The organism is Prosthecobacter sp., from assembly GCF_046154365.1.
In the GTDB taxonomy this organism is placed as follows: Bacteria; Verrucomicrobiota; Verrucomicrobiia; order Verrucomicrobiales; family Verrucomicrobiaceae; genus Prosthecobacter.
Genome location: NZ_JBJXFV010000225.1, coordinates 1 through 54,164, shown reverse-complemented (window position 1 = coordinate 54,164; position 54,164 = coordinate 1). Strand labels below are relative to the sequence as shown.

The following is a 54,164-nucleotide window of genomic DNA, read 5'->3' as shown; positions in this document are numbered from 1 at the left end:
CGTCATCCAAATCCAAGCCGCCGCCGGCCTGCAATTTGCCCCCACGCAGCTCCGCGTGACACCAGGCAGCAAGGTCCGCCTCGTCTTCTCCAACCCCGACATCATGATGCACAACTGGGTGCTCCTCGCCCCCGGCAGCGTCGATGAGATCGGAGCCCTAGCCGACCAACTCGCCAGCCAAGCCGACGGCATGGCCAAAGGCTACCTCCCCACCTCCGACAAGATCCTCCAGGCCACCAAACTCCTCGGCCCCAACGCCAAAGAAGAACTCATCTTCGAAGCTCCAACGCAACCCGGCGACTACCCCTACATCTGCACCTTCCCCGGCCATTGGCGCATCATGAAAGGCATCCTCACCGTCGGCCACCGCCAACCTACCAAACCCAAACCCGCCCGCACCACATCGCCCGCCATCAAAGCCGTCACCATCCCCATTGGCGAAGGTGCCCTCTTCGAAACCGCCACCACGGCCACCGCCTTCACCAAGCTCGTCCCCCCAACCAAACCCAGCGGCAAAGTCACCACCAACCAAAAAACCAACAACGATCCCACCGCCACCCTCACCGACGGCAAGCTAGCCGAAAGCTTCGGCCCTATCTTCGCCAACGGCATCCAAGACGGAGCCTACAAAATGGACCTCGGCAAACCGCAGCCCATCACCGCCATCACCAGTTGGTCCTACAAACAGCACGGCCAACGCGGAGCCCAGCGCCTCACCCTCTACGCCAGCAACGCCACCGAAGACCCAGGATGGGATGTCACCGGCAAAGGCTTCACTAACCTCGGCACACTGAGCACCGAAGGCCAAACGTTGCAGCCCTACACCGCCCTCTCGCGCCGCAACGCTGATGGCAAGCCGCTAGGCACCTTCCGCTGGATCATCTGGCAAGTCTCGCCCGTGACGGAGCGGCAGGAGAACACGGCCTTTCAAGAGCTGTCCGTGGAATTCGGCAAGAACTGATCCCCATTGGAAACTCATCATGAAATACAGCGTCGTCCTCCTCGCCTCATTACTGCTCTCGCCACTCGCTGGACCAGCTTTGCAGGCCCAATCTAAACCCAACATCGTCTTCATCTATGCCGACGACTGGGGCTGGGGCGATCTCTCGTGCCATGGGCATTCGTTTTTGAAGACACCCAACCTCGATCGACTCGCCGCCGAGGGCACGGACTTTCAGCAGTTCAACGTGCTCAATCCTGTGTGCTCACCGAGCCGCACCGCAGCACTGACGGGTCGTTATCCAGCACGCTTCGGCATCAACAACGTCTTTGGTGGCGGTCTGGATGGCACGCCCGAGATGCCGGATTGGCTCGATGGAAAGGCTCCCACCACGCCACGTTATCTGAAGGCAGCAGGCTATCGCACGGCCCATTTCGGCAAGTGGCACTTGGGCAGCGATGGCCCCCAGATGGCCGACTACGGCATCGATGAGTCAGCAGTGTATAACGGACCAGGTCCCAAGGTCAGCCCCAGCGGCCCCGAGATCGTGGACCATGCCGTGAAGTTCATCGAAGCCCATAAAGGCAGTCCCTTCTACATGAACGTCTGGCTTCATGAGAGCCATCTGGCTCATTCGCCATCGGCGGAGTCCATGGAGAAATGGAAGCATCTGGATGAACAAAAGCAGGTCTATGCCGCCGTGATCACCGATGGCGACAACAAAGTCGGCATGATCCTGGATGCGTTGGAAAAAGCAGGCATCGCGCAAAACACCCTCGTCGCCTTTTCCTCCGACAACGGCCCAGAGAGCACCGGAGAAGCCAACAAGAAGGACAAGGGTGGCGAGGGCAAATACGGCAGCTACTACAGCGTCGGCGAAACCGGTGGTCTGCGTGGTCGCAAACGCAGCCTCTATGAAGGAGGCGTGCGAGTGCCCTTCATCGTGCGCTGGCCAGGACACACCAAGACTGGCTTCAAGAACGACACCACCGTCTTCACCGCCGTGGATCTTCTGCCGACCTTCTGTGCCGCCGCCGGAGTTACACTGCCTGATGACGCGAAAGGCGATGGCGAGAACCTCATCGGTGCCTTCAATGGCGAAACCACTCCACGCACACGTCCCATTTTTTGGCTGCACAAAGGCAAAGCCGCCGAGCCTGACTGGTGGCCGCGTCTGGCGGTGCGTGACGGCAACTTGAAGCTGCTCATGACCTACGGAGCCGAGCGTGTTGAGTTGCATGACCTCAGTTCAGATCGTGCGGAAGCGATGGATGTGTCCAAAGATCATCCTGAAGTCGTCGCCAAGCTCAGCAAGCTCCTGCTCGACTGGTATGCCACCTTGCCCACCGAAGCAGACCCCACTTGCCTGAGCAAACCGCGAGACTCCGTGCCGAAGCAGCGCGAAAAAAAGTCGAAAGGACCTGAGGTAAAGATGTCCACGAAAGATCGGAACATTCCCTTCAACCGCTGGGACACGAACAAGGACGAGTTCCTCTCTCTGGAAGAATACAAGGCCGGCTTATCCCAGGGCGATGACCTCGAATCGCGTTTCAAGTCATTCGACAAGGACCGTGACAGCAAAGTGAGCCGCAAGGAGTTTGTCACACCGTCAGGCGCCAGAGCTACGGAGACTTCAAATTGAGCGCATCAGAAAGTGAATGCTTTGACTAGAAAACTCATGAATCGCGCCCGCCTTGCTGTCTTCACCGTTGTTTGTGCCTGCGGCGGATTTTGCGCCAGCAGCGCATCCGCGATGACCGCATCGTTTGCCGTGACCGATAGCTGGCCCACCGGCTACAACGGCGGAATCACGATCACGAATGACGGCGCTGCTTCAGTGACGGGCGGATGGTCGCTGGAGTTTGATTTCACGGGGACGATCACCAACATCTGGAATGCCACCGTCACAAGCCATGTCGGTACGCATTACGTGGTGCAGAATGTGGGCTACAACGCGACCATCGCTGTGGGGGCGCAAGTGTTCGTGGGCTTCAGCGCCAATCCGGCGGATCAGTCACAGCCGCCGACGAACTACATTTTCAATGGCGTGGGCATCGGCGGAACGCTGGCGATCACCACAAGCGCACTGCCGGGCGGCAGCGTGGGCGCGGCTTATTCGCAAACGCTCGCGGCAACCGGTGGCACTGGGCCGTATGCGTGGTCGGTGAGTGGCGGCGCATTGCCAGGAAGCACCACGCTGAGCACCGCAGGTGTGCTCAGCGGCACACCAGTCAGCGCGGGCACGGCGAACTTCACCGTGAGGGTGACTGACAGCTCCGCATCTGCCAAAACAGCGACGAAGGCTCTGTCCATCGCCGTGACGACTCCGCCGACAATTTCGATCAACGACGTGTCCGTCACGCTCACCGGCTCCGCCAGCCTCACGGGTGTCTTATCGACCAACGGCAACCAAATCGTGGACTCGGCGGGCAATCCTGTGCGCATCACCGGTATCAATTGGTTCGGCTTTGAGACGAGCAACCGCATCATCCACGGTCTGTGGGCACGCGGCTACAAATCAGCGCTCGATCAAATCAAGACGCTCGGCTTCAACACACTGCGCATCCCGTATTCCAACGCCATGCTGCGTGCCGGTGCCGCGACGAGTAGCATCAACTTCGCGCTCAATCCCGATTTGCAGGGACTCACACCGCTGCAATGCCTCGACAAGGTCATCGACTACTGCGGGCAGATCGGCCTGCGCATCTTCCTCGACCGGCACTCTGCTAACGCGGACGGCTACCTCAATGAAAACGTCTGGTTCATCAGCGGTGATGCCTACTACACCGAGCAGCGCTGGATCGACGACTGGGTGATGCTCGCCACACGCTACGCAGGCAACCCAACCGTCATCGGAGCCGATCTTTTCAACGAACCCAAACGCAGCGCCACCTGGGGTAATAGCGCAACGCTCACCGACTGGAACAAAGCCGCCGAACGCTGTGGCAATGCCATTCAAGCCGTCAATCCGAGCTGGCTCATCATTGTCGAAGGCGTGGAGCAGGCTGGCGGCCAATCCTACTGGTGGGGCGGCAACTTGATGGGCGTGGCGACGCTGCCCGTGACGCTGAACGTGCCCAACAAGCTCGTCTATTCCATCCACGACTATCCCGCGAGCGTTTCGGCGCAGAGTTGGTTCAGCGCAGGCAATTACCCACAAAATCTCGGCGGCGTGTGGGACAGCTACTGGGGCTATGTCTTCAAAAACAACACCGCACCGATCATCGTCGGCGAATTCGGCAGCAAGCTGCTCACCACCTCCGACCAGCAGTGGATGGACAAACTCACCGACTACATGGACGGCGATTTCGACCTCAATGGCAGCAACGATCTCGCCGCAGGCAAACACGGCATCAGTTGGACCATGTGGTGCTTCAATCCCAACAGCGGCGACACCGGCGGCATCGTCGGCGACGATTGGACGACCGTGAATCAAACCAAACTCGCCTACATCCAGTCCAGCATGGCCCCGCTGCTCAGTGGCACCGCCACCACGCAGACCGCCAGCTTCACCGTGACCCTTTCAGCGGTCGCCGCACAAGCTGTGAGTGTCGCGTGGACGACGACGAATTCCTCCGCACTCGCCGGCACCCACTTCACCGCCGCCAGCGGCACACTGACCTTCGCCGCAGGTGAGACCAGCAAGACCATCACTCTCACGCTGCTGCCGAATGCCAGTGCCAGCGACATCAGAGCCTTCACCGTGCAGCTCAGCACTCCCGCCAACGCCACAATCGCCGACAGCACCGGCCTCGCCGCCATCCTGCCTGCCACCGCGTGGCACCATTGGCTGTCGTCTCACTTTTACACCAGCGAACTTGCCAACCCCGCGCTCACCAGCCCCATCGCTGACCCCGATCGTGACGGCACCCCGAATCTGCTCGAATACGCCACCGCCTTGAATCCCGCCGTGACCGACATGGCCGTCACCACCGCCACGAAAACCCTCAGCGGCCTCGAATTCATCTACACGCGAAACAAAACCGCCACCGACATCACCTGCATCGTCGAATGGAGTGACGACCTCAGCACCTGGAGCACCGCTGGCGTCACCAGCAGTGTTTTGACCGAAGGCGCAACGACCCAGCACATCAAGGCAACCATGCCAGCCGGAGCCAACGGCCGCCGCTTTGCACGCCTGCGTGCTGAACCGTGAGAAGTTTCCGGGAATGAAGGCGGCTGGAGCAAATTGGCTATTGCCAAGCGATGGGCCGCTCCCTATAACCGGCCTTTCTTATGCAACCATGGTATTACTCACATGACGGGCAGCAGCAGGGACCGGTTTCCTTTGAGGAAATCCGCCAACTGCAAGCCGCAGGCACTCTCACCACGCTCAGCCTCGTCTGGAATGCCGGACTCACCGAATGGACGCCCTTGGGCGCGATCTCGCCGGATGACCTGACCGCCGCTGCGGCGACACCTGCCGCAGCGCCCGCCGCAGTGGCCGCCTACACCGCACCCGCGCAAGAGCGTGCGCACCCCTTCGAGTTTCACGGCAAGGCCGGCGAGTTTTTCCGCATCTGGATCGTCAATGTCGTGCTCACCGTGCTGACGCTCGGCATCTACGCCGCGTGGGCCAAAGTGCGCACCCGCCGCTACTTTTATGGCAACACATTGCTGGATGGGAAGCCCTTCGACTTCACCGGCAACCCCATCTCCATCCTCAAGGGCAATCTGCTCTTTGGTGGCCTGTTCGTGATCTACACGGTGGCCGGCTCGGTGTTCCCACCGCTGGCCATCCTCGTCATGCTGGTGATCTTGGTGCTCTCCCCCTGGCTGATTCAGAAGGCGCTGCGCTTCCGAGCGCACAACACCGTGCATCGCAACGTGCGCCTCAACTTCCGTGGCACCACGGGCGAGGCCTATGGCGTGTTTCTCGGCCTCGCGCTGCTCCTTCCCTTCACGCTGGGCCTCATCATGCCTTACCTGCAGTTTCGCCAAAAGAAATACTTCCTCGGTAATCTGGGCTGGGGCAACGCCAACGCCGACATGCAAGGCCGCGCCGGTTTCTTCTACAAGACCTTCTTCAAGTCCTTTGGCCTGATCTTCATCCTCGCCATCCTGGCCAGTCTCGCGGTTCCAGCCTTCAGTATGATGCAAAAACAGGCCAAGCAGGCCAAGGAAACCTCGGCGGTCCAGACGGAGCCTGTCCCTCCCGTAGTGGCCCCGGCTCCCGCAGCCACAGAGCAAGACCTGACCATCCCGACCGATGCCCCGAAGCGCCGTGATTCCAGGCCCAGCCAGCTCCCCGCAGGTTTCGAGATCATCATCATCGCTGCTGTGAGTGCCTTTTACCTCCTGTTCTTCCTCCTGTTCCTCTACTACCAAGTCCGCACGAACAACTACGCCATCAACACCACGCAATGGGGCCAACTCGGTCGTCTGGAGTCCAAGGTGCGCGTGCGTGATCTCATCTGGCTCTTCATCACCAATGGCATCGCCGTGCTGCTGTCACTGGGGCTGTTGATCCCGTGGGTGAAGGTCCGCATGGCACGCTACCATGCCGCTCGCACCACCTTCATCGCCTGCGGCAGTCTGGATGCCGTCGCCCAGTCGTCGGGCGGCAATGTCTCCGCCATGGGCGATGCCGGTGCGGACATCTTTGACTTCGACATCGGCTTCTGATCCCCACCCGCCCGCGTGACACTCTCCGGCACCTATTACGCAGCCTCGTCCTCGCACGCGATCGAGGTCAGCGTGCGGCTGGAGGCTGATGGCACGCTCCACATCGAGTCGCCGGAGTTCAACCGGGTGGAACAAGTGCGCGCCTGTACGCTCTCCGACCCCTTGGGGCGCATGGCCCGCCATTTCACCCTGCCCGATGGCGCACGGCTGGAGATCACCGATGTCACCGCCCTGGCCAAGTGGGAGCACAGTCGCGGTCACCGCACCGGCATGCATTTCGTGCATGGCCTGGAGTCACGCTGGCGCTGGGTCGGTGCCGCCGTGCTGTTCCTGCTGGCCTTCATGGCCGTCGGTTACATCTGGGGGCTGCCCTTCGCCGCTAAGCGCATCGCCATGCGTCTGCCACCCAAGATCGGTGCCGTCGCCACCGATCAGGCCCGCACCATTTTCACCCGCTTGTTCGACTTTGAATCCAGCAAGCTCTCCACCGAGCGCCGCCAGAAAATCGAGCAGCAGTTTCAAACCATGGCAGCCGTGATGGACCCAGGGAATCAGCGGAACTATCGCCTGGAATTCTTCGCCGCCCCCTTCCCCAACGCCTTTGCCTTGCCTGATGGACTGGTCTGCATCACCGACGAACTGATTGAAGAAGCCAAAGACGACAAAGAGGTCTATGGCGTCCTCGCCCACGAGATCGTGCATGTGCGTGAGCAGCACGGCCTGCGCAGTGTGCTGCAAAACTCCGCCGTCTTCCTCATCTGGACCCTCATGACCGGCGACATCTCCACCGTCGCCGGCATGGGCTCCGCCCTGCCCGCCATGCTCGCCGAAAGCGGCTACTCACGCGGCTTCGAGCAGGAGGCCGACCTCGGCGCCGCCGAGTACATGATCAAGGTTGGTTGGGGCACCAAGCCGCTGGCCGACATCCTCCAGCGCATCGACCCCGAGCACTCCCATCTCGGCGATGCCGGCGAGGCCCTCTCCTCCCACCCGCTCACCGAAAAACGCGTGCAGGTGCTGGCGGACTACGAAAAGACGCACCCGGCTCCCGTTCCCGCTCCCACTCCATGAAGCGCTTTGCATTTCTCCTCTTCGCTCTTTGCCCTTCACTCTTCGCCGCCGCCAAACCCAACGTCCTGCTCATCTGTGTTGATGACTTGAAACCGCTGCTCGGCTGCTACGGCGACAAGGTCGTGAAATCGCCGAACATCGACCGCCTCGCCGCACGGGGCGTGCTGTTTGAGAAGGCGTTTTGCAATCAGGCTGTTTGTTCGCCGTCGCGAAATGCGCTGCTCACCGGCTTGCGACCGCAGACACTGGGGATTTACGATCTACCGACGAATTTCCGCAAAAGCGCCCCGGATGCCGTGACGTTGCCGCAGCACTTCAAAGCAAATGGTTATCGTGCCGAGGGCCTCGGCAAAATCTTCCACGTCGGCCATGGCAACGTGAACGACGAGGCCTCGTGGAGCGTGCCGCATTTCAGCCCGAAGACGATCAGCTACGCGCTCAAAGAGAACAACCCGCCGACCTCGACGCGCGAGCAGGCCTTGTTTGAAAACAAAACCGAAGCCTGGAAGCTGCCACGCGGCGCGCCTGCGGAGTCCGCCGACGTTCCTGACAACGCGTATGGTGATGGCGCGATTGCCGACGAAGCGATCAAACGTCTCGCCGCCGCGAAACAACAGCCCGACGCGCCATTCTTCCTGGCCGTGGGCTTTTTGAAGCCGCATCTGCCCTTCGTCGCACCGAAGAAATACTGGGACCTCTACGATCCCGCGTCCTTCAAGCTGCCAGAGCTAAAACAAGCGCCCGAAGGTGCGCCTGAATTCGCCCCGACGACCTGGGGCGAGCTGCGCCAATACAAGGACATGCCGGAATCCGGCCCGCTCACCGATGAGCAGACCCGCCACCTCATCCACGGCTACCACGCCGCCACCAGCTACATGGACGCACAGCTCGGCAAGGTGCTCGATGCGCTCGACGCGAACGGCCTCGCTGAAAACACGATCATCGTCCTCTGGGGCGACCACGGCTGGCATCTCGGCGACCACGGCATGTGGTGCAAGCACACGAACTACGAGCAGGCCGCGCGCATCCCGCTCATCGTCGCTGCACCCGGCATCGCGGGAGGCCAGCGCACGCAGGCGCTCGTCGAATCCTGCGACATCTACCCCACGCTCGCCGAACTCACGAACCTGCCCGCTCCGCCGCAGGGCGATGGCCGCAGCTTCGCCAGCGTGCTGAAAAATCCAGCCACCACAGTCCGTGATCACGCCATCCACGTCTATCCGCGCACCGGATTGATCGGCCGCGCCGTGCGCACGCAGCGTCATCGCCTCGTGGAATGGAAAAAGCCCGGCGAGGCACCTGAAACCGCGATTCTCGAACTCTACGATTACGAAGCCGATCCTGCCGAAACCAAGAACCTCGCCGCCTCACAACCCGAAGTTGTTGCCAGCTTGCGCAAGCTCCTCTCACAACATCCCGAAGCGAAACCGCAGATCGCCAACAAGCCCGACCCGAAACAAGCCGAGGCCATGAAGCCCGTTCAAGATCGCGGGGCGATGTTCGACCAGCGCGACAAGAACCAAGACGGTCAGCTCACCAAGGAGGAATTCCTCCTCAACCAACCTGACCCCGATGAAGCGCCGAAACGCTTTCCCAAATTCGATGCCGACGGCAACGGCACGCTGAGTCGCGAGGAGTTCGTGAAGAGTGGCAAGAAGTGAGGGTGGCAACTCCCGTAGCTTCGATTGGCAATCGAAGCCTCCGGGACGCGCTGATTCGACTGCCAGTCGAATCTACCAGGCCGCCGCGCCGCGAAATGCCTTGCCACGGCTGTGCGATTCTGGCGAAATACCGCCCATGGGCACCTCACGCATCCTTCCTCGCGTCATCATCATTTTCGTCTGTGCCGTTTTGGCGGCCAGTGTCGGCGTTTGTGTTCAAGCCCGGCGCATCACCGGCCGACCGCAAGAGTTTCGTTCCATGGCAAAAGTGGTGGCTGGTGGCGGGAACATAACAGAGGACATCCATATGCGCTGGCGCGAGTCCCAGATGGATTTTTATGGCACGATCATCGAGACGCTCGAATCCGCCGAAATGAAACGTCGTGCGTTGGAACGCGTGAGAGCATTGCATCCTGAACTCAAAGACGCCGATGTGGGAATCCGGGTCGCCCAAACCAAGGGCAGCGCCATTTTCAACATCCTCGCCACCGGCACCGAACCCAAATACACCAAGGTCTTCCTTGACGCCTTGCTTGATGAGTTCACTGCCTTCCGGCAAAGCGTTCGTGAACAGTCCCAGGGCAGGGGGCTCCAACAGTTTCTTCAGGAAGTCGTCAAAAAGCAAAAGGTCATGGAGGAGGCGTTTGCGACCTTGGAAAAAGCCCGGTCCAAAGCAGAGTCTTTGGGTGCCAAGGCAGAGCATGAGCGGCTTGTCGCCCGCCTAGCCAGACTGCGAGATCAGCGGGACGACCTGCGTCTCGAACTCAGGCCCATGGCGGCAACTGATACTGCTCGAACGCCTCTGGAAGCGAAGCTCGCTACCATCGAACAAGAAATCCAAACCATCGAAGCCGAGTTGCCGCGCTACGAGACGGCGGCGGCGGAATATCGAGCGGCCAGTGAGAGATATGCCTCGGCAAAAGCCGCCTACGAGAAAATGTTCGAAAAGTTAGAGCAGTTTCAGTCTGTCTTTAACTCGAACTCGGACTACGTCGCCATCCAGGAACGTGCGACGGTCGCGAGCGAGACCGTCGAAGACTGGAAGCTGCCCATTGCCATCGGTGCTCTCGGCGGCGGTTTCCTTGGTGCTGTTCTCGGCCTGCTGCTGAGTTTGATCATCGTGCGTTCGCCTGCCCCGGTTTCCTGACCCACATCGCCTCCCTCAATCCACCCATCGAGTAAATCAATTCGTCACTCACCTTCGCCTCGCGCAAACTCGCCCCACTCCTTCCTCTCCCATGAACACCTCCCACCAGCGCTGGCTCCTCGAACAACTCCCGCAGTGGGAACGTGATGGACTCCTCACCGCCGACGCGGCACGCACCTTGCGCGAGCGCAATGCCATCGATGCCTCGCAGCCAGGACTGGCGCAGATCGTGATGGGATCGCTCGGCGCACTGCTCATCGGCACCGGCTTGATCGCGGTGATCGGCTACAACTGGGATGACTTCTCGCGCCCCGTACGGCTGCTGTTCGCGTTCCTGCCACTGCTGGCGACGCAGCTCATCAGCTTCCGCGTGCTGCAACGTGGCGATGCCTCCGCAGCCTGGGTGCGTGAAACCGCCGCGTTGTTGCAAGCACTCGCCACCGGTGCATGCATCGCCCTTGTCTCACAGATCTACAATCTCGGCGGCGAATGGCCGGATTTCCTGTTCTGGTGGATGCTGCTGAGCCTACCGCTCGTCTGGGTACTGCGCTCGCATGCCGTGGCGATCTTTTATCTCATCGCCATCGCGGTGTGGAGCATCAACCAAGTGGAGCATGGCAAGCCGTGGCATGACAGCCCGCTGATTTATCCGCTGCTGCTGCTCGGTCTGCTGCCCTGGTGGCCGGGATGGCCGCGCAAGGCGCCCTTGTCAGCCACCGTGCGCTGGTTCATGACGATCAGCGCCATCATGGGACTGGCAAGCGCGGCGGTGTTCGTGACCGAACGAACGGGAACTTATCTCCGCTTTGATTTCGAGGCCGTCCTTTGGTTGTGGACGCTTACCGCCGCCGTTCTGGCCCTGTTTCCACTCAATCAAGCCGGCATCACCGAATCCACAGGGCGCAAGCCGCAGGTGGTGCTCGGCTCGCTCTGGCTGCTGGGGTATGGTGTGGCCGCCACGTTCCGCGACATGAGCGATGACATCCTGGAAGGCATGACCCATGCCATGAAGCTGCCGTGGTGCTGGGGCTTGCTGGCCGCGCTGGCGGTGTTCGTGCTGCTGGCCGTGCGGCGTCGCCGCTGGGCCGTGCTCTCAATTGCCTCCGTGGCGCTGCTGCCGCTCATCGCGTTCCCGTTCGTGCAAGGCAAGGACCTTCATTACAGCACGCTGCTGTCCTGGGTCTTCACGCTGCATCTTTCCATCATCGGCATCACGCTCATCGTGCTCGACTTCACTGGCAGGCTCGGCGCACCGCGTCTCGGCGCGTCATTGCTCTCCGTGCTCATCATCGCCCGCATGGCGGACAGCCATTTCTCGCTGCTCGCCAAAGGACTCGCCTTCATCGCCGTCGGCGTGGCCTTCCTGGCCTTCAACATCGTCATGAGCCGCATTCATCGCCGCCCAACCCTCGCCCAACCATGAAAACGCTTCCCTTCATCATCTTCGCCCTCGCCGCGCTCGCGCAGTGGGCCGCGCCTTTGTCTCAAATCTGGACGCACGAGCAGACGCTCGCCAAAGGCACGCTCATCAAGCTCAAATGCACCGCCCCGGACCCCTACGACCCGCTGCGCGGTCGTTTTCTCGCCGTGCGGCCGGAACAACGCGACGCCAGCTTGCCTGAAGGGATGAAGGTGGAGCGAGGCCTGCATGTGTTTGCGACGCTCACCACCGGTGCCGATGGCCTGGCAACGATCACCAGCCTGTCTCTCACACCTCCGGCCACAGGCGACTACATCCGCGTGAAGGCTGGCTACAGCTACGACAACAAGACGACCAGCATCGACTGGCCCTTCGAGCGCTTCTACATCAACGAAAAACTCGCCCCCGAGGCCGACAAATGGTTCGCCGAGAACATCCGCAGCGCCAAAGGCATCATTGCCGAAGTGCGCGTGCTCAACGGCCGCGCCGTGCTGGCTGATCTCAGCCTCGACGGCAAACCGTTCCGCGAGATCCTCAAGGAACGCGTGAAGTGAGAAAGAGGAACAGCCGTTCCACGTCGTGAAGAACGTCTGCAAGCATCGCTAGGTGCGCTATCGCGGGATCAAGAAGATCATGGCGCACCCTGCGGTGCTCTTTGCTCGGGCGAATCCGGCCATCGCCAAGAAGTGTCTGCTGAGCGCGGCTTGAGGCGCATTTGGTAAACCACGCTTTAATTAGCGTCTCCTTAAAGTTTGGCGGCGATCGAACCGGACGTCTCGCCTGTCCCATCCGTATTCCCAAAGGAGGAGGGAACTCACCGACTTCTGTGCTCTGACAGATTTTATCGAATTGCTTTTTTCTCCGGCGCGGCCCATCATTTAAAAAAACCAAAAAAAACGTTCCTGCACCTCATCAACGCCACCTCAATGAAACTCGCCCGTTCCCTGTTCTTTCTCCCGGTCCTTGCCGCCCTGTCCATGTCCTCCTGCACCCACACTACTGGTCATGTGGTTCGCAACGGCTACAACCTTACCACCTACGGTTCCGACAGCTATGGCGGCCACGGCGGCGGTTACGGCGCTGGTTACGCCATTTGGCCCATGCCCACGGACAATTACGCCATGTACGGCACGTTTGATGATCCGTACGAGTGGGGCGACAGTGGCTACTATCGCGCCACTAAAGCGGTAACGACGCAAAGTTATCAGCCAGCCGCGACTGCTAGGCAGCAGACCTCCTGGAAATGACGAGGAGGGGCCGTGAAGGCCCCTTGCTTGATCACACCCACCGATTTGCCAAGGTCAATTCGCGGTCGTCCAGAAACGCACCGCACCGGCTGCATCGCCGGCAAACAGCCCTTTGCCATCAAAGGTGATGCTGGTTTGCAGCGGTAAGGCGGTCTCTGAGGCAAAAGATTTCAGGGCGCGGCCATCGGCGGCCCACAGGCGGACCTGTTTGTCACGACCAGCGCTGAGGAGTTCGCCCTGCGGCCCGAAGGCGAGGGCGAGCACACCGTTTGGCAGCTTGCCGTAGTAACCGGCGGGTCGGACGGGTGGATGCGCGTTGGTGTTGGTGATGGCGGGCCAGCCGTCGGTGGTGTCCCACCAGATGAGCAGGCCGTCTTCGCCGCCGCTGGCGAGCATGTGGCTGTCGCTGCGCCAGGCGAGGGCGCGCACGGCGGCTTTGTGTTCAGCCAGCGTGAGCAGGATGCCGCCGCTGGTGCCGTCCCAGAGATGAATGCCACCGGCGCGGTCGGCGCTGGCGAGCGATTTGCCATCGGGGCTGAACGCGAGCGCGGTGATCCAGTCGGTGTGCTTGGTGAGCTTGTGGCGCAGCTTGCCATCGTCGGTGCCATAGACTTTGACGATCTTGCCGGAGCCGCCGAGCGCGATGAGTTTTTGATCGGGGCTGAGGTCTGCGGAGATCACGGCGTCGGTTTCATCGCCGACGCTGGTGAGGCGTTTGCCGCTTTTCACCTCGAAGAGCACGACGCTGCCGGACTGCACGGGCTTGCCGCCGGCCACCATGAGCACACGGCCATCGCGACTGAAGCGGATGACGTTCGGCTGGCCTTCGGGGAATGGCAGTGCGCCGATTTCCTGCTGCGTCGTGGCATCGAGCAAGCGCACATGCTCATGACCGGCGACGGCGATCAACGGCGCGCGCGGACTCGCGGCCATGGCGATCACGGGCAACGGGCGCTTCAACTGCGGCGGTGTGAAGGCGGGCAACGATTCCGGCATCGGCGGCGGACCGTCGAAGTTGAGTGCGGTGGCGGCTTTGAAGCTGGTATCGCGAGCGGCGACGAGGGATTTGCTCGCGGAAGATTCGCGCAGGCCGCCTTGAATCCACTGGCGGATGAGTTCGATCTGCGGTGCGGGGATCGCGGCTTTTTTGGGCGGCATGCGCTCGGCGTCGTCTTCGGCGGTGATGGCTTTGAACAACAAACTCGTGCTCGCACGGCCCGCGACGACGGCTTTGTCACCGCTGCCGCCTTTGAGCACGGCGGTGAAGTTGGCGAGGTTCAGATCGGCCTTCTGTTCGTCTTCGCCATGACATTTGAGGCAATGCTCACGGAAGATGGGCTTGATGTGCTCGTCGTAGGTGATGACGGCATCGGCGGCTGATGCGGTGGTGATCAGCAGTGGCAGGAGGAGTAGGGGGCGCATGATCAATGATTGAAAAGGAACTCCGTCGAGTTGAGCAGGCTCCAGAAAATGTCTTCGTAGGCCTTGCGGTCGCGGGTGTTGCTGCCGACCAGCTCCAGCAGCGCCTTCAACTCAGCCGCGTCCGGCTGGCGTGACAGGGCGCGGATGTAGAGGTTTTCGATGATCCTTTCAGGCGGTGTGATCGCGGCGAGGAGTTTGGGCACGACTCCACCAGCGCCGATCTGGCCGGAGATGGTGTCGCCGGCGATGAAGTGGAGCGTTTGTGACAGCGTCGGCTCCATCTTGGTGTCGCAGGCGCAGACGGTGGCGCGGGGTGAGCGGCCAAAGGTCTCCAGGAAGGGATCACCGACGAAGGGACGGACGGTGTCGCCGGGCGTGCGTGGATAAAATTGGACGGCTTTGATGCCTTTGGCGAAGTAGCCGAAACTGCGCTCGCCGCTGGTGGCTTTGACGATGGCATCGAGCAGCACATCGGCACGCATGCGGCGCAATTGCGAGCGTGAGAACTGGCGGTCGTCGCTGGCGTTGGTGGTGTTCGGCCGGGCGGTGAGCTGGTAGATGCGCGAGGTGCAGATGTCGCGGACGAGGGCGCGGAGGTTGAAGCCGTTGCTGGCGAGTCGGGCGGCGAGGGCATCGAGCAGCGCCTTGTTCGATGGCGGGTTGCTGATGCGCATGTCATCGAGCGGTTCGACAAGACCGCGACCCATGAAGTGCGCCCAGATGCGGTTGGCGAGGTTGTGGGTGAAAAGATCGTTCTTCGGCGAGGTGAGCCAGGCGGCGAGAGCTTTGCGCGGATCGGTGCCTTTGGGCACGGGCGCTTCGCCGCCGAGCACGGTGGCGGACATGGGGCGGTCATCGACGACATGCTTGGCCGGAGCGGCGGAGAGGTTGTTGTAGATGTAGAACTCGCGCGGTTCCACGCCGAGCTTGCGCTGGATGCCGGTGAAGAAGCTGACCCAGCCGTAGTAGTCGTCCTGCGTCCAGCGGTCGAAGGGATGGTTGTGACACTCAGCGCACTGGATGCGCACGCCGGTGAAGAGCTGCGAGAAGTCGGCGGCGAAGTTCTTCGGCGTGAAGCGCACGTCATGCACGAGCATGGTGTAAAGATTGGCGGGGCCGTTGGTGAGGTTGCTGCCAGTGCCAGTGACCTGCTCGGCGATGAATTCATTGAGCGGGCGGTTCTTTGCCATCTGGTCATGGATCCAGTCGAAGTAAGCCTCGGCGGCCTTCGTGTCCGTCGCGGTGGGCGTGTAGCCGCCGCCTTTGACGCGCAACATTTCGGCCCACAGATTCGTCCACAAGTCGGTGAAGCCTTCGCTGGCGATGAGGCGGTCGATCAAGGCCGTGCGCTTGTCCTTCGCGGTGTCCGCCATGAACGCGCGATATTCATCGACGCTCGGCAATGTGCCGGCGAGGTCGATGGTGGCGCGGCGCAGGAAGGTTTCGTCATCGCACAGCTCCGAAGGCAGCAGACGCAGCTTTTGCAGGCGGTCATAGACGACAGTGTCGAGGTCGTTATGCGCGGGGGGACTCGTCCATTGATAACTTTTGTCCGCAGGCAGCACGATGACTTCGGAGCCGATGGTGAAACGGTTGAAGCGGGCGAAGACAAACGTGTCGCCGCGACCACCAGCCGTGACGAGGCCGGTCTTGCTGATCTTGGCGGTGCTGGGGTTGTTGGTGACGAAGAGGGCGAGGTCGGTGACATCGCGCTTCGAGCCGTCGGAGTAACGCGCGGTGACCTGGATCTGCTGCGTGCCTTTGCCACCATCGAAGACCATGCGATCGGGCGACAAGGTGATCTCCACGGGCGAAGGAACGGATTCGGCATCATCAGGCGCTCCGGCGGCGATCCAGGCGAGCAGTGTCTTATAATAAGGCGTGTCCGGCGTGAAGCGCTCGCCGCCGGTGTGCGGCACTTTGCCGGTGGCTTTGAGCAGCATCAGGCTTTGCTCCGGTGCGGCGAGGTTGGTGCGGCGGCCGACCATGTCCTGCGTGATGCGGTAGTAGTCGCCCTTCGCGTCGTAGCCGAACAGCGAGAGCATGAAGCCGTCCTTCCCGCGTGCGGAGCCGTGGCAGGTGCCGGCGTTGCAGCCGGCGCGGAAGAGAATGGGCATCACGTCACGACGAAAGCTCGGAGCATCAGCGTGGAGAATGGAAGGGAGCAGGAGGGCGAGGAGGAAGGGTTTCATTTCAACTGAGCTTATTGCGCGGCGGGATCGACCCGGAGGATGCCTTTGCCGGTGCGTTGGTGGATTTGCTGCTGGCGTTCGGTGATGATGAGTTCGCAGGTCAGCTCTTTGTATTGGCCGAGCAGGGCTTCGTTGGTGGCGGTGACGGGAAAGATGAGCGTTTTGTCGCCGGATTTGAGTTTGGGCGGCGTGGTGACCGTGACGCCTTTCGGCAGGCCGAGCAGCGTCGCGGTGGCTTCGCCATCGAAGCGTTTTTTGTGCTCGACGGTCCACTCGATCTGCGTGGTGCCGCCGCGCCGCACGGCGGTGGGTTTGTGGGTGAGCATGACGTAGGGTTCAGTGACGTTGAGATGGATGATGTTGGAAGCCACGCGGACGCGACCCACGCCGGTGTAGTCCCAGCCACCCGTGGTGGATGCGGTGAGAGCGAACTGATAGGCGCCCGGTTTGGCGAACTCGTTGGCGTGAAGATGCATGACCGACTCGCTTTGATCTGCGGGCACCGTGATCGTTGATTCGCCGTTGACGCCTGGCGGCAACCAGTCGCACTGGAATTCGATGGGTTGCTTGAAGCCGGCGTGACGGGTGATTTTGACCGCGAGAGCGAGTTCGCCGTTTTGAGAAAGCGCGATCTCTGGCTGAATCACGTCGATGGTGAACGGCGCGGGATCGGTGACGGCGAGCGCGTATTGATCGACGACGACGCTGTTCCAGGCCCGCCCGCCCGAGTGATTGAGAAAACAGAAGCCTTGCTGCGAACTGCTGAGCAATGGCGTGCCGTCCGTGGCCTTGGCAAGCAAGCTGATGAGCGCGACCTGCGGCGGTGCGCCGGCAGCGGCGATGAACTGAACCTGCGCCTGCTTCGTGTTTGCTGGAATGCGTGGGGCGATCATCTTCACGCCATCGGGCAGGTTGTTGGCCACGAGTTCGATCTCGCCCACGTAGCGGTTCCCCTGGCCTTCGGCGAGATGCACGCTCACAGACCAGCGATTGCCCTGCGGGATGGTGAGTCCGGTCAGACGCGTGGATTCGCTGTCGTCAAAGGCGCGCGCGGTGAAGTAAGTGACGACTTCATCACCTGCTGGCTCGATCTCGATGCGATAGACGGAGGTAGCATCGCCAAGTCCGCGCATGTCGTCGATGGTGAGCACATAATCGCCGTCTTGCTTCGGTTCCCACACGATGGAGGGATCAAGACGCTCCTTGCACTGAAACCCGCCGGAGATGCCCATCATGCCGTGAAGCGAGCGCGCATCGAGCGTGGCGTCATCGCCTTCGATCTCGGGCGTATCGGCGTCAGCACGGCGAATGGCGATGTGCGGGTCGAGCGGCGTGCCGAGCGAGCGCGCAAACACGCGCACCCGCCAGCGCTCACCTTTCTTTGCGGTGATGCGGAAGGCGTCGGCGTCGCCGGGCTGCTCGATGATGCCGTTCAGAGCTGCCGGGAGTGATGGGACGGGCGTGTCATCGGTGGCGGCTTCGAGAACGTTGCCATAACGGCTCACGCGCATCGGCAGCGGCGATGGCATGTCGTCGTAGAAGTCGAAAGCACCTTCTTTGGCGGGCAGCGCGATGGTTTTGCGAATGTCGCCCGTCGGATCGCCGATCAGCGTGGCTTGCAATGGCTTGCCAGCGGGGCCGCCAGCGGGATAAACGACCAACGGACGGCTGTGGGTGCCGATGTGGGCGAGGTAGAAGCAGTGATCGCCGGTGCGGCTGTCGTAGATGCGTTGTTTGATCTCGATGAAGTACTCACCATCGCGCGGCAGCAGCATGGAGAGCAGCGGGTCTTGCAGGTGCAGGGCATTGTCATCATTACGCGCGAGTTCGCGGCCGTCGGCATCGAGTACACGCAGGATGTGATCAAACTCCGCGCCGCCGTAAGTGACCTCGGTGAGGCGCACGGCGTCGATCTCGATGGAGAGCCGCATGCCCGCCTTGCCGCTGATCTTGTAGCAGTCGATGTCGGCGACTTGGGAGCCTTTGTCATAGAGACTGCCGAGCACGGCGGTGCCGGGTTTCACCAGTGTCGCCGTCGCGCGGCTGCCGTTCACATCGCGCTGGCCCTCGCCTTCTTCCATGATCGGCGCTGCGGTGACGGCGAAGGTGCTGAGCGAAGTCAGTTCCGTCGGCGTGCGCACCTTGAACGGATGCAGGCCCACGGGGCAGTCCGCCGCGATCTCGAAGCGACACAGCACTTTTTCTTCGCTGAAACCGCCCATGCCCATCTTGCGCGGTGCTGGCAACGACGGCAGTGGCTTGGTGCTCGTACACTTGATGCCCGGCCGGTAAAACAACACCTCGCGTGCCTCCTTGATGATCGCGCCTTCGAGCGTGACATCGACCGCAGTGCCACGCTGTGCTGCGCGCGGCGTGACGAACTCGATGTGAAACACCCGCTCGCTCACCGCCAGCGCCGTGACAGCGAAACCGAAGATGGCAGCGATGGTCAGAGCCGTGCGCATGAATCCGTTCACGGTTTGGCCGCGACGCTGTTGAGTGCAGGATCGACGCGCAGAATGCCCTTGCCGGTGCGCTGGCGGATTTCCTGGCCGCGTTCCTTCACGACGAGTTCGCAGGTCAGCTCTTTGTATTGGCCCATGAGCGCCTCGTTGGTGGCGGTGATGCCGAAGATCAGTTTGGCATCACCGGCCTTGAGTTTGGGCGTGCCGACGACACTCACGCCCTTGGGCAGGCCGAGCAGGATGGCTTCAGCCTCGCCGGTGAAGGGCTTCTTGTGCTGCACCTCCCATTCGATCTGCGCGGTGGCTCCGCGACGCACGGCGGCGGGGTGGTTCTTCAGCGCGACATACGGCTCGGCGATGGTGAGATCGATGAAGTGGGTCGCGCTGCGAATGCGGCCGACACCGAGGTAATACGAGCCACCGGTGGTCGATGCAGTCACCGCGAGCTGCCACACGCCGGGCTTCGCATTGCCGTCCGCCGTGAGGTGCATGATGGCATCGCTCTGGCCTGCGGGAATGGTCACGGTGGGTTCGCTTTGCACGCCGGGCGGCAGCCAGTCGCATTGAAATTCCAGCGCATCGTTGAAACCGGGCTGGCGCGTCACTTTGACCTGCACCGCGAGTTCGCTCTGCTGTGAGAGCGGAATCTGCGGCTGCACGAGGTCAAAGCTGAAGGGCGCGGCCTCGGTGACGGCGAGCGCATATTGATCCGTGACGACGGTGTGCCACGCATGGCCGCCGGAGCGATTGATAAAGGGAAAACTCTGCTGGCAGCGGCTGACGAGCGGCGTGCCGTCCACCGCACGGCATTGCAGCGTGATGAGCGCGACTTGCGGCTTCACATCCGCAGTGGCGATGAACTGCGCCTGCGCTTGTTTCGAGCCGGCGACGATGCGTGGCGCGATCATGCGCACGCCTTCCGGCAATCCGGTGGCGACGAGTTCGAGATCGCCCTTGCAGCGGTTCCCCTGCCCTTCGGCGAGGTTGATGTTGACGTTCCAGCGATTGCCCTGCGGCACGGTGATGCTGGTCAGGCGGGGACATTCGACGGCATCGATGACGCGCGCGGCGATGAAGGTGCTGACTTCATCGCGCACCGGCTCGATCTCGATGCGATACACCGAGAGCGCATCGCCAAGGCCGCGCAGATCAGACATGGTGAGCACGAAATCGCCGTCTTCCTTCGGTTCCCACACGATGGACGGGTCCATCTTCTCCTTGCGCTGAATTTGCGCCGACATCGCGTAGAAACCGCGTTCTTCGAGCGTGGCGTCGTCGCCTTCGATCTCGATGTCGTCGCTGCCGGCGCGATGGATGGCGATGCGCGGGTCGAGATTGCTGCCGAGCGTGCGGGCGAAGACACGGATGCGCCAGCGCTGGCCTTTTTTCGCCGAGAAGCGGAAGCTGTCGTCGTCACCGGACTGCTCGATGATGCCATTGAGAGCGACGGGCAATGTTTTCACCGGCGTTTCGGCCGCGCCGCGCTCTTCGAGCACATTTTCGTAGCGGCTCACGCGCATGGGCAGCGGCGAGGGCATGTCGTTGAAGAGATCGAAATCGCCGTCGGTGTCGGGCAACGCGATTTGCGTTGTCTGATCGCCAGCAGGATCACCGAGCAGGGTGGCGGAGAGTTTTTTGCCAGCCGGACCGCCAGCGGGATACACGGCGAGGGGGCGTGAATGACTGCCGATGTGGGCGAGGTAGGTCGCGGAGCCGTTGAAGACCGGCTGCTTGATCTCGACGAAGTAATCGCCATCGCGCGGCAGGATCGTCGAAACGATGGGGTCTTGCAGATGCAGGGCGCTGTCGTCGTTGCGGGCGAGTTCGCGGCCCTCGGCATCGAGGATGCGGGCCATGAGGTCATACTCCGCGCCGCCGTAGTAGCGCTCGGACAGCCAGACGGCGTTCACTTCGACCGAGAGATGCCGGCCTGCTGTGGCGCTGACGCGGTAGAGATCGACGTCAGCGAGCTGGGAGTTCGTGATGTTGCCGCGCACACTGGTGCCGGGCTTCACGTCGAGTGCGGTTTTGAGCGTGTCGTTGCGCCCCTGGCCTGGCTCAGCCTCATCCACGATGGTGTACGGCGTGACGGCGAAGGTGCTGAGCATGGTCAACTCCGTGGCGGTGCGCAGACGAAAGGGATGAATGCCGAGCGGACAGTCGGCAGCGATTTCGAACCGGCAGCGCACCATGTCCTGCGTGAAGCCGCCGTGAATGCCACTGCGCGGCTCCGGCAGAGACGGCAGCGCTTTGATCTCCGTGCAGCGGACGCCTGGGCGGTAGAAAAGAATCTCGCGCGGGTCTTTGAGATGCGCGCCTTCAAGGGTGACCTCGAGGGTGGTGCCACGCTGGCCGGCACGCGGCGTGACGGCTTCGATGTGATGGACCATCGGTCCAGCGAGCACCGGACCGGCGAGGCACAAAGCGCCAAGAATGTTGGCAAGAACTCGCATGACGTTACGCGATGATGCCTTTGACGACCTTGCCGTCCTTGATGATCTCGATCGGGCGCGTGCCGCCGAAGGCCATCAGCTCTTCATTCGAGTCGATGCCGAGCTGGTGATACACGGTGGCCAGGAAGTCTTCGAGCAGCACTTCATCCCGCGCAGGCTCGGCCGCCGTGGCATCAGAGGCACCGTAGATCTGTCCGCGCGTGACGCCGCCGCCGGCGAGCATCATCGAATACACACGCGCCCAGTGAGCGCGGCCGTTGTCCTTGTTGATCTTCGGCGTGCGGCCAAACTCGCTGGTGATCATCACCAGCGTGCTGTCCAGCAGACCGCGCTGTTCGAGATCGTTGATCAGGCCACTGACGGCGTGATCGAGCGCGGGCAGGTGATCGAGGCTGGTGTCCTTGATGCCGACGTGCGAGTCCCAGGAGCCGTAGTTCACCGTCACGAAGCGCACTCCGGCCTCGACCATGCGCCGTGCGAGCAGCAAACGCTCGCCGACGGCGGTGGGCTGGTTGTTTTTATGCTTGTAGCCGCGGCCGTAGAGTTCGCGGGTGGCGTCGGTTTCGCCTTCGAGCGAGAAGGCGCGGCGGGCCTCGTCGCTGGTCAGCAGCGAATAGGCGCTGCGGTTGAACTCATCCATCGTGTTCAGCTTGTCGGTGTCCGCATCGAGCGCGCGCAGATGCTTCTCCACGATGTCGCGTCCGGCCTTGCGACGCGCGAACTGCTCCATCGACACGCCCGCTGGGATGCTGAAGTCCTTGACCTTGAACTCGCCCGTCGCCCCCGGATCAGCGTTGAGCTGGAACGCCGCGTATTTGCTGCTGAGAAAGCCCGTGCCGCCGCCGAAGCCGTTTAAGCTCGGCACCGCCACATACGGCGGCAGACCTTTGCGCGTGCCAAGCAGATGCGACACCACCGCGCCCATCTGCGGGTAATCAATAACCGTGGTCGGCGTGTAGCCGGTGAACAGGTGATACGTCGCTTGGCCGTGATCCGGGATCTTGCCGACGACGGAGCGCACCACGGTCATTTTGTCCGCCACTTTCGCCAGCCGCACGAAGTTCTCGCTGAAGATTTCCCCCGTGTTCGTCTTCACCACGCCAAAGGCCCCGCGATACTCCGTCGGCGCCTCCGGCTTCGGATCCCACGACTCCTGCTGCGACATGCCGCCGGGCAGATTGAGATGGATGATGCTCTTCGCCCTGCCCTCCTTGAAAAATCCCGGCTCCACCACTGCGCGGGCCTGATGCTTGAGCAGATCCGACAGGCTGAGGCCCAAGGCACCGCAAAAGCCGATGCGCATGGCCTCACGGCGGTGAAGGTTCATCTGCTGGAAGCCGGGGCAGCCGGTGCGGGCGGGTGTTTTCATGGGGGAAAGAGTTACAGCCGGGAGGGATGCCTCTATCACGATTTTTTTTCGCGGACGATGCGGCCTTTGCACGCGCCGAAAGCATGCCTCATACTGCCGGATGAAATTGCATCTCGCAGGCCAGTCCGTCGCCGTGTTTGGAGCCGCCAAGGGCATCGGCAGGGCGATTGCGGACGGGTTCGTGGCGGAAGGCTGCACAGTGCGCGGTTTTGATCGCGAGAAGAGCGCGGATTTCATCACGACCGGCGATGTGACGGACTTTGAGGCCGTGAAAGCCTTCGCGGCTGGGTTTGATAGCGTGGATCACGTTGTCTTCTCTGTCGGCGCAGGTTCAGGGAAGTTTGGGTTTCCGTTTTGGAATCTCGAGCCGTCGGATTGGGCTCGCGTGCTGGAGATTAACTTGATCGGAGCCGTGAATGTGGCGCACGCCTTTGCGCCAAAGCTCATCGAGCGGGGCAACGGCTCGATCTTGTTTCTAGTCTCCGTGGCGGGGCAGATGGGATCGCAGACCGACCCGCCCTACAGCGCGTCGAAGGCGGCGTTGATCAACTTCACCCAATGCGCCGCCAAGGATCTCGGCCCGCACAACATCCGTGTGAACGCACTCGCACCCGGCATGGTGAAAACAGAGCTGAATCAGTCCATCTGGGCCGCCGGGCAGAAGAAGCTGCCGGAAGATCAGCGCCGGAGCTTTGATGACTGGGCGGCGGAGAAGATCAAGAAGGTCTCTCACCTCGGCCGCTGGCAGATGCCGGACGAATATGCCGCGATGGCGACGTTTTTGGCCTCGGATCATGCCAAGAACATCACCGGCCAGACGATCAACATCGACGGCGGGCAGGTGATGCATTCATAGTAGCCATCATCGCTCCGCGTGATGAGCTGGGGGCTTTCATCGAAACGATGCGTTTTGTTGTTCGAGAATCTTCCGTTGGGGCGAGAGCGCTCAGCTCGTCACGCGGAGCGATGACGGCTACTGTTCATACAGCCGGAACAAGCCGCTGTGATCGAGATCGCCGAAGCCTTTTTCATGCACAAACTTCTCCCACTGGGCGAGCGAGTTTCGAAGAGTCGGTGAATCGAGGCCGACGGAATCGGCGAGCTGGGACATGAGGCGCACGTCTTTGAGTTGGAGCGTGGCGCGGCCACCGGGCGCAAAGTCACGCCGCACCATGCGATCTCCATGGAGATCGAGGATGCGGCTTTCGGCGAAGCCGCCGAGAAGGGCTTTGCGGACGAGGGCTGGATCAACGCCGGAGAGTTCGGCGAGGCGCAGGGCCTGCGCGACGGCGTCGATGGTCTGGGCGACGATGAGCTGATTGGCGAGCTTGGTGACCTGCCCGCTGCCGCTGGGGCCGAGATGGGTGATGTTTTTGCCGCAGGCCTGGAAGATGGGTAAAGCGCGCTGAAAATTCGCGTCACTGCCACCGGCCATGATGGTGAGCGTGGCGGCCTCGGCGCCGACCTGACCGCCGGAGACGGGCGCATCGACCCAGTTCACGCGTTCGGCCCATTTTTTGGTCTCGGGGACGCCCGTGGTGCCGAAGTCGATGATGAGGGCATCTTTGTGCAGGCCTTCGATCAAGCCGCCGGGGCCGAAGACGATCTTTTCGACGACGTCGGTCATGGTGAGATTGATACAGATGACTCCGGGGCCGATTTCGCGAGCGAGATCGGGCAAGTTGGCGGCGCGACGCATTCCGAGTGCCACAGCGGCTTCGGCGGGCGCTGCGCTGCGGTTCCAGACGACCACATAGGCTCCTGCCTCGTGCAAATGGCGCGCGTTGGCCCGACCCATGTTGCCGAGTCCGACGAATCCGATCTTGTGTCCTGCGAGAGGTTGGTTCATGCGCATGCATAGCATGGTCATGGGGGGATTCTATCTGCCGTTTGGGGATGAACAGAGACGATATTCCTCCGGAAAGAGAGTCGTGCTGGCAGGAATGCCCTGTTTGAAGGCGGCAGCGGCGGCCTGATCGTTGGCGGCCAGGAAGATGGCGTGAAGGGCGGCATGCTCACCAGGCGTCCAAGCGCAGGGCTGGGTGAGCAAGGGCAGGTAGGACCGCAGCTCTGTCGTCTGGCCGAGGCGTAGGCGCGCGAAGGCGACGAGAAAGGCGCTGTAGGTGTCCTGCGGCCGGTCGCGGCGTTGCGCCAGCGCCTCGGCCTCGACGACCTCGACGCTCTGCCCGCAGAGGACACGGTAATAGCGGATCTGCCGGAGCAGATCCTGATTCCAGGCCTCACTCTCCGCACGGCGCAGGAGTTGCCGCAGCACCACAGCAGCGGAGGCACCGGTGAGTCGCGCCTCCTGGATGAATGCGTCCACGGCAAAATGGGCAACCGGGTAGCGTGGATTCAAAGCCTCGGCATAGGCGATGCAGGCAGTGTCATGACGGCCAAATTCAGCGGCCATGCGGGCGACAGCGATGAAACTGCCCTGCGCACCCTGCTTGCGCGCCTGCGCGAGAGCGCCGGCCAGCAGCACATCACACCGCGAGGATCTGCCGCCCGTGGCGAGCAGTTCCAGGTGCGCCTGCATGATCGCCTGGAGCGCGCGTGGCAGCGGCATGGCCGGGTGATTGATCAATTGGGCGGCCTGGGGCCATTGTTTGAGCATCATGAGGCTGTCGAGCCGCGCCGTGCAGAGGCCGGTTTCCCTCAGGGCGATGTCGTGGGTGATCCATTCCAGCACCAGGGCGTGCTCGCCATGCCGCTGAAGCATTTTGGCGATGGAAAGCCGCTCATCAGCGCCGGTGGATTTCTCCTGCGCGAACGTGCCGCGCAGCCAGGCATGCAGCCGCGCCTGGCCGTGGCCGGTGGCATCGAGAGAACACTCGAGCAGGCGCTGCATGACGCGGCGTTCGAGGATTTTCCACGGCATGGCGTCAATGAGCCGGGCGAAACGGGCGCGCTGCGCGGCATCGGCAATGGTCATGGATGACAGCGTCCAGAAGCATTGGAGGCGCAGCGTGGGATCGTAGTCACGCATGGTTTTTTCAAAGAGATCAAGGAGCTGCGTGATGCCCGCCTGCTGACGGTCCGCCGCAGGGGAGAATGCCTGCGCCTTGCCGCTGTCAAAAGCCGCGGCGTGGTCCTGCGGGAGGCTGACGAGGACTTTGCCGAGCGCATCCTGGGCGCTGGCGTGATCCCCTTGCGTGCTGGCGACCTCGGCCTGGGCGCGCCAAAGGCCGGGAGACTCGTTCCCGCCACTAGCGAACTGCTGCAGGGCGATCTGTGCGCCGGAGCGGTCATTGAGACGGGCGAGCACGGCTGCGCGGCGCAGCCCGTCCTCAGGAGTCATGGCATTCCCACGCGCGAGGTGCTCATAAAAGAAACGGGAATGGGCGGGCATGCCGGCCTTGTCGGTAAGCACGGCGAGCGCACGGATGACGTCTGGCTCGTCGGGGGTGCGCTGGAGGGCGCGGAGAAGTATCTGGGTGCCGGTCCGCACCTTGGACTCATCCTGCAACAAGGGAGCGGCGCGTTGCACGTCCCAGCGCGACCAGATCCGCTTCACGTTCTGCTTGATCTGCCGGCCATGGACGCAGGCAAACACCGCCACGATGAGTGTCAACGTGACGACCGTCCAAGGTGCCCACTTACGCACTAGGGCGTGGACGCGAACTCCCGGAGGCGCGTTACACGGAGAGTGTGTGGCCTGGACAGCGAGCATGGGGCGGGGAATTCAGCGTGTGTGCTGGCGGCGGCGGCGCAGCAGCAGGCCGTAGAGGCCCAGGAACGTGAGCGCGATGCGGCCGGGCTCTGGCGCGATAATGCTGAGGATGCCAGAGCTGGAATCAAAGTTCCAGGCCTTGTCATTCCCGCTGAGCAACGGGGCGATGATGCTGGCGAGAGCGAAGTTGCCGGTGCGGGTGCCGGCGTTGGTGACATCCCAGAGCCGCCACTGATCACCGATGGCCCAGGCGGACATGTTGCTCGGGTTGCCGATGATGAGCGTGGAACCGCTGAGCAGGGAAATGTCGCCGTAGAGGATGAGCAGATCGCTGGCGTTTAGGGTGCTGGTGTTGTTGCCAGCGCCGACACCGCTGAAAAGATCGAAGCGCAGGCTGCCCGTGCTTCCCAAGGTGATCCCGCCAGTGGAACTGCCAATTTCGAGCGTGCTGCTGACGGCGGAACCCATCGTGACATCACCGACTGACAACGTGCCGTTGATGGCGATGTTGTTGCCGCCGCTATTCACGCGGCCGGTTCCGGAAAGAATGGCTCCTGCATCAATGGTGAGCGCACCGGTGCCCGTGGCGGAGCCAGTGAGGTTGGTGACGTTCAAAACGCCGCCGCTGACCATCGTGCCGCCGGTGAAGGTGTGCGCGCCGCTGAGCGTGGTGGCCCCCGCGCCGGTTTTGATGAGCGAGTTGATGTTTCCGCCAGAGTTGGTGAGTGCGGAGCCGAGTGTAAAGGATTCGCCGAGCGGTGCTGAGAGCGTGATGGTCTGCGCACCGGCCAGTGGAGCACTCTGCGTGATGTTGCCGACGACGATGGCTCCTGCGGCGTCATCGTAAGCCCAGCCGTTGATGGTGCCGGAGCCTGTGTTGCTCACGGTGAGGTTCATCCAGCCGTAGCGCGTGGCTCCACCCGGCGCAGCTTCAAATTGGAAGCCCAAATTGCCCGCCGTGCCGATTTGAAACTGATTCAAGGCCGGACCGACATGCGTGATACTGCCGCCCATGCCGGTGGCAAAGGTGCTGGCACTGCTGATGATGATTCCACTGCTCAAATTGACCGCTTGATCGATTCCTGTCACCACAGGCCGGACGAGGGCTTCATTCGTGATGTAAACTCCGCCGTAGAAAGGGTTGATCCACGGCCCGGTGGCCCAGCCGGCAGGTTCAGTGGTCGTGGTGGACCCGGTGACGAGGTTCAGATACACACCGTCGAAATTCAGCGGCACGGCGATCTCCTGGTAGCCGCTGTAAATCACCGCGCCGCGTGCGGTGATGCCACCGAGCATCAAAGCACAGACCAGCATGTGAATATGGAAGCGGCGTATCACGGGGAGAGGCTGATGCTGACGCGGAAGAAGCGTGCCTTCCGTCCACCAACGAGCGGCGGATACGGCACGCTGACGACTTGATAGACGCCGTCATCCGCCAGCACGACGGGCACGACGGCACTGGACTGCCAGAAGGTCAGGTTCGCGCTGAACTGTGGCGTGTAGAGAAGTCCATCGGCCAGATGGTTTTTGCGGCGGATGAACACAGCACGGAAGTCGAGACCGGTGGTCACGGGTTCAAAGGCGACCACGGGCTGGCCGGTGGAGCCGATGCTGCCGCCACCGGAGAAGGTGCCGTTGTATTGCAGCGCGGGCGTGCCGCTGCTGTTGCTGGTGGGCAGGGTGCCAAAGGCAAACTCCAGGAGATTCGTGAGGCCGTCGCTATCGGAGTCATCGTTCGGGCCGGCGTTTCCAGGGCTGATGAGGCCGTAGTATTGCACCTGCCAGGCATCATCGACTCGGTCTCCGGCATAGGGTGCGAAGTTGTCGAGATGAGTGTTGAGAACGGTGAGTGCCAGCGTGTCTGTGAGTGATTGATAAGCCGCATACACCACCGCCGCGCCGTCTTGATACACGATGGACGCCGTGGCAAGACCGCTGCTGCTGATGCCGCTGAGCGGGCCGCTCTGCACGCTCCACGCGATGCTTTCCGCCGCGAGAGGCGAAGTCGTGGCATCGTCGAAAAGCAATGTGGCGATGAGCTGGCGTGTGCTGCCTTCATTCACCGTCGAAGGCGAGGCCGCGAGGTCGAGCGCGGTGGCGTCAAAGAGCTGCCCGGCATGACCGCTTCTCGAAAGAAGGTTCGCAGACGAGCCAGCACTGCCGGGCGCATTGGAAAAATCGGCGGTGAGATTGGCCGACGTGCCGCGCAGGCCGCCGGTGTCGATGGTGGAGGGCGTCAGCGAGTAGTTGGCGCTGCTCCCAGCATGCAAATGCATGCAGGCGGCGAGAAAGAGGAGCATGAGGCTGCGGATCACTTCGCGAGGGCCTCCTCCAGCCTGCGGAGGCGCTCCTCCTGCCCGGCGAGTTTCTTTTTGAGCGCCTCGTTTTCGCGGTGCAGCTCCTGGACGGCCGCCGCTGAGTAAATCGTGAGCGGATAGGTGTCCACCTGGAGAATCGGTGAGCCGTCCGGCAGCGTCTCGCCGCTCGATTTCACATGCTCGGGGAACACGCGGGCGAAATCCTGGGCGATGACATTCAGGTAACGGCGGTCCTCGATGCCGGGATGCGCGACGAGATATTCGGGCGTGTAGCGGAAATCGACGAGGCGCACGCCGGCGAGCTTTTCGAGAGCACCAGTGACGGGTTCGATCTCGCTCTTGATGCGGCGGTCGGAATTGGCGAGCCAGTTGCCGGCGGTGGTCTTGCTGGCATTGCCCTCGACTTCGAGCGTGTTGGTGACGGCGGTGCGTTTGATGCCGAATTTGCCGGTGAAGACATTGTCTTGATCCAAACGGGCCACCTGCGCGGGCACGAGGTCCGCTCGCAAGGCAAGCGCGTGAGAAGCCCCGGCGGCGATGGCGGTGATCTGCGTCGTGCCGGAGGGAATCGTCGTTTGCAAACTCGAAGCATCACCCCAGGCCACGAGCGTGCCATCAGCCTTCAAAGCGAGGCTGAAGGCATAGCCACCGGCCACCTTCGTCACGCCGCTGAGTGTTCCCGAAACGGTGCTCTGGCCGCCGCTGTCCCAGCCCCATGCCACCACGGTGCCATCATTCTTCACCGCGAGGCTGTGGTAGGCACCTGCAGCGATGGCGACGACATTGGTCAATCCGGCCGGACCGACGATGCCTGGAGCCGAAACCGTCATGCCAGCCGATAACGTGGTGGTGTTAGCAACGACAATGTCGGACCCGTCGCTGGTGGAACTCGGTCCCGACACTCCGTTATAAAACAAGTTGGCCGTGCCAGCGGCGAGGTTCTTCGAAAGCTTGTAGTGCGTGGCATCAATGATGCCGAGGATCGTGCCCAAAATGGGACGGGTGCCGGTGACCTGCCCTGAATCGTCACGGCCCCAGGCGACGACGGTTCCATCGCCTTTCAACGCCAGGCAGTGATCATAGCCCACCGCGATGGCAGTGACGCCGCTGAGGCCTGCTGGGATGTCTGTTTGAGTGAAGGTGTTATCGCCCCACGCCATCACGGTGCCATTGGCGAGCAGCAGCAGGCTGTGTTTCTCACCTGCGGCCACGCTCAGCGCGGTGGTGATGCCCGCCGGGCCTGCGGTTTGATTGAAGGTGTTGTCCCCCCATGCCGCGTAGGTGCCGTCGCTCTTGCGTGCGAGCACATGCGATGCACCCGCCGAGAGCTGCGTGACGTTTGCAAGACCTCCAGGCACCGCCGGACCCACGCCCCATGCCGTGACCGTGCCACTCGTGAGCACCGCGAAGCTCTGCGTGCTGCCTGCGGCAATGGAGGCGACTCCGCTCAACGCGGGCACAGTCGTCTGGCTCTCGCGGTTGTCTCCCCAAGCCAAGACAGGCTTCAAAGGTGGAGCCTGAACATCCGAAAGCAGCACGCGATCGACTTTCAAAGCATTGAGCGCATACGGAGCCGCGACGAGGCGCTGATCGGGTGTGATCTGCTGAAAGCCGAGCGTTCCATCGCTGAACCACACACGCAGCCGCACGTCGGCCTGATCGAAAACCGTCGTGGGAAGCGCCGTCATGTTCGTGAGCGCCGTGTCGCCGAGCAGGACGGCGTAGAGGCCTTTGGTGACCGTCAGTGAAACAGCGGCCGCAGGCTGCGAACCAGCGCTGCTGGTGCCGTCATTGCTCCAAAACGTGGTGGAGCCGTTGGTGTTGACCAGCGCGAACTTGAACTGGCCGGTGCCGTCGAAATTGACGCCATTCACGGCCATGCGGCCCTGGTGATTGAGCAGCGACGGAACCGCCGCCCGCGCCGCGATCACGAGCAGGAGGCAGCAGAAGGTGAAACGGAGCACGCTCATGGCTTGGGCGGATTCGGCGGTGAAGTGAGAGGAAGGCGGCCCGGGGCCACACTAGCCGTGGAGGCCTGCGCCGGCTGCTCCGGTGCTCCGGGACGGAAGCCGCCGCCGGAATCGGTGGCGCGGATGCGATTGGCCTCCTTGTCGTAAATGAGCGTGAAGCTGCCGGATGAATTCGCGAGCACCTGCTGGCTCGTGGAAGGCTGCGCAAACCATGCGGGCAGGCCTGCGGCAGGCTTACGCCAGCCGCCACGAGCCTGGGAGAGAGAGAAGGCGTTGTCGGTGATGAGATGACGTACGAGATCGGGCGAAGGCTCGACTTCGATGAACCACTGCCACTTCTTCAAACCCTGTGCGTCCGCCCATTCGCGACGCTCGGCATGCAGGATGCGGTCTTGGTCCGTAGGCCGCTTCCAGAATGCCTTTTGGAAGACTTCGGTGGCATCGGTGAGCGTGGAAGTCGGAGGAGGCTGGGACGTCTGGGTCGGATAGGCCTCATTGGGGCTATCTGGCCTATTCTTTGGTGAAGCCAGCCACCAGCCGGTGAAGGCCACTGCGGCGAGTGCTGCGATGAACGTGAGTGCTTTCATCAGTTGCCGGAGTGCGAGTAGGTGCGGAGGAAGAGCTGGATGTCCCGCACGCTGGCGGCGAAGCGGTCGAGACCGGTCTGCTCGTTGCTGTGCAGGGTGTAGGCGGGGATGACGATCTTCCACTGGCCGTTCCAGACACTGCGACCGATGAGGCGGCTGTTGGTGAACTCGGCGGGCACGCTGCTGTAGAAGAAGGCGGGATCGCTCACCATGCGGAAGGCCTGGTGCTTGCGGATGATCCACGGCTGCTCGCTAAGGGTGCCGTTGGCATTGAAAAACTGCGTGCTGTTGAAATCGTTGGCCCCGAGATTGTAGGGCAGCGGCAGCGCCTGATCATGCACCGTCCAACTGCGCAGCGTGTTCGTGTCGCCGAGCGGTGGCGCGAGCATGTAGTCATTGCCGCAGGGGATGAGGTAAGCGTAGGGGGTGGCACCGAGGGCGTTGGGATCGCTGCTGGCGGGAGCACCGGCGTTCATGTTACCCGTCGCATAGGCATCCATGCCGACATAGCCGGGCAGCGCGATGCCGACATTGTAGATCTTTGTGGCGAAGTTGCTGGGGGTGTAATTGTGATCACCTGGCAGGTAGTCTAGGCCGAAGAAGTTCTTGGCGTGCTGGATCGTGGTGCTGAAGGGAATGACGATGCCGGGGACGGGGGAACCATTCGGCTTTTTGATGTTGCGGCAGTACGTCGCCACATCGGCATCGGTCATCACATTCGCCATGATGTGATGCTCCAGGGTCTGCCGCCAAGCATCGTCGTCGCTGACGATGGCGGCATCCGTGCGGATGCGGTACAGTTCGCCGCGCAGGGAGAAGACGGTGCCGTATTGATCCGGGTTGTTGATGCCGAGGCGGCCTTTGGCCACGGAGAATTCTGCATTGAGTTGCGCCATCGTGCCAGCGAGGCCGGCATCCCCGAGGGTGCTGGTGGTGGACTGCGGCGTGCCATTGGTCAGATCCCCAAGCGCACGGGAGGCGACGATCTTGGCAAACACCGTCTGGCCCTGCGTGGTGCCGAGCAGGCCGGTTTCGTAGTCGTAGCTCTTCGCGGCGAGGTAGGTATAGCGGCTGGCGAGGTCAAACAGGGAACGGTATTGCTCCAGGGCCTCATTGCGGAACATGCGGAAACCAAGATCCTTCGTGCGGTAGCCCTGAATGATGGCGGCGGCGCGCTGTCGGAAGACTTCACGCTCGGCGAGGATGCGGCTGCCTTTGGCAAGGACGTTGTTCACGGATTGAAGCGCGCGCTGATGGGTCAGCGTCAATTGCATCAGCTCATTCGCGTTGGTGACGAGTTCGCGATAAATGTTATCCAACTCGTAGGCGAGCTGCACCTCTTCATGTGAGAAACCGAGCAGCTGGGTGTTGTACTCGAGAGTCTGTTCCTTGGCGACGATTTTTGTCTGTTCAAAGCGCGAAGCTGCCGTCGTGCTGAGAGCCGTGGCTTTCAAGCCAACCCATGTGGCAAAGGCTCCTGTCAAGATCGCTCCACGCGCTGCTGATGTGGTATCGCTGGCGATGCCGAGCACCTTGGGCAAGCCTTCGGCGACACCCGATGCCAGGTCTGTCACACCTTGAGCGATGTCCCCCGTGACCTGCGCGGCGATGTCTAAATCCCGCACAACGCGTTCCAGTCCAAGAATCTCACTTTGTTTGGCGCCCAACTCAGCCAACGTTTTCTGATGAGTCGCAACTGAATCATTGAATACGACAATGGCTCCTTTCATTTCGGCCAGCTTCTTTTGGAGGCGGTTTTTTGCCTCACGCAGGGCCAGCCAACTTTGCTGCGCGTCCTGCAAAGAGCTTTGCAATTCACCGGTTTCAGGACGGGATCCCAAGCCGCCGGTCTTCCAGACATCGTTGTATTGCACCCATTGGGACGCCTGCACGTTGACGGTCTTCGCCACCATGTTTGGAGCGGCGAAGCTGGAGACAAGGTCTGTTGTTGCACTGCCGGTGAAAGTCCTCAGCTCCGTGGCTTCATTCAGCGTGATCGTGAAACTGCCCCCGGTGTCCACGAGATCATTGGGTCGATCCACGATAAACCAATGCGTGAGATCGGGGCCGGCATAGCCCTGCGCATAGAGCTTGCCAGCGCCAACATCGCCCGAATACGGCCGGCCATAGAGGTCGATCAACTGATTCACATAGGCCGCCTCCTGTTGAACGATGGCGGCGTTGTAATCATCAAGCTGGTTTTGTTGGTCACGCAGGGAACGTGTCATGCCGGCCGCCTGGTTGAAGGCACCACTGGCATTGAGAAGGGAGCGCAAGGAGCGGGCATAGACCTGCTCGAAGTGCGAGGTGCCCGCCTGCATCTCGGCAGGCGAGAGATCAAACGCGATGGCTCCGGGGCTGAGGCCGAGCGGATTGAGGTGCGCGTTGGCATTATCCATCGTCGTTTGAAAGGTGGTAGCGGCAGCAGCGAGTTCCTGAATCTCAGGCACGGTGGTGCGGTCAATTTTTTGCACGCCGGTGTGGTAGGTGTCCACGTCCGGGACCAGCGCATTGGCGACGGCCCAGTGGAACAGCGCCCCCTGGCCGCTGCGGCTGGCCCATTCATCCAGTCCTTGGGCGCTTTTCACGCCCGTGGCTGAGTTTTCGGGCTTCTGATCCTGATAGTGCTCCCAGCCCGAGGCGGGATCGTCTTTGTAGCTCTGGCGGTAAGTCAGCGCGAGGACCTGCTGCGCGGTGCGCGCGGTGTTCCCCGCTGCGGCGGCAAATTTGCGTTCGTCCTGGAAATCCACGGTCACTGGCAGGCCCAGGACGGTCACCGCCTCAGCACGTGGGGTCCAGGTGAAGTTAGCGTTTGTTAGCAAGCGGTAGTAGCCGGTCATAGCCGTCAGGTAGTGGCCGTAAGCATCACCGTGCCCTTGCGGGAACATGCGCTGGGCATCTGACTCGTCGATCACGCCATTGGCGGTGCTACTGCCGACCTTTTCCTTGATGTTGTAGTTGATGGCATAGACGGCCTCCCCGCTATTGATACCGCGGGTGTAGTTCCAGTAGAGACGATTGTAGGCGGGCGCATTGATGACACCCGGACTCACCGAATCATCCCGGCCGCGCAGCAGGGCCAATTCCTCATCGAGCGAGCTGGCGACCTGGCCTTCAAAGGAGAAGCGGCTGGTGTTTACCTCGGTGATGCTGGATTGATCATCAATGGAGATGGTCGGATTGGCAGCGTCCGCGTAGGCCTCATTGCCCAGGAGGGTGTACAAGTCGTTCAAATAGCCCGCGGCGAGGATCAGCGCGTTGTTGGTATCAGGATCGTTGGTGTTCGCGTCGATGCTCATGCTCTTGGCACGATTAAGCACGGTCTCGTAGATGGCGATGAGTCCGACGTCATTGATGTTGTCCAATGTGAGAGCTACATCCCCTTCCCACCGTGTGCCCGCTTGGGTGATGACGCTGACGTCGGTGCTGACGGCGTTGTTGCCCAGGTCCTTCACGCGCTGTTCAAAGGGATTGATGGCAGCGAGCACGCGCTTCACCCAGCCTTCGACGAACTGCGGAGGCATCCAGCGTGAGTAAGGCGTGCCGAGCACGTTGTTGGCGCTGGCCTTGGGCTTGTAGCGCATGGTAAACCAGCGGTCATTGAGCACAAACTGCGGGCCACCGAAGGGATTCTGCACATCGCCGCCGATGAGGGCAGTGTTGGTGTTTTTGCCACCGGGGTCGCTGGGCGTCTGCCAGACCGTGCCCGAGGTCACCAAATCCGTCTCCTGGGCGGCTTCCAGCAGGAAGCTCAAGGAGGATTGCGCGTTCGGATCGGCGGTGGTGTAGATGGCGACCTCGATGGTGTTAGGACCAGGGGTGAAGTAACTGGGCTCGACACTGAACTGCCTGCTCAAGCCATTGTCGGTGAGACCGGAGCTGGCATTGGTGAGGGTGAAGAGCGCGGAAGGTGCGTTGTAGGCCAGTGCCGCCCGACCATTCACATACAACACAAAGCCATCGCGGCTGCCCAGGTCGGCGCTGAAAACAATCCTGCCCGGCACCCCAGAGGCGGTGAAGTCCACACCGACGTTGGATTTGGCCACGAGGGCGGGATAACCGGCGGCGATGTCGGCATCACTGTAAGTCAGGGCGCGGAAGGTCAGCGGTGCTGAGGCACTGCTCGGAGCAAGGGAAAGCACCACGCTCGTGCTGCTGGGAATGCTGGTGACGGTGGCGATGCTGCTAAGACTGTCGCCCGTGACGGTCATCCCCGTCCGCAACCCACTGGAGTCAGCGACAGTGATGGTGGTGCTATTCACCGCGCTGGGTGTGATCACGACCGTGTCGATGATGGTGCTGGTCGGCTGGTTCTGCGCATCGAGGGCATAGACCACCGGATGGACGTTCTCGGAACGTGCCGGAGTGAACGGCACGGCGGCTCCTGCGGCGGCGTATTGGGCGCTCGTTGGCTTCAGTGCGCCGGGATCCTGCACCACAAACCAGTTCTGCGTGGAGGTCAGCGCATCACCGATGCGCTTGGTCATCGCCGTGGCATAGGTCTGCGGCGCGCTGGCGGCACCGGTGGCCCAGCGCCATTCAAAGTCGTAATCCTCCGGCTTGGCGGCGAAATCACCGCTGTGGCGCAGCGTGACCTGCTCGTCGAGCGGGTTGCTGGAGGTGATGACTTTCAAGTCGCCGACATAGAGCTGGTTGGCGATCTTGAAGACCTTCACCTGCACCGGATCACCCTCGGGCGTAAAGGCATTGCCATTGCCGAAGACCATGGTGACAAAACCAGTGCCCTGGCCGGTGGCGGTGACGGCGTAGCTATCCACCGCCGTGTTGGCGTCGGTGATGCGGGCGAGGCTGCTCTTGCCCACGTCCTGATTTTTGGTGGCATCAACGATGTAGGAGCCAAACTGGGCAGGATCTGGCTTGAAGGTCTCCACGCGGGTGTTGAGTGCGTCGATGGCGGCGTCCCACTTGCCTTTATCCGTGGTGCCCAAGGGCACCAAGCCCTTGATCTGCGCTTCATCGGCTGCCGTGAGGAGATTCAGGTCCAAATAGTCGTCACCAGTGATTTCATCATGAAAGGTGCCGAGGAGAACCAGCGTGCCTTTGGCACTGCGCAGCGGGTCCACATAGATGCGCTGCTGCAGGTGAGGCGGCAGCTTTTGGAAGAAGATTTTGCCCTGGTAGCTGCTGGTTTTGATCGCGCTGGGCAACTGGTTCAGCCCCACCGCGGCCGCATCCAGCGCCACCGTCTTTTCCCGCGTGGCATCGTGCAGCGTGACGCTGTTTTTGGTTAAAAGCGTGTTCGTCGCCGCTTGGGCGATGGACTGTTCGTAGAAAACCTGGGCGCTCTTTTGTCCGCGCACCTGCGGCAGGCCGAACTTCGGCAGAGTGAGCGTCTCACCCACACGCAGCTCCGGCGCGTCCGTGGGCCATGCGGGGCGGTACACAATGGTCAGCGGCTCGTCGATCTGGCCGGGAGTGCCGTCCGCGTTAGCGTTGATGGCATTGATGTTGAGATTTTGGCCGCTGCGTGCCGGATTGCGCAGGAACGGCAGCACGGTGCCCACCGCAGGCTCACCTGTGCCGGGAATCCAAAATCCTGCACGACTGACATAGTAAAGCTTCATGGAAAGCGTGGGCGTGCCGCCGTTGTGCGGACCGCGATGCACCCAGGTGAAGCCTTTGCGATCCTGGAAGGTGAACTTCTTGTAGGCGCTATCGGGCTTGACGGTGTCGTTCGTTGGCAGATCAGGGAACATGATTTCCAGATCTTTCGAAGCGCGGTTCACGCCCGTGCCGACCAGCGGCTGCGGCATGAGTGGCAGCGGATAGGGCTTCACCAGCAGCGTGCCGGCGGTGGAGGTGTAATCGAATTCATACGCCGCATCCGTGCGCAGGACTTTGTAGGCGTGGATAGCGGGCCGCTTATCCGCGCTGTTGGTGTAGGCCACCAGCACAAAGGGCTGCGAGGTGTAGTTGGCACCGCTTGTGACATTCAAATCATCACGCAAGGCATACGCACGACCGCCCAGGATGATGGCATGCTCTTCATTCGGATTGTAGCCGGTTTGGGAGCTGTCGTTTTGAAAATAGACAGTCCCTTTCGCCTCGTCGGGTGGCAGATCATCGGTGCCGACGCCTTTGGCGATGACGATGGTGGAGGAGTCGCTGATCCAACCCGAGGGATTGATGACTTCCGAAGCGCCGCCTGAGTCAATGCCGCCCGAAATGAGCAAGCGCCCGTCGGAAAGAGTCGCAGTCGCATGGCTGACACGAGCAGTCAGCAGACGATCCACGGTACTCCATGTCTTTTTGGAGGGATTGTAGATCTCCAGATCCTGCCGCGGCGAGGCAGTGGCGGTGCTGCTGCTGCCAATGACGAGCACTCTGCCGTCCGCCAGCAACGATGCCGTGTGAAGACTCCGGCCAGAGGCGAGGCTGCCGACAGCCGACCAAGTGTTGGTGAGCGGATCATATATCTCCGCCGTGGCCATATCCGTCCCGTTGAAGCCACCCGTGACGAGGACGTTTCCGTTTGCCAGCAGCGTGGCCGCATGATCAGCGCGTGCTGAGGCGAGGCTTGCCCGGGTCGTCCAAGAATTGGTGCCTGGGTTGTAGAGTTCCACGGAATTTAGATAGGATGAACCCGCAAACCCGCCGATAAAAAGAACGGTTCCATCATTCAACAACGTGGCCGTGTGTCTGGCCCTGGCGCTGCCGGACGCCTTTAAAGACCATGAGTTGCCAGCGGGGTTGAAAAGGGTTGTGATACCGAAGGCTGTTGTTCCTGAGAAACCGCCGTAAACGAACACGGAACCGTCGTTCAAAAGGGTGGCCGTATGTCTCGCGCGCCCATTTGAAATGCCCGCTGGTTGTGACCAGACACCAGTGGACGGGGTGTATATCTGAACGTTGTTGGTGGTCGTGGTTGCCGTCACGTTTCCGCCCACGACCAGAACACGACCATCGTTTAACAGCGTGGCGGTGTGATTGGATCGAGGCAGCGTCAACAAGGAACCCGCTGCCGACCAGGTCATGGCTCCAGCATCGAAGATCTCCGCCGAGGCGAGGTAGGACGTTCCATTCTGCCCTCCCACGACGAGGATCTTTCCATTCTGAAGGCGTGTGGCCGTTGCCTCATAGCGACTGGCCAATTGGCTGCCAGCGGCGGTGACGGACTGTTTTGGATAGCTCACCGTGTAGCGTCCCCATTTGCCAGGCACATAGAGATCCTGGAAGTCGGCGCTGGGCGCGACGACCTTCTTGAACCAGCGCACGTTGAGCACGTTGTCCGTCGGACGGGCGTTCACCGGGATGATGCTCCCCAAATTGGCCGCTGCCACACCCACGACGAAGGGATTCAAGTAGCCTGCGGGGTAGTAGCCGGTGCCGCTGGAGATGTAGCCGGCATTTTCATGTCCTGCTGGCGGATCGAGACGCGAACCCACGGTGGCGAGCGTGTCGATCGGTGCGGCGGCATCCGCCTGGACGGTATAGGCCAGCGTCGTGGCCGCAGGCAGGGGATCTGTGGTCATCACCACCACCTCCGCCAAGCTCAGCACGTTGGGGTCGCCATTGGTTGGCGGCGTGCGCCGCACTCGGATGCCCCAACCATTCACGGGTGCCCCGGTCAGGGCCGCCACGTCCAGTGGAATGGTCGCCGGACTGTTGGCACTATTGGCAGGATTCAGGAGCGGGGAAGTCCACAGCACCGTCGTGAGGTCGGCGGCCAGAATTTCGATGGTGATGTCCCGCAGGCGGTCACCATAGCCGGGACGATTGTACAACGTCACCGTCTGAACCGCACGATTGGCGGTCCACGCCATCTGCCACCAGGTCGGCGTCGTGCTGCCATCGGTGTGCGTGAAGTTTGTCAAATTGCCATCAAGGGCAACACTGGCGCCGAAGGAGCCACCCGTGAGCGTGGAACTCTGCGTCGCAGTGCCGGTTTGCAGAATCACGCTCTGATTGGTGACGGGAAGGTTCTGTGAGATCTCCAACTGCGTGCTGCTAATGATTCTGAGCACCTGGGCGGAACCCGCGATGCCAGCCCCCGTGACCACCATGCCCACTTCCAATCCCGCAGTGCTGCCCAGAGTCAGGATGGTACCGCTGGCGGAGAGGGTGGTGGCGGTCGAGGCGCGGGACGTCTGCCGGCCCTCTGCCTGCGAATAGAGGTTCACATACCAGACCTTGCTGCCACGGGTGAACTTGAGGAGTGCACGGTTTCGCTGGTCCGGTGCCGGCGGATTGAAGGTGTTGTTCGCCAGCGGATCGAAGGTGATGAACAAGCGCTGCGTGGTGAGGTCGATCCGTGCCTCCGCCTGCGCGGGATCATCCTGATACACGATCTGCGGCAGCGTACCGCCGGTAAAGGACGCCCCGGTGGCCGCCGTGCTGCCCAGAGTGTCCACGGAGTAGTGCGCGTAGTCTGCCAAGTTCGGCGACCAGCGCAGCCAGTAGCGATCCTGAAACTTCGGCCACTTGATGCTGAAATCGGACTCTTCCAACCAGTAGAACACCGCCTTGTTGTAGGCGTCGGTCGAGGCCGGCTGGCCATTATCCGGGTCATTGACTGGACCGGTCTCGCGCTCGGCGAAATAGGCCGTCGTGCCGTCCGGGCGCAAGCTGGAGCCGTAGTAGGTGGCGGCATTTTGCGCCGTGCTGAACACGGGCGAGGGCGTGAGCGATGTGTCACCATCATGCGGGATGATTTCCTGGCCCAGATACACGGTATAATTGTTCACCGGCGCCACGCGCACCATATTGACCACATCCAGGCCCAGGGACTGATAGACATTGCCCACCGCCCGCACGTTGCCCAGGTACTCGATGAGCACGCGGCCTTCCACGTTGTAGGCACGGAGCAGGCCGATGCCATTGATGCGGTCAAAGGAGAGCGTGGTGAGGTTCGGGGTGGTGGGATTGTAGCCAGGAATGATGACTTCCTCTGACACCGCCTTGGGCACCAGATAGTTGTAGGCGGCGCTCACCGTGGTGATGCGGCTGTCGGTGATCTGCACCTGGGGTGCGTCAAAGCTGCCCTCTGTCCAGTAGATCGTGTGGGTCTGCCGGGTGGTCGTGCTGGAGACGGCAAACTCCTCGGTGAGCAGCTCGTAGTTGCCACTGCCATTTGGCAGGTTCGTCTGCCAGATAATGGAGACGCGTCCGGGCTGGGAGGCGTACACCTTCTCCGAGTGGGGACTGTAATAATAGCTGGTGGCAGGTGTGATGTCCGTGAGAGTGCTGCTGGTGATGGTGGTATTCGCGCTGCCCGCCAAAGTGATCGTATTGCCCAAAATGCGTGATACTGGCTGTCCCAGCAGCACCGCCCCCAACACCAGTTCCGGCGGCGCAGTGCCGCTAAACTGCACGGTGGTGCTGTTCGTCGCCGCGCTGATCACATTCACCGAGCCGAGCGGATGCGGGACCAATGGCACATAGTTGCGCGTCGTGCTGCTGGTGATGGTCTCACTGGCAGGGCCACTCAAAGTGAGCGTGGTGCCGACGATGCTGTTCACCGTCCGGCCCAGCAGCGTGGCTTTCAGAAGCATCGTCGGCACACTGGCCACGGTGACGGTGGCGTTGCTGGTGCTGCTCGTCAGCACAGTGACAGGCAGCGCCGCCAGCGGGCTGATGCTTTCCCCGGGTAGCACAGGCTTCACGCGCCAGTAGGCACGGGCCTGGGCCAGGATATCCGCATCCCGCACCACGGGATCGGCGAGGGCGCTGCTGAAGCCGACACCGCTGGCATTCACCAAAGGCGGGGTGATCTCGTCCCCCAGCGAGAATCTCGGCAGGCCGGAAGCGAACATGCCGCCGATGCTGGCATACTCCAATACGAAGACTTTGGTCGAGGTGGCGGGATAGCGATCGGCGAACACCGTGGTGGTGCTGCGAATGGTTGCGTTACCGGAAATCTCCCCGAATGCCGCGTATTGACCAGTCGTTGGGGGGGGGCTGGCCGGGCTCGGTGGACCGGCGGCCGTGGCGGGCGCACCTGCGGCCGTCTGCGCGACAAACGTCGCGTTAAAGTTGCCAGCGCTGAGTTCAAACTGCGCTTTGGCCGCTTGGGCAAAGAGCAGGAAGCCGAGGGCCAAAAGGAGGTAGCGCGTTCGATTCATGGCGGGTGCGTTTGAAGGTGGGGTGCGGACGCCCTCATCACTCGGCGTCGTTGGTCTTTTTCAGAGACACGGTGCGCACGGTGGGTTTTTCCTCGCTCAACAGTGCCTCGATGGCGGCCAACTTGGCATCGCGGGCCTTGTCCTTGGCCTCCAGGGCGGCGACGCGGGCACGGAGATCGGCATTTTCGGACGTAAGGGCCTTCACCTCGGCATCCTTTTCCTTTTTGAGCTGCTGCGTGGCGGAGACGTTGAGCATGGAGATGGCCTCGTAATCGACGACACGGAAGTCCTTCACCTCACGGCCATAGACGAAGATGTCTTTGCCTTCGGGTTTGAAGGCGGTGCGGAAGCGGCCCTGCGCGACATCGAGCACTTCATGCACGCCTTCGGATTTTTCGGCGATCAGGCGCACGCGGTCGCCTTTTTTGAGGTCGGTCTTGAGGGCGATCCAGCCATCCTTGATGGTGGCTTTCTGGTAGATGTCTGGGACGACATCGGTGGTTTGCCTCACGGCCAGAGGGTACACTTTCTCCACTTGCTGAGCGATGACCTTCTTGTAGCTCTGCGTGCCTTTGGCCACCTTATCCTTGAGGGAGTAGTTGGTGATCTGGATCTGCCGGAGGGTGTCGAGGTCTTTCTGGCCGTCCGAGATGCTCTCGATGTTTTTGATGCGCTCGTCGGACTCGACCACGAACGTGGCCGAACTGACGACATTGTCAGCGCGGATGCTCAGATTCCATGCTGAGGTGCCATTGGAGTCATTGAAACTGCCGTCTTGCAAGTAGCCAAGGCGGAAGATGGAGGTGCTGGCGAAGCCTTTGACCTCGAGCTTCGCCGTGGGTGCGCTGCCCGTTCCGCCTCCAATGAGGACGTTTCCGCCGCCGGGATTGATGTAAAGGTCATTCCAAGCATCCAAGGCACCGGAGTGCGCGCCGACGACGGCCTTGTTGTCAAACTGACCGATGAGGGCCGTGCCGCCAGTGCCACCAAACGCTCCAGCACCTTCCCAGAGATTCGCCCCGCCGCCGCCCTTGGTCTGCAACTTGAAGGGTGCCGTGGGCGCTGAAAGGCCGATGGCGAAGCCAGCAGTCGTGGAGATCGCACCGGTGGCGGAGATAGTACCGGAGGAAATGCTGGCGGAGGAGATAGCACCGGTGACTCCGAGAGTCCCCGGAATGGTCACCGCTCCAGACGAATTGACCAAGAGCCGGTCCGTCGGTTGGCCGGATGTAGCGGTGGCCAGGCTCACCGTTCCATAGCCGGCGCTGATTCGTGACGTGGCGGCACCATTCGAACCCGCATTGCTTCCAGCGGCATCCTTGTAGTGATTGTAGCCGAAGTGAACGCCATCGCCGTATCCGGCGAAAGAGCCGTAGAGGTAGCCCCACGCATTGCCGCCACCGAGGGAAAGCTGGTTATAGTTGGTCGGGAAGAACCCCATTTGGATGGATCCCCACGTCTTCAAAGTACTGCCGCCGATGATCGCACCGTCCGCGCTTAAGCTTCCTGTAGTGGAGATGTTCCCGCCATTCAAAGCCAGCGAGGTGCCGTTGATGGCTCCGGCATTGGTGATCGGACCGCCATTCAAAGCCAGCGAGGTGCCGTTGATGGTCCCACCGGTGATCGTTCCGGTCCCAGCGCTCAATGAACTCCCTGAAATGGCGGCTCCGGAGATGTTCCCCGTGACAGCAGCCCCGCTCGAAATGGTCACCGCGCCATTGACCGTCAGGGCACCCGTCGTCGCACCCGAAGTCAGGCTGTCTGCCGTGCGGGCGCGGAAGCTGTACGCGGTGGTCGTCATGCGCTGGCGCGGGGCGATGGGCAGGTCGGAGGCATTGATGGTATTGTCGCCATTGTCCACGGTAAGCTCCAGGTAGCGATCCGTTGACCCAGAGGTGAAAAGGGTGTCGAGCGCCGGCCGGATTTCCCCCGCCGCCGTGCCGGTGGCGGCCGTGCCGTTGCCAAGCAGGACGCTAAACTGGCCGTTCGAGAAGATGGCCGTCTGCTCCTCCGTCCACAGCCGGGTGCCGCCAGCGGATGCATCATAAAGACGAAAGACGACCTTGCGGTTGATCGGCGTGCCCGTGCCCAGGCCGGTGCCGGCGCTGTCGCTGACCTTCCCCTGATAGTTGAGGAAGGGGGGGACAACGGTGGTCTGTGCCTGCAAGGAGCCGAGCAGGATGCCCAACGTGGTGAGGAGGATGGCGGAGTGTTTCATGAGAGGCGGCGGGGTGGGGGCAGGACGTGGCGTTGGCAGTTCGGTGAAAGGTAGGAGGCGGCGGGTCTTCATTGGCTGAGGGTGCCAATTTCAGAGGCGCGACGCAGCTCGAAGGTGCCGTCGAGCTGGAGCGTGTTTTTGTGCAGGCCGGTGATGGTCTCGCGGTAGGTGCCGCCGATGACGCTGCTGCCCCAGCCGCTGCTCACCGTGCTGCCAGAAGGCGGAGTACTGGTGAAGGTGAAGGCGCAGGTGCGGGTGACCGTGTAACTTTCCACCCCATTGCCCACAAGCTGGAAGCGCGCGTCCTTGTTGTCGTGATCCGGATGGTACTGATGCACAAAGGGGTTCGTGGGGTCGTCGTAAGGCAGGCTGATCGTGCAGGTGAGGACGCCCGGCACGGCCACGCTACCTGAACCCGTGATGACCTGGTTCAGTGGCATGTGCGTGGTGGAAAGCCGCTGCGCCGTGGCTCTGGCATCCTGCTTGAGCAGGGTTTCATTGGTACTAAGACCCACGTCGTTCGGCACGGCGGCGAGTTGCCCCAGGAACACTTTGCTGAGCAGTCGTGCCGCGCCGCTGTTATCCACGTGCAGCAGGGTGCGCAGGGTGAAGGGGCGCGGCGTGCTGCTGCCAGCGAGCGGCGATGGCGCGGCAATGGTGACCTGCGGCGAGGCAACGGCATAGCCGCTGCCTGCGTTCGTGATCGTGAAGCCGCGAACCGCTCCGGCGGCAACGATGGCCGTCGCCGTGGCCGTCGTGCCAGAGGCGGGCGGGGCGATGGTGACGGTCGGGGCCGTGGCATAGCCATAGCCGCCCGTGCCGGAGACACTGAGACTGGTGACCGCACCATTGGTGACGGTGGCCGTGGCCTTAGCGGTGTTGGTGACCTGGCTGCTGACATTCGTCAACGAGACATCCCCGACCCACAAGCCGGCCAGGCTGTCTTTCGTTGCCGTGACGGGCAGATAGACGTCCATGAGATTGCTGCTGTCCGTTACCCGCAGAAGAGAGGCGTAAACCGCGCTCGCGCTGGTCATGGCGGGGCGGTTGATGCCAAAACTCAACTCCACCGTGCTCTGTGGGCCGACCACCACGGTGTAGGCGGAGGAGATGTCGGTTTCCGTCCACAACAGGGTCGTGGCATTGAACGTACGGCGGGTGAGCGGCACCTGGGCTAGGGTTGCTGGAGGACTGCTGGGATCGGCGGCACTGGCAGACGGGGCCAGCGTCAGGGTGACCGCCGCAGCCGTGCGGTTCCGCACGTACACCGTAACCACGGCACCGGAGCGCCCGAAGTACAATCCATTGTTGGTGTTGGAGGTGATTTCGATAGGCGCAGTGAAATCCCCCACCACTTTTGCCGAGAACCAATAGGCCTGCGTGCGGTCCAGCCGCTCGGTGGAGGTGGAGAACACCTGCAGGGGATTCCCCGCTCCCAACTCGCCTCCCACGTACTTGTAAATTTTCACATTGGCCGCAATGGCCGCCGGGAAAGTGGCGAAGTAGTTGGAAAACGTCGGGTAATTCGCGCCATTCTTGAAGGTCGGAAAGCCCATTAAATTCGCGCCATTACGCACCCAGGAAGCGCCGGGTGGCAGCGGCAACTGCTTGAGCTGCACGACATAAGTGTTGGAAGCGGTTCCCGCGCACTTCACCAGATAGGCCGCCGGGCCGGAGAGCTGGTTGAGCGTGTTGCTGGAGCCGCCGCCACGCACCCACACGCTCCACTCCGGCGTTCCAGCCGACGGAATCAGCGGCGATTCGGTGAACTGCACCTGATTGGGATTGGGATTCCAGCGCCAGATTTCGAGCACGTTCGCGGTCTGGCCGGAGTTCGGAAAAAGATTCTCGATGGTGTCGTATTTGGCATCGCCGCTCAGGTAGATCGAGTTCCAGCCGCCTTTGAGCGAGTAATCGACGCTCTGCCACTGCGCCTGGGCGCTGGCGATCATGAGCAGGGAACCAAGGACGGGGAGCAGGACTTTGAAGTTCATAGGCGAATCAGTCGGAAAAAATTAGCGCACCGTCAGCCGGTAGAACTCCTTGCTGCCGCCTGGCACCGGAGTGGCAAACGCGGCGCGAACGCCCACGTCTGTGGCGGAATAGATCGTGCTCGCCCCGGCCGGGCCGCCCACGGCGAAGGGCATCCGCGCCCACACCTTCATGTCTGTGCTGCGCTCGATGGTGTAGGTCTTCCCGGTGATGCCGTAGAACTCGAAGCGCACCTGGGTGGGTGTCTTCTCCTTGATCTCCAGGGCAAAGCGCTCCGTCGCATCCCCCGCGAAAGTGCCCGCCACATACTCCAGCCAGTTGCTCTGACCGTCGTGATCAAAGTCACCGTTCTTGTCGAGCAGGTTGAGCGGCCAGTTGCCATTGCCATCCGGGAAATGGCCGGCTTGATAGAGCATCCACTGCTCCCACACGTCCGGCAGGCCGTCGTGATCCAGATCCTCGCCCAGGTTCAAATCCAGCCGCACGCGCTCGCCACCTTTGCCCGCCGTGAGATTGCCACTGACCTCAATGGGATAGTACTGCGAGCCATTCATCTCCACCACCAAGCTGAACAAGCCCTGCGCCGCGATGGCTTTTTCCGTGTAAAGAGTGGTGCCGCTGCGGCTCTGGTCGATGCGGATGTTCAGCTCATAATTCTGGTCCAGTTGCAGCGCCGAATTGACCGGCGTGCGTCCCACCTCCACGCCACCTTTGAGCAAAATGAGCACCGCTCCCTCCGCCGTGATCGTCTGACCCACTTGATCACGCACCATACCGTAAATCGTATAATAAGGAGCGGGTGGGAATGACCAGCCGTCGGCGACGGAGATCAGGCATGCAATCAGGACGCACCAGCGCGAAAGGAGCTTCATAAGGCAAAAGTTTGGAATTTCGCCAGACCCCTACGGGCATCCGTGCTAAACGAAAAAAAGTGCCGCACCTTTTAATAAGCGCGACGGAAAAAGCAATGCGTTTGTCAGGGATCGCTCAGACCCTGATGAGCCTTCCGCGCTTGCGCCAGCGGCTTCCATGCCCATGCTCATCCGCCATTATTCACCCATGAAAATCATCATCACCGGCGGCGGCGGCTTTCTCGGCTCCCAGCTCGCACAAAAGCTTCTGGAACGCGGCACTTGGTGCGGCAAGCCGATCACCGAAATGGTGCTGCTCGACGCGTTTTTTCGTCGCGAACCGACGGATGCATGTGTGAAGCATGTGAAGGGTGACATCGGCGACCGTGCCACGGTTTTCGCGGCTACTGGCAGCAAGTTCGATGTGATCTTCCATCTGGCCTCCATGGTGAGCGGTGAGTGCGAGGAGCGCTTCGATGATGCGATGCGCGTGAACTTGGATGGCGGCAGAAACGTGTTTGAAGCGGCCAGAGCGGCGGAAGGTCGGCCACACGTCGTGTTTGCGAGCAGCGTGGCATGCTACGGCGGCCTGGACATGTCGCAGATGATGTCTGACACCACGAAACAGCTCCCACAGACGACCTATGGCATGACGAAAGCGATGTGCGAGATGATGGTGAACGATCACACGCGCAAAGGTCACTTTGATGGCCGCAGCGTGCGCCTGCCGACGGTGATCGTGCGTCCCGGCAAGCCCAACGCGGCCGCATCGAGCTGGGCCAGCGGCATGTTTCGTGAACCGCTCAATGGAGAAACCTGCATGCTGCCGATTCGTCGTGAGCAGCCACATCCGATGACGGGTTATCGGACGGTAATTGAGTCGTTTATTGCTTTGAGTGAAGTCGAGGAAGCCAAATTGGGCAAAGACCGCGCCTATGTGCTGCCTGCGCATCGCGTGACGCCGCTGATTGCCGAAAAGGTGATTCAAGAAGTCGCTGCCGAGCACGGCATCAAGCTGGGGCCGATCGTGGACGCGTTTGATGCACGAATTCAAGGCATCGTGGATAACTGGCCGCAGCAAGTGGATGGTTCACGTGCCGTGGAAATCGGCATTCCGCGTCCACCTGAGCTGAAGGTGATTGTGAAGCAATATGTGGAGGATTTCTTGGCGAGGTGAGCTTTCACGTATGTCGCTTGCTGCTACCTCAGATTGCAGTAGCCTCGTGGCATGAGTGAGATACGACCCTTCCCGAATGCACCGCAGATCAAGCTCGATCCACGTCGCATACTTGTCGGCATCGGCGTGGTGTTCGTTGCCATCGGGCTGTTCTCCGGCATCTACCAGGTGCCGGCCAATTCCGTGGCGGTGGTGCAGCGCTTCGGCGGTTATTTGAAGACGGCGGAGCCGGGGCTGCACTTCAAGCTGCCGTGGGGCATCGACCAGATCACCATCGTCGAAGTGGAGCGCCGGCAGAAGCTGGAGTTCGGCACCGCCACACAGGGTGCCTCCAACCCGTACCAATACGAAGAAGACTTCAACGAACAGCAGCGCGAGAAGAACATGGTCACGGGGGATTTGAACGCCGTGCTCGTGGAGTGGGAGATTCAATACCATGTGGAGGAACCCATCGCGTATGTCTTCAATGTGCGCGAGCCACTGCCCACCCTGCGCGATCTAGCCGAAGCGGTGATGCGCGAGGTGGTGGGGGACCGCACCGTGGATGAAGTGCTCACCATCGGCCGCCAAGAGATGGAATCGAAGGCGCTGGAGCGGCTGCAGACGCTGACCAACGGACTGAAAATGGGCGTGCGCATCGACCAGATCCAGCTTGGCGATGTGAATCCGCCGGCCGGAGTGAAAGCTAGCTTCAACGAGGTGAACAGCTCCCAGCAGGAGCGCGAATCCCTCATCAACCAGGCCAGTGGCGAGTACAACCGCGTGGTGCCGCGCGCGCGCGGCGAGGCGGTGCAAAAAACCAGCACCGCCGAAGGTTACGCCGCCAAACGCGTCAATGAGGCCGAAGGCGATGCCACGCGCTTCAAGGCGCTGCTCGCGGAATACCTCAAAGCGCCCGAGGTCACCAAGAAACGCATCTACCTCGAAACGATGAGCGAGGTGCTGCCGTCCGTGCCCGGAAAAATCATTCTGGATGAAAAGGCATCCTCCTTCCTCCCGCTCATGAATCTCCGCCAGCCTGCGCCCCAGCCCCCAGCCGCCGACCCCAAGCTCCCCGCCCGATGAAAACCCCTCTCATTCTCGTCATCCTTCTCGCGCTGGCCATCGTGCTCGGCTCCGGTTTCTACACCATGAGCGAAACGGAGCAGGTGGTCATCACCCAGTTCGGCATGCCGGTGGGCGAACCAGTGTCCAAAGCCGGCCTGCACTGGAAAACCCCGTTCATCCAGACCGCCAACCGCATCGAAAAACGCGTGCTGGAGTGGGACGGCGAATCCACGCCCATGACCACGAAGAACAAGGTCTTCGTGATGGTGGGCAGTTTTGCCCGCTGGGAGATCATTGAGCCGCTGGTGTTCTTCCGCCAGCTCACGGATGAGCGCCGCGCACTGTCGCGACTGAACGGCATCATCGGCAGCGAGACGCGCATCGTCATCGCCAAGCATGACTTCATCGAGGCCGTGCGCACCACGAAGGACCGCAAGGTCGTGCGGGATATGATCACGCCCGCGCCTGGCGCCACCGCCGGCACGCCGCTCTCCACCGCCGAAGCGCGCATCGGCGTGCTGCCCGCCATCACCAAAGGCCGCAGCGAGTTGGAGGCGGAGATTTTTGCCAACGCCGCCGAAAAAGTCAAAGACCTCGGCATCCGTCTGCTCGACGTGCGCCTCAAGCGCATCGACTACGATCCGTCCGTGAGCGAGTCCATTTACAAACGCATGATCAGCGAACGCCAGCAGATTGCCGACCGCTACCGTGCTGAAGGCGAAGGCGAGGCCGCGAAGATCAATGGTGAGCGGGAACGCGATCTGAGCCTCATCGAATCCGAGGCCTACCGCAAAGTGCAGGAGATCGAAGGCGCCGCCGATGCCAAGGCCACGGAGATTTATGCGCAGGCCTACAACCAGACGCCCGAGGCCGCACAGCTCTTTGAATTCCTGCAAACGATGACCGCCTACAAGACCCTGATCACCCCGGACACGACGATGGTCTTCACCACCGACAGCGAGCTGTTCCGCTATTTGAAGTCAAGCAATCCGCAGGCCAAGCCGACGACGAGTGGCAGCGTGGAGTTCACGCCGTTGCACAAGCTGCCGACGCTGCTGGAAGTGGGGCGGTGAGGAGAATTAGAGCGCTGGCTCGTACAGTTTTGTTACCAGCTTCAGTTATCGGGAACTGTTTCATTCGGATCAAAGGGGTTGATGGGGGAAAACGGAGGCGCTGTCGCAAGCACTTGTTCGTCGAACCAGCGGACGTAGGCGTCGGCTACGCTGCGGAAAGACTGAACGCTGCATGAAGCCGAGCCGAGCGTGTCATCTCGAAGCCGGAACATAATGTGAACATAGCCGGGCGGTTGGCAGACGATAAAGGTCTTCGTGCCATCAAATATCTCGCCAGTATTCGTGAGAAAGTCGAAGCTCGCGTAGCTCGGCACGCTCGCTGAGGCCTCACCCGTGTAAAGCTCGCGATCAATAAGGCCAAACACCTCCGCATCGGATAAGCCTGCGAAAGAAATGTCCCATAGTGAGTGGATGATGCCAGCCAACTCTCGAAATCGGTCTGTGACGTCGAACAAGGAACAGTGATTGTCACGGATGTCGCCAAGGCACATTCCTTGAGTGTGAATGCACAGTCTGCCAAAGCCACCCCACTGAGGACCGAAGGGTTCGTGATACACCTCAATCGCGAAGTCGTTGGTGTCTCCGAAAATCATGGTGCGCGTGAAAACTAGGTCCATCGCGTTCTGGCGAACGCAGCTACACCCAACTTCACGGCTGCGGTTTCGGCACTGGCAGCAGCGGGGCATCTGGCTCGAAGTCGAGCACATCTTGGTGCGTGCGCAGTGCTTTGCGGGCTTTGTCGAAGAAGGAGCTGAGGTCTTCGGCGTTCATCTGCTGCTTGTCGTCGATGTAGGCATGCAGCTTCTGGAGTTGCGCATCGGCATCGAGATTCACGGTGCCCATGACCTTCTGTGCCTGCGTGTAGGTGGTGGAGAACTTGCCCTGCGCCTGCTCGAAGGCCTCCTTGGCACCTTCCTGGCGAAGGTATTCTTTTTCGGCTTCGCGGAAGTCCTTGCTGAACAGGCGTTTGAAGAAACCGCCTTTGGGTTTCGCGATCTGTTTCGAGGCTTGGGCTTCAAAGTAGTTCGCCAGCTCCTGGAACTCCTGCATGGGCTTCTGATACTGCTTTTTCAAGTAACCGAGGCCGGTGGTGATGATGCTGAGCTTCTCCACCTCGGCCTTCGAGAGTGTCTGGCCGGCCTTAACCTTGTCCTCCAGCAGGTCGATGTATTGCAGCGTGGTCTTGTTGCCCTCAAAGATGTTTTCAAACTCCTTCGCGGCAGTGGCGAGGCGTTGGCGCTCGCCTTTGCGCAAGGCGTCGATCTTCGTTTCGTGCTCGTCATTGAGCGCGGTGATCATCTTCTGATGTTGCGCGGCCTGCGCACTGAGCGTGCGCTGGAACTCGGCCTCCTTGGCCTTCAGTTCATCGACGTGCTCGGTCTTGAGCTGCTCCAAGTCGGAGCGCAGGGTGGTGAGATCGGAGCGGGATTGAAAGAGAAACCAGCCCAGCACGCCGGAGGCGAGAAAGCTGAGCACGAGCAGCGCGGTGAGGTTTTTGATGGCAGTCATGGTGTGGCAAGAATTCGTGAGAGGTGGGCAGGGTGCAAGGGCATTCCATGCATGAGTTTTGCCTGCGCCAGAGGGTGATGCACGTCTTCGGTCTGTTCATCAAGCCGGAATCCTGCTAGGGCTGGTGAAAATTCAGCGTCTTGTCTCTCCGATGTCCACCACCGCCCGCCCCACGATCGTCCGCCATCAAATCCTTGCCACGGCAACGATGGTGGCCTTCCTGATGTATCTGGACCGCATCTGCCTAGCGCAGATCGTTTCGTCGGACTCGTTTCACAAGCACATCCAGCTCGAAGGCTGGCAGATCGACTGGGTCAAAGGGGCCTTCTTCTGGGCCTACGCGCTCGCACAGGTGCCGGCAGGCTGGTTGAGCGATCGTTTCGGCACGCGGGCGCTGATCACGATTTACATCGCCACCTGGTCGCTGTTCACGGCGCTGACGAGTTTTTCACTCGGCTTCACCACATTGCTGCTCGCACGACTGGGCTGTGGTCTGGCAGAAGCGGGCTATTATCCGGCCAGCAGCGGCCTGCTCACACGCTGGGCGCACATTGAGGCACGTGGATTTGCCAGCAGCCTCATCTCCTGGGGCGGACGTGTCGGCGGTGCCTTGGCGCCGGCTTTGACGGCCTATGTGATTCTCCAAGCCGGGGACTGGCGCTGGGCGGGATGGCTGTATGGTCTCGTCGGTATCCTGGTGGCGCTGTGCTACTGGCGGGTGTTCCGCGAGCATCCACGTCAGCATACGAACTGCAATGAGGCGGAAATTGCCCTGCTCGCGGAAGGACGCGGCGACTTTCAGCCGGTCAAAGATCCGCCGAAGCGGTTTCCGCTGCAGGCGGCCTGCCGCAGCGGGAATCTGTGGATGGCGAACGGGGTACAGTTCTTCACCAACATCGGCTGGGCCTTCCTCATTCTCTCCCTGCCGGACTATCTCAAAAAAGTCATGCACCTCAATGAAGGCATGACCGGCATCATCACGACCGGGGCGTTGTTCATCGGCATTGTGGCGCTGCCGCTGGGCGGCATGATGACCGATTACATCACCCGCCACCATGGCAAGCGGCTGGGACGCATGCTGCCGATGTCCGTGACCAAATTTGCCGCCGCCGCGTGTTACCTGCTCGCCATGTGGACCGATTCCCCTTGGGGCATGGCGATTGCCTTCGGTCTCGTGGCCTTTTTTGCCGACATCGGCCTGCCGGCGATGTGGACCTTCATGCAGGACATCAGCGGCCAGCATCAGGCCCAGCTTTTCGGTTGGTGCAACATGTGGGGAAACTTCGGCGCGGCGATCATGCCCGTGTTGTTCACCGCCGTGCTCAAGTCCTACGACACCAACAACGACTTCCATGAAGGCGTCTGGCTCTGCGCCGGGGCGTTTGTGCTCGCCGGAGTCTTCGCCCTGTTCGTAAACGCAGAAAAGCCCGTGACACAGGCTGAAGAGGCAAAATATTGAACGCCTACCGAGTTTTTTCTCGACCTTTCTATCGCCCTTATGGTAACGAGTTGAACATTCGTTCTTGGATATCCACTAACAAGGCTCCGAAAATCTTCGTCCAATCATATTATGCGCAAGTTCATCCTCTCCCTCGTCACAGGACTCAGTATTCAACAGGCTTCGGCGACAGTTATTTATTCCGAAAACTTTGATGCCGCCGGTATTGGCAGCACTATTGCAGGCTGGGCTTATCAAGGCGGTAACATCTGGCAGGTGACTTCGGACGCCACGCTTGACCCCACGGCCAACACCCATGTCTTTAGCAATGCGGGCAACGGCCAGCAGAATGTGGGTGTTAACTTTGCGTCAGGCACGCCAGTCACACTCGGCGGCACTGGTGACTGGATCAAAGTGAGTTTCGACTACCGCTATTCAGCCACGCCCACCAGTCCCGGCTCTCAGCCGTACAATTTCTTCCGCTACGGCCTCTACAACAAACACGGCACCAACACCACCTACGACGACGACATCGGCTATCTCGCAGACGTGAACTACTGGGATAACGCCTCCGTCAGCAAGGATGGCGACTGGAACATACGCAAGGAGATCAACGTGTATAACGCCTTCAGCAACGGCATCCTGTTGGACAACCTGTCCAGCGCGGATCCCGGTCCCAGTGGCGACATCCTCAGCCTCATCACAGGAGGACCCGCGCCGGCCAAGAGCTTTGATGACGGTGCCACCCCTCGCAGTACCAGCCTGCTCATTACCCGCAATGGCTTCAATGTGGACTTGGCACTTTATCAGGATGGCGTTCTGCGGGCCACTGGCAGCGACTCAGCCAGTGCGCTCATGAACTTTGACACGCTGTACTTTGAATCGCCCTCCGACTCCAACGGCTTTGCTCTGGACAACCTTCTGATCGAGACGGGGTCCGTGCCCGAGCCTTCGCGCATGGTGCTGCTGGGCTTGGGTTGCAGCGGGTTGCTTCTGCGTCGTCGTCGTCGCTAAACGGTAATTGGAGTGGAGAAAATGGCATTGCGTACGCAGTAAGTGTGGAGCGTTCCGCGTGCATGACCGTCGGATATATACCTCGCGTCATCAGGTTTTGTGATTTCCCACAGATTCAGAAAACCCGCAGATTTGTTTTCAGACTCATGCAATCTGTGGGTTCTCTGAATCTGCGGGATTCATGCATTTTCACCCATCGTGAC

Annotated in this window: 33 protein-coding genes; 16 read left to right on the top strand and 17 right to left on the bottom strand. The window is 61.4% G+C overall.

Annotation, left to right across the window (positions count from 1 at the left end; all coding sequences use genetic code 11):
• The 10 genes from ACKVY0_RS28890 to ACKVY0_RS28845 all read left to right on the top strand — a co-directional run.
• The coding region (locus ACKVY0_RS28890) for a plastocyanin/azurin family copper-binding protein (protein ID WP_409218353.1) at positions 1-961 on the top strand (961 nt) is incomplete at its 5' end.
• A gap of 19 nt (positions 962-980) precedes the next feature.
• A complete protein-coding gene (locus tag ACKVY0_RS28885) occupies positions 981-2,582 on the top strand; it encodes a sulfatase-like hydrolase/transferase (RefSeq protein WP_409218352.1) in 1,602 nt (533 codons plus the stop codon).
• A 36-nt stretch (positions 2,583-2,618) separates the two neighbouring features.
• Complete coding sequence (locus ACKVY0_RS28880) at positions 2,619-5,096, top strand: cellulase family glycosylhydrolase (protein WP_409218351.1); 2,478 nt, start codon at positions 2,619-2,621, stop codon at positions 5,094-5,096.
• Positions 5,097-5,176: 80 nt separating this feature from the next.
• Positions 5,177-6,565, top strand: a complete 1,389-nt coding sequence (locus tag ACKVY0_RS28875; protein ID WP_409218350.1) for a DUF898 family protein — start codon at positions 5,177-5,179, stop codon at positions 6,563-6,565.
• 15 nt (positions 6,566-6,580) lie between these two features.
• Complete coding sequence (locus tag ACKVY0_RS28870) at positions 6,581-7,636, top strand: M48 family metallopeptidase (RefSeq protein ID WP_409218349.1); 1,056 nt, start codon at positions 6,581-6,583, stop codon at positions 7,634-7,636.
• Positions 7,633-9,297: a sulfatase-like hydrolase/transferase gene (locus ACKVY0_RS28865; RefSeq protein WP_409218348.1), complete on the top strand. Its 1,665-nt coding sequence runs from the start codon at positions 7,633-7,635 to the stop codon at positions 9,295-9,297. The genes ACKVY0_RS28870 and ACKVY0_RS28865 overlap by 4 nt, the downstream gene beginning before the upstream one ends.
• 190 nt (positions 9,298-9,487) lie before the next feature.
• Entirely contained in the window at positions 9,488-10,444 is a 957-nt protein-coding gene (locus tag ACKVY0_RS28860) for a hypothetical protein (protein ID WP_409218347.1), read from the top strand.
• 91 nt (positions 10,445-10,535) lie between these two features.
• Positions 10,536-11,867, top strand: a complete 1,332-nt coding sequence (locus ACKVY0_RS28855) for a DUF2157 domain-containing protein (protein ID WP_409218346.1) — start codon at positions 10,536-10,538, stop codon at positions 11,865-11,867.
• A complete protein-coding gene (locus ACKVY0_RS28850) occupies positions 11,864-12,418 on the top strand; it encodes a GDYXXLXY domain-containing protein (protein WP_409218345.1) in 555 nt (184 codons plus the stop codon). Before ACKVY0_RS28855 ends, ACKVY0_RS28850 begins: the two co-directional genes overlap by 4 nt.
• 423 nt (positions 12,419-12,841) lie before the next feature.
• A complete protein-coding gene (locus ACKVY0_RS28845) occupies positions 12,842-13,111 on the top strand; it encodes a hypothetical protein (RefSeq protein ID WP_409218344.1) in 270 nt (89 codons plus the stop codon).
• 54 nt (positions 13,112-13,165) lie between these two features.
• Here the strand turns inward: ACKVY0_RS28845 and ACKVY0_RS28840 are convergent, their stop codons facing one another.
• From ACKVY0_RS28840 to ACKVY0_RS28820, 5 genes are read right to left on the bottom strand one after another with little or no spacing between them, the layout of a single operon-like run.
• On the bottom strand, positions 13,166-14,533 hold the full coding sequence (locus tag ACKVY0_RS28840; protein ID WP_409218343.1) for a c-type cytochrome domain-containing protein: 1,368 nt from the start codon (positions 14,531-14,533) through the stop codon (positions 13,166-13,168).
• Between the two features lie 2 nt (positions 14,534-14,535).
• Positions 14,536-16,725 (bottom strand): DUF1549 domain-containing protein, encoded by a 2,190-nt coding sequence (locus tag ACKVY0_RS28835; protein ID WP_409218342.1) that lies wholly within the window; start codon positions 16,723-16,725, stop codon positions 14,536-14,538.
• 11 nt (positions 16,726-16,736) lie between these two features.
• Positions 16,737-19,190, bottom strand: coding sequence for a serine protease (locus ACKVY0_RS28830; protein ID WP_409218341.1), 2,454 nt, complete (start codon positions 19,188-19,190; stop codon positions 16,737-16,739).
• A gap of 8 nt (positions 19,191-19,198) precedes the next feature.
• On the bottom strand, positions 19,199-21,643 hold the full coding sequence (locus ACKVY0_RS28825; RefSeq protein WP_409218340.1) for a serine protease: 2,445 nt from the start codon (positions 21,641-21,643) through the stop codon (positions 19,199-19,201).
• Positions 21,644-21,647: 4 nt separating this feature from the next.
• Entirely contained in the window at positions 21,648-23,012 is a 1,365-nt protein-coding gene (locus ACKVY0_RS28820; RefSeq protein ID WP_409218339.1) for a DUF1501 domain-containing protein, read from the bottom strand.
• A 100-nt stretch (positions 23,013-23,112) separates the two neighbouring features.
• On the opposite strand from ACKVY0_RS28820, the gene ACKVY0_RS28815 reads away from it, so the two are divergent.
• Entirely contained in the window at positions 23,113-23,868 is a 756-nt protein-coding gene (locus tag ACKVY0_RS28815) for an SDR family NAD(P)-dependent oxidoreductase (RefSeq protein ID WP_409218338.1), read from the top strand.
• A 117-nt stretch (positions 23,869-23,985) separates the two neighbouring features.
• Here ACKVY0_RS28815 and ACKVY0_RS28810 read toward each other — a convergent pair whose 3' ends face one another.
• The 10 genes from ACKVY0_RS28810 to ACKVY0_RS28765 all read right to left on the bottom strand — a co-directional run bounded on the left by ACKVY0_RS28810 (position 23,986) and on the right by ACKVY0_RS28765 (position 46,724).
• Positions 23,986-24,861 (bottom strand): NAD(P)-dependent oxidoreductase, encoded by an 876-nt coding sequence (locus tag ACKVY0_RS28810; RefSeq protein ID WP_409218337.1) that lies wholly within the window; start codon positions 24,859-24,861, stop codon positions 23,986-23,988.
• Between the two features lie 30 nt (positions 24,862-24,891).
• Positions 24,892-26,586, bottom strand: coding sequence for a tetratricopeptide repeat protein (locus ACKVY0_RS28805; RefSeq protein WP_409218336.1), 1,695 nt, complete (start codon positions 26,584-26,586; stop codon positions 24,892-24,894).
• Positions 26,587-26,697: 111 nt separating this feature from the next.
• On the bottom strand, positions 26,698-27,999 hold the full coding sequence (locus tag ACKVY0_RS28800; protein WP_409218335.1) for an autotransporter-associated beta strand repeat-containing protein: 1,302 nt from the start codon (positions 27,997-27,999) through the stop codon (positions 26,698-26,700).
• 20 nt (positions 28,000-28,019) lie between these two features.
• Positions 28,020-28,985: a hypothetical protein gene (locus tag ACKVY0_RS28795; RefSeq protein ID WP_409218334.1), complete on the bottom strand. Its 966-nt coding sequence runs from the start codon at positions 28,983-28,985 to the stop codon at positions 28,020-28,022.
• An 11-nt stretch (positions 28,986-28,996) separates the two neighbouring features.
• Entirely contained in the window at positions 28,997-30,973 is a 1,977-nt protein-coding gene (locus ACKVY0_RS28790) for a tail fiber domain-containing protein (RefSeq protein ID WP_409218333.1), read from the bottom strand.
• A complete protein-coding gene (locus ACKVY0_RS28785; protein ID WP_409218332.1) occupies positions 30,970-31,560 on the bottom strand; it encodes a hypothetical protein in 591 nt (196 codons plus the stop codon). The genes ACKVY0_RS28790 and ACKVY0_RS28785 overlap by 4 nt, the downstream gene beginning before the upstream one ends.
• The gene (locus tag ACKVY0_RS28780; protein ID WP_409218331.1) at positions 31,560-41,642 is read right to left on the bottom strand and encodes a kelch repeat-containing protein; all 10,083 of its coding nucleotides are present in this window, start codon (positions 41,640-41,642) and stop codon (positions 31,560-31,562) included. The genes ACKVY0_RS28785 and ACKVY0_RS28780 overlap by 1 nt, the downstream gene beginning before the upstream one ends.
• 37 nt (positions 41,643-41,679) lie before the next feature.
• Complete coding sequence (locus ACKVY0_RS28775; RefSeq protein ID WP_409218330.1) at positions 41,680-43,860, bottom strand: tail fiber domain-containing protein; 2,181 nt, start codon at positions 43,858-43,860, stop codon at positions 41,680-41,682.
• A gap of 68 nt (positions 43,861-43,928) precedes the next feature.
• The gene (locus ACKVY0_RS28770) at positions 43,929-45,854 is read right to left on the bottom strand and encodes a hypothetical protein (protein WP_409218329.1); all 1,926 of its coding nucleotides are present in this window, start codon (positions 45,852-45,854) and stop codon (positions 43,929-43,931) included.
• 21 nt (positions 45,855-45,875) lie between these two features.
• A complete protein-coding gene (locus ACKVY0_RS28765; RefSeq protein ID WP_409218328.1) occupies positions 45,876-46,724 on the bottom strand; it encodes a hypothetical protein in 849 nt (282 codons plus the stop codon).
• A gap of 187 nt (positions 46,725-46,911) precedes the next feature.
• Between ACKVY0_RS28765 and ACKVY0_RS28760 the strand changes: the two genes are divergently transcribed.
• Genes ACKVY0_RS28760 through hflC form a run of 3 tightly spaced genes read left to right on the top strand, consistent with a single transcriptional unit; the run spans position 46,912 to position 50,000 of the window.
• Positions 46,912-47,880, top strand: a complete 969-nt coding sequence (locus tag ACKVY0_RS28760; protein ID WP_409218327.1) for an NAD-dependent epimerase/dehydratase family protein — start codon at positions 46,912-46,914, stop codon at positions 47,878-47,880.
• A 51-nt stretch (positions 47,881-47,931) separates the two neighbouring features.
• Positions 47,932-48,945, top strand: coding sequence for an FtsH protease activity modulator HflK (hflK, locus tag ACKVY0_RS28755; protein ID WP_409218326.1), 1,014 nt, complete (start codon positions 47,932-47,934; stop codon positions 48,943-48,945).
• On the top strand, positions 48,942-50,000 hold the full coding sequence (gene hflC, locus ACKVY0_RS28750) for a protease modulator HflC (RefSeq protein WP_409218325.1): 1,059 nt from the start codon (positions 48,942-48,944) through the stop codon (positions 49,998-50,000). The genes hflK and hflC overlap by 4 nt, the downstream gene beginning before the upstream one ends.
• 41 nt (positions 50,001-50,041) lie before the next feature.
• Here the strand turns inward: hflC and ACKVY0_RS28745 are convergent, their stop codons facing one another.
• Both ACKVY0_RS28745 and ACKVY0_RS28740 read right to left on the bottom strand, forming a co-directional pair.
• Positions 50,042-50,593, bottom strand: a complete 552-nt coding sequence (locus tag ACKVY0_RS28745) for a hypothetical protein (protein ID WP_409218324.1) — start codon at positions 50,591-50,593, stop codon at positions 50,042-50,044.
• A 55-nt stretch (positions 50,594-50,648) separates the two neighbouring features.
• A complete protein-coding gene (locus ACKVY0_RS28740) occupies positions 50,649-51,509 on the bottom strand; it encodes a hypothetical protein (protein WP_409218323.1) in 861 nt (286 codons plus the stop codon).
• Between the two features lie 151 nt (positions 51,510-51,660).
• Between ACKVY0_RS28740 and ACKVY0_RS28735 the strand changes: the two genes are divergently transcribed.
• Positions 51,661-52,968 carry an MFS transporter gene (locus ACKVY0_RS28735; protein ID WP_409218322.1) on the top strand — a complete coding sequence of 436 codons (1,308 nt, stop codon included), beginning with the start codon at positions 51,661-51,663 and terminating at the stop codon, positions 52,966-52,968.
• Positions 52,969-53,079: 111 nt separating this feature from the next.
• Positions 53,080-53,961, top strand: a complete 882-nt coding sequence (locus tag ACKVY0_RS28730; RefSeq protein ID WP_409218321.1) for a PEP-CTERM sorting domain-containing protein — start codon at positions 53,080-53,082, stop codon at positions 53,959-53,961.
• Positions 53,962-54,164: the final 203 nt, after the last annotated feature.

Bases quoted from the DNA above. Each gene is read 5' to 3' on its own strand.
- ACKVY0_RS28885 (WP_409218352.1), top strand. From the start codon at position 981: ATGAAATACAGCGTCGTCCTCCTCGCCTCATTACTGCTCTCGCCACTC.
- ACKVY0_RS28880 (WP_409218351.1), top strand. From the start codon at position 2,619: ATGAATCGCGCCCGCCTTGCTGTCTTCACCGTTGTTTGTGCCTGCGGC.
- ACKVY0_RS28875 (WP_409218350.1), top strand. From the start codon at position 5,177: ATGCAACCATGGTATTACTCACATGACGGGCAGCAGCAGGGACCGGTT.
- ACKVY0_RS28865 (WP_409218348.1), top strand. From the start codon at position 7,633: ATGAAGCGCTTTGCATTTCTCCTCTTCGCTCTTTGCCCTTCACTCTTC.
- ACKVY0_RS28855 (WP_409218346.1), top strand. From the start codon at position 10,536: ATGAACACCTCCCACCAGCGCTGGCTCCTCGAACAACTCCCGCAGTGG.
- ACKVY0_RS28850 (WP_409218345.1), top strand. From the start codon at position 11,864: ATGAAAACGCTTCCCTTCATCATCTTCGCCCTCGCCGCGCTCGCGCAG.
- ACKVY0_RS28845 (WP_409218344.1), top strand. From the start codon at position 12,842: ATGTCCTCCTGCACCCACACTACTGGTCATGTGGTTCGCAACGGCTAC.
- ACKVY0_RS28840 (WP_409218343.1), bottom strand. From the start codon at position 14,533: ATGCGCCCCCTACTCCTCCTGCCACTGCTGATCACCACCGCATCAGCC.
- ACKVY0_RS28835 (WP_409218342.1), bottom strand. From the start codon at position 16,725: ATGAAACCCTTCCTCCTCGCCCTCCTGCTCCCTTCCATTCTCCACGCT.
- ACKVY0_RS28830 (WP_409218341.1), bottom strand. From the start codon at position 19,190: ATGCGCACGGCTCTGACCATCGCTGCCATCTTCGGTTTCGCTGTCACG.
- ACKVY0_RS28825 (WP_409218340.1), bottom strand. From the start codon at position 21,643: ATGCGAGTTCTTGCCAACATTCTTGGCGCTTTGTGCCTCGCCGGTCCG.
- ACKVY0_RS28820 (WP_409218339.1), bottom strand. From the start codon at position 23,012: ATGAAAACACCCGCCCGCACCGGCTGCCCCGGCTTCCAGCAGATGAAC.
- ACKVY0_RS28815 (WP_409218338.1), top strand. From the start codon at position 23,113: ATGAAATTGCATCTCGCAGGCCAGTCCGTCGCCGTGTTTGGAGCCGCC.
- ACKVY0_RS28810 (WP_409218337.1), bottom strand. From the start codon at position 24,861: ATGAACCAACCTCTCGCAGGACACAAGATCGGATTCGTCGGACTCGGC.
- ACKVY0_RS28800 (WP_409218335.1), bottom strand. From the start codon at position 27,999: ATGCTGGTCTGTGCTTTGATGCTCGGTGGCATCACCGCACGCGGCGCG.
- ACKVY0_RS28795 (WP_409218334.1), bottom strand. From the start codon at position 28,985: ATGCTCCTCTTTCTCGCCGCCTGCATGCATTTGCATGCTGGGAGCAGC.
- ACKVY0_RS28790 (WP_409218333.1), bottom strand. From the start codon at position 30,973: ATGAGCGTGCTCCGTTTCACCTTCTGCTGCCTCCTGCTCGTGATCGCG.
- ACKVY0_RS28785 (WP_409218332.1), bottom strand. From the start codon at position 31,560: ATGAAAGCACTCACGTTCATCGCAGCACTCGCCGCAGTGGCCTTCACC.
- ACKVY0_RS28780 (WP_409218331.1), bottom strand. From the start codon at position 41,642: ATGAATCGAACGCGCTACCTCCTTTTGGCCCTCGGCTTCCTGCTCTTT.
- ACKVY0_RS28775 (WP_409218330.1), bottom strand. From the start codon at position 43,860: ATGAAACACTCCGCCATCCTCCTCACCACGTTGGGCATCCTGCTCGGC.
- ACKVY0_RS28770 (WP_409218329.1), bottom strand. From the start codon at position 45,854: ATGAACTTCAAAGTCCTGCTCCCCGTCCTTGGTTCCCTGCTCATGATC.
- ACKVY0_RS28765 (WP_409218328.1), bottom strand. From the start codon at position 46,724: ATGAAGCTCCTTTCGCGCTGGTGCGTCCTGATTGCATGCCTGATCTCC.
- ACKVY0_RS28760 (WP_409218327.1), top strand. From the start codon at position 46,912: ATGAAAATCATCATCACCGGCGGCGGCGGCTTTCTCGGCTCCCAGCTC.
- hflK (WP_409218326.1), top strand. From the start codon at position 47,932: ATGAGTGAGATACGACCCTTCCCGAATGCACCGCAGATCAAGCTCGAT.
- hflC (WP_409218325.1), top strand. From the start codon at position 48,942: ATGAAAACCCCTCTCATTCTCGTCATCCTTCTCGCGCTGGCCATCGTG.
- ACKVY0_RS28745 (WP_409218324.1), bottom strand. From the start codon at position 50,593: ATGATTTTCGGAGACACCAACGACTTCGCGATTGAGGTGTATCACGAA.
- ACKVY0_RS28740 (WP_409218323.1), bottom strand. From the start codon at position 51,509: ATGACTGCCATCAAAAACCTCACCGCGCTGCTCGTGCTCAGCTTTCTC.
- ACKVY0_RS28735 (WP_409218322.1), top strand. From the start codon at position 51,661: ATGTCCACCACCGCCCGCCCCACGATCGTCCGCCATCAAATCCTTGCC.
- ACKVY0_RS28730 (WP_409218321.1), top strand. From the start codon at position 53,080: ATGCGCAAGTTCATCCTCTCCCTCGTCACAGGACTCAGTATTCAACAG.